This is a genomic window from Lentzea sp. CC55, from assembly GCF_021056325.1.
GTDB classification, from domain to species: domain Bacteria; phylum Actinomycetota; class Actinomycetes; order Mycobacteriales; family Pseudonocardiaceae; genus Lentzea; species Lentzea jiangxiensis.
This window is the reverse complement of record NZ_JAJCXE010000022.1, coordinates 838185-895855: the sequence shown is the minus strand read 5'-3', so window position 1 is coordinate 895855 and position 57671 is coordinate 838185. Positions and strand designations below refer to the sequence as shown.

The window sequence follows — 57671 nt, the reverse complement described above, 5'->3', positions numbered from 1 at the left end:
GGGCCTCGGCATCGCGGCCCTGAACCCGATCGTCCTGCCCGTCACCATCGCCCTGGGCCTCGGCGCGGGCTGGTGGATGGCCCGCACCCGAACCCACACCGCCGAGAAACAACACGTCAAGCAGTGGCTCTCCGACGCCATCGCCGACGCACGCTCCACAGTGGACCAACTGGCCGCCGAGCAGCTGATCGAGGCCGAGCAGGCCCTGTCGCTGGCCCTGGACGAGGCACTGGCCAAGCGCATCGAAGCCATCGAGGCGGAGCTGCGCGAGGTCGACCGGGCGCTGCGGATGGAGGCCGGCGAGCGCGGGCGCGAGCTGCAGGCGGCGACCCGGCAGCTCGCGGAGGTGGAGCAGGGGCGGTCGAAGGCGGAGGAGCTGCTGGGCCGGATCCGGTCGGTCCGCGACCGGGCGTGACCTGGCGGGAAGTCGTCCGTACCGGCGCACACGGTTGGCGGCGGAACCAAACCGGCATAACGTGGGTCATACCGGTACATGAGCAAGTAGGAGGTGTGTCCCGGTGTACATCGACGAGAACGGTGCGGCCGACGCCGAGCTGAAGGTGACCGTCGAGGACGAGGAGTACACCGCCGACGTCACCTTCGACCTCGACCAGGACGGCACGAACGACTCCGCCGTGGTCGAGACGGACGACGGTGGCCATCTCGCGTTCACCGACACGAACGGCGACGGTGACGCCGATCTGATGAGCACGTTCGACAAGGACGGCAATCTCCTGAGCCAGGCGCGGTTCGAGGAGAATTCAGGTGAGTGGATCGCGGTGGACCCGAGCGACACTCCGCAGGAAAAAACGAATTCGTCGCCCAAGCAGGCGATTGTCGTGGACACCGAAGACGGCCAGCGAAACGTCGGTCAGGCGACCGAGGACACCGACGGTGACGGCAAGGCCGACACCGCGGTCGTGCGCGATGACGACGGCGACACGTGGTTGTTCACCGACAAGAACGGCGACGGCAAGGCCGACGTGGCGACCGAGATCACACGATCCGGCGAGGTCACGATGTCGGAACATCGTGGTGACGACTGGGTCGAGGTCGAGCACGGGCACATCGAGGCCGACGGCCGCTACGTCACCGACTCGAAGAGCGGCATTCTGGACGACTCGGACGACTGGCTCGAGGAAGAACGGTTCGACGGGGTCGTCCGAATCGATTCCACAACGGGGCAGTGGATCAGCCCGAACTGACGTCCGAACTGAAGCGCAGGTCACAGGCCCCGGTGTGGTGAGAACCGCACCGGGGCCTCTTGTGTTTTTCCGATCTCGCGCCCGACTTAACCTCCGTCCGAGTGCTGAATCGATTCCAGAATCGGTTTTGTGAGAGAAGCGACAGGCTGGGGGTGCGTTACCTGCCATTCACCGGGCTAACCTCGGTCCATCCCCTTCCACGCACGCCCGGGACCACCGGGCGTTGTGGAGCTATTCCCGAGGACGACGCAGTCCTGCACCGGACCACCACGTCCTCGGGCGGCCGAGGCGTTCAGTCAGGAGACGAGACGAGATGACGGCAGTGACCATTCCCGGTCTCGAACAGGCACCTACCAACCACGCGCGCTTGCTCGCATGGGTTCAGGAAGTCGCTGAGCTGACCTGCCCCGACGAGGTTGTTTGGGCTGACGGGTCCCAGGGCGAATGGGACCGTCTCACGAAGAAGCTCGTCGACGCCGGCACTTTCGTGCCCCTGGAGAAGAAGCCCAACTCGTTCTGGGCGGCTTCGGACCCGAGCGACGTGGCTCGTGTGGAGGAGCGGACCTACATCTGTTCGGTGCGCGAAGAGGACGCGGGCGCCACGAACAACTGGATGGACCCTTCCGAGATGAAGGCCATCATGACCGAGCTCTACCGGGGCTGCATGCGTGGTCGCACGATGTACGTCATCCCGTTCTGCATGGGCCCGCTCGACGCCGAGAAGCCGATGCTGGGCGTGGAGATCACGGACTCGGAATACGTCGTCGTTTCCATGCACATCATGACCCGCATGGGCACCAAGGCCCTCGCGGTCTTCGGTGAGGACGCCGACTTCGTGCCGGCGCTGCACTCCCTCGGCGCTCCGCTCGAGCCCGGCCAGGAAGACGTGCAGTGGCCGTGCAACACCACCAAGTACATCTCGCACTTCCCGGAGACGCGCGAGATCTGGAGCTTCGGCTCCGGCTACGGCGGCAACGCCCTGCTCGGCAAGAAGTGCTACTCGCTGCGCATCGCGTCCGTGATGGCGCGGGACGAGGGCTGGCTCGCCGAGCACATGCTGATCCTCAAGCTCACCTCGCCGGAGAACAAGGCGTACTACATCGCCGCCGCGTTCCCGTCGGCCTGCGGCAAGACGAACCTCGCCATGCTGGAGCCGACCATCCCCGGCTGGAAGGTCGAGACGCTCGGCGACGACATCGCCTGGATGCGCTTCGGTGAGGACGGCCGCCTCTACGCGGTGAACCCGGAGAACGGCTTCTTCGGTGTCGCGCCCGGCACCGACTACCACACCAACCCGAACGCGATGCGCACCATCGCCAAGGGCAACTCGCTGTTCACGAACGTCGCGCTGACCGACGACGGCGACGTCTGGTGGGAGGGCATGGGCGAGCCCCCGGCCCACCTCACCTCGTGGAAGCACCAGGACTGGACGCCGGACAGCGAGGAGCTCTCCTCGCACCCGAACTCCCGCTACTGCACGCCGATCGAGCAGTGCGACATCAAGGCGCCCGAGTGGGACGACCCGAAGGGCGTGCCGATCTCGGCGATCTTCTTCGGTGGCCGTCGCGCCACGACGATCCCGCTGGTCACCGAGTCGCGCGACTGGCAGCACGGCACCTACATGGGTGCCACCCTGTCGTCGGAGACCACGGCCGCCGCGGTCGGCAAGACCGGCGTCGTCCGTCGCGACCCGATGGCGATGCTGCCGTTCATCGGCTACAACGCCGGTGACTACTTCCAGCACTGGGTCGACCTCGGCAAGCGCGCCGACGCCGACAAGCTGCCGAAGATCTTCTACGTCAACTGGTTCCGCCGCGGCGACGACAAGCGCTTCCTGTGGCCCGGGTTCGGCGAGAACTCGCGCGTGCTGAAGTGGGCCATCGAGCGCATCGAGGGCAAGGCCGCCGCGCAGGAGACGCCGATCGGCTACGTGCCGACCGCGGACGACCTGGACCTCGATGGCCTGGATGCGCCGCGCGAGGACATCGAGGCCTCGCTCGCGTTCGACGCCGACGAGTGGCGTGCCGAGATCCCGCTGGTCGAGGAGTGGTTCGCGAAGATCGGTGAGAAGGTCCCGACCACGCTCCGCGACGAGCTGGAAGCTCTGAAGCAGCGCCTGGGCTAGCTCGCCCGAGGTGTTCGACGACCCGGCGGTCAACGGCGACCGCCGGGTCATCTTTTTGGGGTACTACTGTCGTGTGACGCAAGACGACTTCCTCGGCGGGCTGAACTTCGACGGTTCGAAGCGCGACGTCGAGGTCGGCCCGAGTACGGGCATCGTGCGCTACTACCCCGTGCCGCCCGCTCCGCCGGCCCGCACGCCGTGGTGGCGCTTCGCGCTCGTGTTCATGATCGGACTGGCGATCGGCGTGGTCGCCGGAGTGGTCCTGTGCAGCGTTTTTCTCTGAGTCCGCGCAGCTCGTAGTCCACATGCGACGAAGTTGTCCACAGGTGTGGACGAACTTGTGCACATGTTGTGGATAGCTGTGGACAGCCTGGGGACTTCTCCACGACCCGTGGAAACGGTCTTGCTCCAGGAATGAACCCGGCCGGTTCCGGGAACGTCTCAGTGTGTGAGGGCGGTCACAAAGATCGTCAACCGGGACGGAAAGGGAGGTGTGCCGTGGGAATCGCAGGAATCGCGATGCTGGTGCTGTCCCTGGCCGCCGTGCTGATGGTCGTGGTCGCCGGATCAGTTCGGCAGCGGGTTGTCGCGGATGCCGAGGAGGGTGCCGCTGAAGGTCTTGCCGGCCTCCGCGTAGCAGACGGCGTTGGTCCACCCCTCTGACCAGGCCTGCGAGCCGGGGTTCCGCCACGCGGGGAACACGTCGGTGCGCTTGGACGAACCCAGGTAGTCGTGCACGGCCTTGGTGCACTTCTCGTTCGCGATGGAGTTCATCTGCTCCTTGGACGGAGCGGGGTCGGACGACTTGCCGAGCGACACGACGCCACCGGGCACGGCCTCGGCCATGTGCGGCGTGTTGCAGGCAACGACCTTGACCTCCTGGTCCTTCGACGGCGATCCCTGGGTGCAGGTCTGGAACGTGCTGAAGCCGTTGTTCTTCAGCACGTCTTTCACGGAACCCTTGCGCGGCAACGGCTTCTCGTCGGGACTGATCTCCACGACGGTGCACAGCCGCCAGCGCTGGCCGTCCTTCCAGCCCTGCTCGTTCGGCCAGAAGGCCCACACCCGCAGGCGCGTCGAGTCGGAGTCCGCGCCGCCCAGGTAGTCGCTGAGCGCCTGGCGGCACGGCGGGAGCGCGGCCTTGCGCAGCGCCTGCGTGTCCGGGTACGTCGAGGGGAGGCCGGACATCTCACCGATGCTCATGACCTCGGCCTCGTGCGAGTCGGTGCACTGCAGCACCTTGAGCTCGTAGGCGTTCATGCACTGCCCCGGTTTGGGCAGCGTGGGCGCGGCGGCGGAGGCGGTGGACGGCATCGGTCCGGGGACCGCCTGCCCTCCCACCTGGATCGCGCACGCGGACAGCGTCAACGTGCTCAGGACAATCGCCACCGCCAGCCGCACACGAGTCACACCACAGAGACTAGGGCCTTCACTTGGTCGGCGATGTCCCGACGCTGCTTTTCGAAGGCCGCATCGGTCAGCGCGGCCGGGTCCGCGGGCTGCCCGAGCACCGGCGTGTGGAGGTGTCCACCGAGGACGTTCGTTGCGCCGTAACCGATTCGCAGCCGGTTGGCGCGGTACATGCTCTCGTTGGAGAGGTAGTCACCACCGCCGCCGGAGGCCGCGACCCTGCCCGGCGTCGGCTCGTCCGTGCGGCACGACTGCTGCGAGCCGACGACGACCCACTCGCAGAAACCGCGGTTCAGCGCCACGGTGAACGGACCGGTGCCCGCGTCGATCATCTTCTGGAACGGCAGCGTGGTCTCGATGAACTCGTCGGCCGGCTGCGGCCAGCCGGGCGCGTTCGGGACGCTGCCGTAGGAACCGATGTCGTTGTTGTCCGCGAAGCCACCGCGCCAGCGCGCCGCCCACCGCTCAACGTCGAACCGGCCGGGCCGGCCCTGGCTGATCGTCACGAACGCGTCGGGCTTCTGCGCCAGCGCGGTTCCGTAGAACCGCTCGACGACTCCCTCGTCGAAGCCGCCCCACAGCACCGGCAGCACCGCGGCCTGCAGCACGACCTTGCCGGTCGGCGTGGTGATCTCGCGGCCGTCGAGCTGCAACGCCGCCGCGCCCGCCGGGTTGGCGCGCCGCACGTTCGTGCCGGTGAGCTGGAACGGGTCGAAGCCGGTGACGGCGATCCTGCGCACGCCGGGCTGTGGGCCGAACGCGGCGTCGCTCAGGCCCCGTGACGCCCAGTCGAACTTCTGGATGAGCTTCGCGCGCTCGTCGGGCGCCAGGGCGAACCGCGGTTTCCACTGGCGCAGCGCGGAGCTGAGCTGCAGCCGTGCCCAGTAGAGCGGGCGGTCGTCGTAAGCGTCGTGCGTCTGCGGTTGTGTGCTTTGCGCGCGGGCCACAGCGGCCTTCCACAGCGCGTTGCCTTCGCGTTCGACGAACTGCTGCGCCTGCCTCGCGACGACCTGGCGGCAGAGCTTGGAGGTGAACTCGGTGACGCGGGTGTCGAACCCGGCGAGCCGCACGAGCGCGGGTCCGACGGCGGGGCCGCCGGTGACGAGCGTGTCGTCGAGGCGCTGCTCCTCGACGGTCAGCGGGACGGTGGTGTCGTAGCAGTTCGCGTCCTGCGCGTGTGCGGGGGCAGGACTCAGGGTGAGGGCGAGTGCGGTCAGGCCGACCAGTCCGGCGATGGTTTTCACGTGTTCGATCCTCAACGCAAAGGGCCACCCGCCGTAACCGGCAGGTGGCCCCAAGTGTTGACGACAGCGTCTCAGTGGGCTGCGACGGGCTTGACCCTCGGGTTGTCCTCGTCGACGTGGTAGTCCGACGGGTCCGTCTGGTCGGTTCCGTTGAACCACTTGGCCTTCTGGGCGATCAGCGTGACGACCACCGCGACGAGCAGGTTCACGAACAGCGCGACCATGCCGACGTAGATCTGCGTCGTCGAAGCGCCGAACGGGTGCCAGCCGAAGATCGAGATGTTGCCCAGCGGCAGCGCGGACCCGGCGAAGTGCGACTTGCCGATGGCCGGGTTGCCGATGTTGTAGAGCAGCCACATGCCGTAGCCCATGCCGCCGACCCAGCCCGCGACCAGGCCGTACACGTGGAACCAGCGCGTGTAGAGCGCGATCGCGACCGCGGGCAGCGTCTGCAGGATCATGACGCCGCCGATGAGCTGCAGGTCGATCGAGAACTGCGGGTCGACGAACACGATGAACGCCACCGCGCCGAACTTCACGACCAGCGACGCGAGCTTGGCCTGCTTGGCCTCCTCGGCCGGGCTGGCGCTCTTCTTGATGTACTCCTTGTAGACGTTGCGCGTCCACAGGTTCGCCGCCGCGATCGACATGATCGCCGCGGGCACCAGCGCGCCGATGCCGATGGCCGCGAACGCGATGCCCGCGAACCACGACGGGAAGTTCGCGCCGAAGAGCTCGGGGACGATCGTGTTGGTGTCCGGACGGCCGGTCGCCTGGTTGACGATCGGCTTGGTGCCCGCGCTGATCGCGACGAGGCCGAGCAGTGCGAGCAGGCCCAGCAGCAGCGAGTACGCGGGCAGCGCGACCATGTTGCGCTTGATGACGTTGCGCCCGCGGCTGGCGAGGATGCCGGTCAGCGAGTGCGGGTAGAGGAACAGCGCGAGCGCGGAACCGAGGGCCAGCGTCGCGTACTGCAGCTGGTTGGTGCCGGTCAGCAGCGTGCCGTCGGCCTTGCTGGGCGTCGCGTCGAACTTGGCCTGCGCGTCGCTGAAGATCTCGCCCCAGCCGCCGAACTTCGCGGGCAGGTAGATGATCGCGACGAGGATGACCAGGTAGATCAGGATGTCCTTGACGAACGCGATCAGCGCCGGCGCCCGCAGACCCGACTGGTAGGTGTAGAGCGCGAGGATCAGGAACGCGATGAACAGCGGCAGGTGGCCGAGGATGCCGGAGCCGTTGAGGCCCATGGACCGCAGCACGGCCTCGAGGCCGACGAGCTGCAGCGCGATGTACGGCATGGTCGCGACGATGCCGGTGATCGCGATGATCAGCGCCAGCCAGTGCGAGCCGTAGCGGCCCTTCACGAAGTCCGCGGGCGTGACGTACCCGTGCACGCGGCTGACCGACCACATCCGCACCAGCGGGAGGAAGACGAGCGGGTACAGGATCACCGTGTACGGCAGCGCGTAGAAGCCGAGCGCGCCCGCACCGAACATCAGCGCCGGCACCGCGACGAAGGTGTACGCGGTGTAGAGGTCACCGCCGACCAGGAACCACGTGATCCAACTGCCGAACTTCCGGCCGCCGAGACCCCACTCGTCGAGGTGCTCGAGCGTGTCGCCCTTCTGCCACCGCGCGGCCAGGAAGCCCATCACGGTGACGAGCAGGAAGAGAGCGCTGAAAACGATCAGCTCGGTCCACTGCATCAGTTCGCTCCCTCGTCCAGGTCGTCCACGCCGAGCTTGTCGGGCTTGCCGGTGACCACGGGCTCGTCCTTGGTCTTGACGTAGACGATCCCGACGCACAGGACGCCGAGCGGCACGAACAGGAACTGGTACCAGTAGAAGAACGGCAGCCCGAAGACGCTGGGCTCGCTCTTGTTGAACCACGGCGTGATGAGCATGAGCAGCGGAACTATCAGCAGCAGGTTCCAGTTGCTCCAGCGCAAGCCGGTCTTGTGGTCCGACGGCATGGTGGGCCCTCCGTGTACGCGGTGTTGCGCGGATGTTAGGCCTGATGAAGGATGCCGTCAGCCTCGTGATCGGAATCGTTGTCTACGACTTAACGTTCCCTTTGGACTGATGGGCCTCGAGGCGGGCGACCAGGTCCTGTTCGGCCGCGTCGAAGTACTCCGCGAGCTGGTCGACCGCCCGGGTCGTCCTGCCGCCGTCGAGCAGCTCGACGATCCTGCGGTTCCACGGCACGTAGGTCTGGTAGAAGTCGTTGATCTCCTGCGCCACCCGGAAGGCCAGCATGAGCTCGGCGAACAACCGGTCGGACTCGTCGCTCAGCCGGCTGCTGCCCGCGAGCCCGACGATGCCGCGGTGGAACTGGATGTTGGCCTGCCCGGCCCTGGTCCAGTCGTTCTGCTCGGCCCTGGCCACCGCCTGCCGGACCGGCGCGCGCACGGCCTCGCGCCGCGCCTCCGCGACGTCGTCCCACAGCCTCAGCGACCCGCACTCGATCACGCGCCGGGCGGCGTAGAGGTCCCTGACGTCGTTCCCGCTCGGCCTGCGGACGAAGACGCCGCGGCTGTGCTCGTGCACCAGCAACCGGTCGCGCGTGAGCAGCCGGAACGCCTCCCGCAGCGTGTTGCGGCTGACCCCCAGCGCCCCGCCGATGGCCTCTTCGCTGAGCCGGAGACCGGGCGCGAGGTCGCCGTCGAGCACCCGCTCCCGCAGCATGTCGGCGACCTTCTGCGCGGTGCTCGCCCGCTCCAGGTCGGCCTTGCCCTGAGCCAGCGTCGACACCCACGTCTCGGTCACCCGCCAAGTCTATTTGCAGGATCGTTTAATTGCCCTATCGTAGAATCGTTCAACAATCCAACGATCTGAGAAGTGAGCGGAGGTGGAGTGCGGCCATGGATCTGAACGCGGATCTGGGAGAGGGCTTCGGACGGTGGACGCTGGGATCGGACGAGGCCCTGATGTCAGTGGTGACCAGCGCGAACGTCGCCTGCGGCTACCACGCCGGCGACGCGGACACGATGCGCGAAGTGTGCGCGCTCGCCGCCTCCGCGGGCGTGGCCGTCGGGGCTCACGTCGGCTACCGCGACCTCGCGGGGTTCGGGCGGCGGTTCATCGACGTGGCGCCCGAGACGTTGACCAACGAGGTGCTGGCCCAGCTCGGGGCGCTGTCGGTGTTCGCCAGGGCCGCCGGGACGCGGGTGTCGTACGTGAAGCCTCATGGGGCGTTGTACAACGCCCTGGTCCGGCACGAGGCCCAGGCCGATGCCGTCGTGGACGCCGTCCGGTTGTTCGATCCCGGGCTGGCCGTTCTCGGGCCGCCGGGCGCTGTGTGGTTGAAGCGCGCGTCCGTCGCCGGGTTGCGGGTGTGGCACGAGGCCTTCGCTGACCGGGCCTACACGTCCGCCGGCACCCTGGTGCCTCGTTCCGAGCCCGGAGCCGTGTTGCGGGATCCCGCCGAGATCGCTGCCCGGTGCGTGGTGCTGGCCACCGAGGGGTGGGTTCGCAGCGTTTCCGGGCGGCCGGTCCGGATCGCCGCCGATTCGATCTGCCTGCACGGCGACACGGGTGGTGCTGTCGAGATCGCCCGGGCCGTCCGGGCCGCCTTGGAGGGGGCCGGGGTCGACGTGGGACGGGTCGAGGGTCCGCTCCGGCACGCCCGGCAGGCCGGGTGAGGGACCTCCGCGCGTCTACCGCACCAGCGCGGCCGCGCCCACCAGGCCCGCCTCGCCGCCGAGCTGCGCCGGGCGCACCTCCATGTCCGCCAGGTACGACAGGCCGGCGTGCGCCTTCAGGGTGCGGCGCACCGGCTCGAAGAGCAGCTCGCCCGCCTGCGCCACGCCGCCGCCGATGACGGCGACGTCCAGGTCGCACAACGCGGCGGCGCCCGCGATGGCCATTCCCACCGCGGCGCCCGCTCGGTCGAAGGCCGCCAGCGGGACCTCCTCTCCCGCGAGGGCCGCGGCCGCGAGGTGGGCCGCGTCGGCGTGTTCCGGTGCCCGCCACCCCGCGCGGCGGGCCCAGGCGACCATGCGGGGGCCGCCCGCGACCGTTTCGGCGCAGCCCCGGCCGCCGCAGGTGCAGGGGGCGCCGTCGGCCTCCACGACGACGTGACCGATGTGGCCCGCGTTGCCCGTCCGGCCTCCGAAGGGGTGGCCGTTCAGCACCAGGCCGCCGCCCACGCCCGTGGAGACGACCAGGCCGACCATGAAGTCGCTGCCCCGGCCTGCTCCCCGGCGGTGTTCGCCGAGGGCCATGCAGACGCCGTCGCCGGCCAGCTCCACGGGGACGTCCGGGAAGAGCGACGCCACCGAGGAGCGCAGCGGGAAGTCCTGCCAGGCCGGGACGTTGATCGGGGACACGGTGCCGCGGACGGTGTCGACGGGGCCCGCCGAGCCGATGCCGACGCCGGTGACCCTGGTGTCCCCGACGACCTCGGAGATCAGGGCGACCACCGCGTCCCACGGGTCCTCGGGCGTGGGAACCCGGGAGGAGCGCACCACGGCGCCGGTCGGGTCCACCAGGGCGGCGGCGATCTTGGTGCCGCCGAAGTCCAGTGCCAGCACCAGATCAGTCACGGTCGTGGATGGTAACCAGCCACTTCCACGCGGACGGGGGCAGTGGTGCGGACCAGGTCGCCCGCGTTCACGCGGACGACGGCCGGCCAGGTCCCCGGGGTGGCCCACGCAGGGGCGCGGACCGTGAAGTCGAGCGGCAGGCGGCCCCGGGCCGGGAGGAGGCCGCCGACGCAGAACGGGCCGACCAGGTCCCAGGTCGAGCGCGGTGAGAGCACCCGTGCCTGCACCGGCAGGGCGCCGTGGGCGCCGGAGGCCATGACCACGCGGAGCCGCGACGACTCGCCCGGCCGCACGGTGACCGACGACGGCGACGAGGCGACCCAGAGCACTTCGACCGGGTCCTCGGCGTCCCACTCCGGGACGGTCAGCAGGGCCACGTCGTACACCTCGAACGGCAGGCCCTCCAGCGTCGCGCGGACCGGGTGGCAGCCGGGTGTGCGGGGCGGCCCGAGGCTCACCTCGGCGGAGACGTGGCCGCCTGCCGGGAGCGTCACGGGCAGCGCCTCCCACGACGCCGACCAGCCGTCGGGCAGGGTCAGGCGGACGGTCGCGGTGAACGCCTCGGCGTCGGACACGACGACGACGCGCAGGCGGGTCGGTCCGAGGACCTCCAGGTGGACGTTGGCGGGCAGGCCGCCCAGCGGTGCCGGTTCGTGCAGCCAATAGCGCGCGAAGATCGGTGTGACGGCCGGTGCGACGGGGCCGAGCGGCGGTCCGGCCGCCGAGAGGCGGGACACCTCCGCGTCCAGCGTGCCGGTGGCCGGTGAGCGGGAACCCGGCACTCCCACCAGCGGTGACGGGTCCAGGTGGGGCACGTCGTGCCACAGGGTGAAGGTCGTGGAGCCGACCATCCTCTCCCCGACCTCGCTGTACCAGACCGTCACCGGGCCGATCAGGCGCGGCGCTTCGAGCGGTGGACCGTCCACGGCGATGAGGGACGCGATCGGGTCGTGCGACAGGACGAAGTGAGCGGACGCGATCTCCGTGCCGTAGCCGCGCTTCCAGCCGTGGTCGATGTCGTCCTCGACCAACGAGTAGGTGCGCCATCCGTGCGCCGGCACGTCGCGCGCCAGGAACGTCACCGTCACACCATCGACCAACGTCGGCAGAACGGCGCCCTCGAACTCCACGTGCACGTTACGAACCGATGGCAGGTGCACGGACACGATGTCGCTGCACGGCGAGGGCAACGGGTTCCACACCACGACCGACGAGTCCACAGCGGACGTCAGGGCGTCCAGGGAACGCGAGACGACGTCGGTCCGCAGGTCGAAGGCCTCCCGCGGGTGTGCCAGGGCGGCGCGGGTGAGAGCGGCGGAGGGGAAGGCCGCCCCGGTCAGGCGCGAGGCGTGCGTGGCGAAGACGGCGGCGGGCGAGTCGTCCGCCGGAGCGCGAGGCACCGGAACGGCTCCGCGCACGTAGTAGTCGCGCGGCAACGAGCAGATGACCCGTGGCCACGTGTAGCGCGCGCTCCAGTCGTGGTGGATCGCGGTCACCCACGGGTTCGGAGCGGCATGAGGTGTCCCGACCGGCAGCATCACGTGCGGCGCGGCGGCGGAAGGCCGCAGCTCCAGGAACGACGCGTACACCGAACGCTCGGCCTCGCCCAGCGAAGCGGCCGCGAGCGGCAACCCGGGAGGCAGTGACGGCAGCAACGGCCGCACACCGACCACATTGGACGCCGAGCCCACGACCTCGACGCGGCCCTCGGCGATCAGCCGCAGCAGCGACGAGCGGTGCTGCGGGAACGTGTCCCAGTACGGCTGCAGCAGCTCCACCGACGTCACGGCGAACCGGTAGGCGGGATCGGTCAGGGCCAGGTCCAGGTGGGCCCGCAGCGCGGCGAACGGCGCGTCACCGGCGACGTGCCCGACGAGGTGCACCGTCCACCCCGGAGTGCCCACCACCAGCGAGAACGAGCACGACTCCTCGCCGGCCGCGGATCTCACGACGACCCTGGCGGGCACCACGGTGCCGGGCGCGTGCGCGGAGACGTCGACACCGAGCTCGTAGCCGAACGGGCCCGGCGGCAGCGCGCCGCCGTGCCGCGGCGAGTGCAGGCCGGGGCCGGAGACGTGCGCGTGCACCGGCCCCGCCGGAGCGGGCGGGGTCAGCCGCACCACCTGCAGTGGCGCGGTCCGAGGCCCGACGAACAGCTCGGTCGACTCGGCGGCGATCACCGGTCGATCGCACCACTGTTCACCCACCTGCGGAATACCCCGATGGTGGAGTCCTACCGCTTCAACATCCGGGTGAGGCCGGCCGCCACGGTCGTCGCCAGGATCCAGCCCGTCACGATCAGGCCCGACGCGATCCACTGCGACGCGCCCGGGGTCTGCCAGCGGTTCTTGTTGCCGAAGTCGACGATCGGCACCACCAGGTCGATCGTGTAGAGCCACGCGTTCCACGGCAGGTGGTCGTCCTCGTTGATCTCCACCAGCGGCCCCTTGAACTGGAACCACAGGCTGCCCACGAGCCACGCCGCGATCAGCCACCCGAGCGCGCGCGCCGGGCGGTAGCCGTAGCCGACCATCGACCGCTGCAGGAAGCTCCACAGCAGCACCAGCGGCCCGAAGAACCGCATGCCCTCGGCGACCGCGCGGTACCGCAGGCGTTGCTTCTCGATGAGCACCGTCGAGGCGTGCTCCTCGTTGCCCGCGGCGGTCAGCATCTCGGCGAAGTGGTCGTACGGGCGCGGGTGGTAGCTGCGCCGCATCGCCTGCCGCAGCCAGCGCAGCCGCCGCTGCACCTGGGCGTCGTCGCGCAGGTCGATCGGGTAGGCGAGCGAGTCGTAGCGGAAGTCGTCGAGGTCGATGAACCCGGTGGCGCTCCAGAAGTTCTCGTTGTCGTCCAACGACGTGCAGCGCGCCTGCCGCAGCGTCACCAGGCCCTTGGGCGGCGACACGACGTTGAGCATCAGCTCCTGGACCTGCATGCCCATGGCGTTCAACGCGTGGCTGTCGAGCTTGTAGCCGAGCACCGCGCCGTTGAAGTTCGCCATGCGGCCGATCACCGCACGACGGCAGCGCACACCGCCGTGCGCCACGAACTCCTTGTCGCCGCGCGCGCAGATGAGGTCGCGGCCGATCGTGGCGCCGCCGATGTCGAGCGACGGCTTCTCGCGCGGCTGGTGCCGGTACTTGCCCGGCCTCGTCAGCCTGCTGCCGCGCAGGTCGAGGTTCGCGCCGACGGTGATGCCGCGCAGCTCCAGGCCGCCGGACACGTCCGACTCGCGCACCACGAGGTTGCTGCCGATCTGGGAGCGGTTGGCCAGCACGGCATCGGCGGCCGGGTTGTCCACTGTGGCCCGTTCGACCGTGATGCTGCCGCGGACGTGCGTGTCGACCATGCGCAGCTGGCCCCTGATCTTCACGCCGCGCCCGACGACGTCACCGCCGATCTCCGCGCCGTCGACGTGCAGCGCGCGGCCGGACCCGGTCGGGTCGGTGCCGACCGAGTTCGGCGACACGGCGTCCAGAACGGCTTCCGCCAGCGAGAACGTGCCGCCGATCTTGGCGTTCACGGCGCGGATGGTGCCCTGGCTCGTGAAGCCGCGGTCGAGCTCCAGGTCGCCCGAGACGTCCACGCGGTCGAGGAAGAGCGTCGCGGACGGGTCTGCGTGGGGATCGTTGGTGGGCTTGAAGTTCGTGCCCCGCGAGAGGACCGCGCCGCTGAGCGAGAGCGTCGAGCTGATCCGCGCGTTGGCCAGGAACACCACGCCGTGCGAGGTGAACGCGCCCAGCAGGTTGCCGCCGACCTGCATGCCGTTGCCGTTCAACGTGAAACCGTCGGCGTTCTCCAGCACCGCGCTGCCGAGGTTGACGTTGCCGCCGATGCGCGCGCCCGCGAGCCGCACCTCTCCCTCGGTGGTGATGCCGAAGCCGAGCAGCGCCCCGGCGACCGTCAGCCGGTCACCGTGCAGGCACAGCTCGCCCGGCACGCTGAACCTGCTGTCGCGCAACAACACCGAGCCCGCGATCTCGGCGTCGGTCAGGTCCGCCAGACCGGTGACGGTGCAGCCGAGCAACGACACGTCGTTGCCGCTGTGCAGGTTCCGCGCCTCCAGCCCCGGCAGGTCGCACTCGCTGAACGAGATGCCGGCGAGGTTCGCCTGGCGCAGGTCCGGCGCCGCCTCGAACTGGCAGCGCTCGAACTCGAGCACGTACGGCACCTCGACCGCGCGCAGGTCCAGCACGTCGGTGACCACGCGGTCCACGACGCGGATGACGGGCGGGGTGCTCGGCTTGCGCCGCGGCAGCCGCCACCCGCCACCACCTGAGTTGTCGTTCTCCCCCAGCAGTCCCCGCAGTACCTCGGCCGCGGCGACTCTCCCCCTCGCCACGCGCGGCCTAGACCGGGTCGCTCGGGCCGTGGTGCGTCGGGTCGAGCACGCGGGCCAGGAACTCCTGGGTGCGCGGTTCCTGCGGGTTGCCGATCACGTCGGCCGCCGGGCCCTCCTCGACGATGTAGCCGCCGTCCATGAAGATCACCTTGTCGGCGACCTCGCGGGCGAACTGCATCTCGTGCGTCACGACCAGCATCGTCATGCCCTCGTCGGCGAGCTGGCGCATCACGCCGAGCACGTCACCGACGAGCTCGGGGTCGAGCGCCGAGGTCGGCTCGTCGAACAGCATCACCTCGGGGTCCATCGACAGCGCGCGGGCGATCGCCACGCGCTGCTGCTGACCGCCGGAGAGCTGCGCGGGCATCGAGTGCGCCTTCTCGCTCAGGCCGACGCGCTCGAGGTTGTGCAGCGCGACCTTGCGCGACTCCTCCTCCGAGCGCTTGAGGACCTTGCGCTGCGCCACGGTGAGGTTCGCCAGCACGTTGAGGTGCGAGAACAGGTTGAAGCCCTGGAAGACCATGCCGATCTTGGTCCGGGCGGAGTCGATGTCGACGTCCGGGTCGGTCAGCTCGGTGCCGTTGACGACGATCCTGCCGCCGTTCGGCTCCTCCAGGACGTTCACGCAGCGCAGCAACGTCGACTTGCCGGAACCGGACGGGCCGATGATGCAGACCACGTCGCCGCGGTTGACCTTCAGGTCGATGTTCTTGAGGACTTCCAGCGGCCCGAACGACTTCTTCAGCCCGGTGATCTCGACGGCGACGTCGCTCATGCCGACACCTTCTTCTTCCCGCCGGTGGTGCCGCGGCGCTCCAGGTACCGCGACAGGTAGCCGAGCGGCAGCGTGATGATCAGGTAGCACAGACCCGCGATGAGGATCGGCGTGAGGGACGGGCTGCGGCTCAGCGTCTCCCGGCCGAACTTCGTGAGCTCGTACTGCTCGCGGAACAGGCCGAGGATGTAGATGAGCGAGGAGTCCTTGGTCAGCAGGATCAGCTCGTTCGTCAGCGGCGGCAGGATGATCCGGAACGCCTGCGGGATCACGATCGTGATCATGGCGCGCCCGCTCGACATGCCGAGCGAACGGGCCGCCTCGACCTGCCCCTTCGGCACGGCCTGGATGCCGGCGCGGATCGTCTCGGCCATGTAGGCGGCGCCGACGCCACCGAGCGCCAGCATGACCGTGGTCAGCGGCGGGAACTGCATCTGGAACGCGATCGGCACGCCGTAGTAGATGCCGATGAACACCAGAAGTGCCGGCACACCGCGGAAGAACTCGATGTAGACCGTCGCGATCCAGCGGTACGGCGCGACCGACGACAGCTTCATCAGCGCGAGCACGAGGCCCAGCGCGAGACCGAAGGCGAAGCCGAGCGCGGTGTAGATGATGGTGTTCTTCAACGCCACGGTGATGACGCTGGGGAACATCGAGGCGGCGATCTCGGTGTTGAAGAACGCGCCCTTGATCTGCCCCCAGTCCGCCAGGAAGGCGACCAGCAGGGCGATGACGACCAGCAGTCCGTATTGCGCGTAGCGGATGTATTCCGCGCGCTTGCGCCTGGACATGGCCATTGCGGCTCCTAGCGAAAAGGGTTCGGACAAGCGGCGGGGCCGGCGCGACGTGCTTGCACCGGCCCCGGAGAAGCGACTACTTGGACGTCGGCTTCTTGCCGAACCACTTCTCGTAGATCTTGTCGTACTCGCCGTTCTCCTTGGCCTTCTTCAGGACCTCGTTCACCTTGGCCTGCAGGGCGGTGTTGCCCTTCTTGAGGCCGATGCCGTACTTCTCACCGGTCTCGAACTCGGTGGTGACCTCGGTGTCCGGGAACTCCTTGGCGTAGTCGTAGAGAACGCCGTTGTCGTTGATCACCGCGTCGACGGCGCCGGTGCGGACGGCCGTCTCGGACAGCGGCAGGTCCTCGAACTGCACGACGGTGTAGCCGTTGGCGGCCGCGTTGTCGTTGCCGTACTTCTCACCGGTGGTGTCCTGCTGGACGCCGAGCTTCTTGCCCTTGAGGTCGGCCAGCGACTTGATGTTCGACCCCTTCTTGACCAGCAGCGCCTGCGAGGCGTCGAAGTACGGGTCGGAGAAGTCGATCGCCTGCTTGCGCTCGTCGGTGATCGTCATGCCGGCGGCGGCCAGGTCGCACTGGTTCGCGCTGAACGACGTGCCCGAGGTGATCGTCTCGAACGGGGTGTCGAAGATCTGCTGCGTGACCCCGAGGTCCTTGGCGATCAGGTTGACGAGGTCGACGTCGAACCCGACGGTCTCGTCGCCCTGGCTGAACTGGAAGGGCTTGTAGGAGAGGTGGGTGCAGGTGACGAGCTTGCCGCTCTGCACCAGCGTGACACCCGAGTTGCCCGCGGGCTGGTTCACGGGAGTCGCGCAGCCCGAAGCTGCCATCACGGCCAGTCCCAAGGCCGGGATCATGGCCATCAACTGCCTGGTACGACTAGCCACTGCGTCACTCCTCGTAACTGTCGCGGACGAGTGAACGGGATCCTGCCACTCGGGTGACGTGGTGGACAGCACGTGCGTGTTACAGGCCACTGCCTTGCAATGATTTTGCGTCAAATCGGGCAGAGAGGCGCAAAATATTGTGCGATTTGGTCTAGATCACACAACGTTTGCACGTATTGCACACGAACGATAACCATCCGTGAGCGTGTCCTTGATCAGGATTTGATCACGAACAGCGCTGCTCAGCGCGTGCGTTCGGTCATCGGATCCATCAGCGGTTGGCTCCGAAGCGCTGATTGGAGGTGGAGGCCTGACCAACCATGATGTCAGTTGAGCACTTTCGCACAGGGGTGTCGATACGTTCTGCGACAGCTCCGTGACGTTGCGTCAAGGAGTATCCGCTTCGATCGAGTACTCGAGCACCTGGGGGCAAGACCTTGTTCGAACTTCGAAAGCTCGTCTCGCGCGGGCTGGCCGTTCTCGCTGTGGCAGGCGCTGTCCTGTCGATGAACGCGTCCACGGCCGGCGCTGTTCCTGCGGCGGCGCCTGCCGGCGACGTCTCGACCCTCGCCAACGCCGTTCCGTGCGACGGGCGCGACGACTTCTTTAAGATCCGCTACGACCCGATCGGCCTGGGCGACTTCTACACGCAGTGCTTCGCCAACCCTGGTTGGGTGGAGAACGGCAAGGCCTTCTGGACGATCTACATGTGTGCCGGGGTCAACACCGTCGACTACGACATCGGCAACATCCGCACCACCCTGTGGCCGGGCAGCTGCCGGACGATCAATGCCGGTGCCAGCGTGAGCCGGATCTACATGCGTTGAGAACGTGCGCTGAGCCGTCCGGAACACCTGTTCCGGACGGCTCAGCGCGTGCGTTCGGTCAGCAGACCGGCCACGAGAGCCGTCCAGCCGGTCTGGTGCGTCGCACCGAGCCCTTCCCCGGTGTCCCCGTCGAAGTACTCGCTGAACGTGACGTGCTTGCGCCAAAGAGGTGACTCGGAGGCCTCGACGCGCTTGCCGTCGGACGGCCTGCGCCCGTCCTGGTCGGGCAGGAAGAGCGCGACGAGCCGGTCGCTCAGCTCGTCCGCCGCCTGGCCCGCGGTGACCCAGCGGCCGGAGTGCGTCGGCATCTCGACCTGGAACGTGCCGTCGTGGAACGCGCAGACCGTGCGCAGCGCCTCGACGAGCAGCGCGTTCGTGGGCAGCCAGACCGGGCCGCGCCAGTTCGAGTTGCCGCCGAACATCGGCGTGTGCGACTCGCCCGGCTCGTAGCCCATGCGGTGGTCCTGACCCGCGACCTTGACCTCCAAGCCCTCGCGGTGGGCCGCGCTGAGGCTGCGGATGCCGTGCGGCGAGAGGAACTCCTGCTCGTCCAGCATGCGGTGCAGCACGCGCTTGAGCTTGCTCTCGTCGAGCAACGACACGAAGGCGCCGCGCTCGTAGTGGAACGTGATGAACTGCCGCAGCTCGGGCCGGCGCTTGAGCAGGTGGTCCAGCCGGCTGGTGAACCCGTGCAGCTCCTCGAGCACCCACGGCTGCAGGACGGCCGAGGCCAGCAGCGGGATCAGCCCGACCATCGACCGCACGCGCACCGGCTCGGACTCGACGCCGCCGCCGGGCCGGCGCCGCGAGACCCGGTCGTAGCAGAAGCCGTCCTCGTCGTGCCAGATGCCGCTGCCCGACGAGCCGAAGTGCGTGAAGGCCTCCGCGATCGACAGGAAGTGCTCGACGAACTTCGTGGCGACGTCCTCGTAGGACTCGTCGTCGCGCGCCAGCTCCAGCGCGATCTGCATCAGGTGCAGGCTGTACGCGGCCATCCACGACGTGGCGTCGGACTGCTCCAGCCGCCACTCGCCCAGCATCGGCTCCGACCGGTTGACCGGCCCGATGTTGTCCATGCCGAGGAACCCGCCCTCGAACAGGTAGCTGCCGTCGGCGTCCTTGCGGTTGACCCACCACGAGAAGTTGAGCAGCAGCTTGTGGAAGATCTTGGCGAGGAACCGCCGGTCCCTGCTGCCGTCCGCGCGGTAGACCTGCAACGCCGCCCACGCGTGCACCGGCGGGTTGACGTCGCCGAACTCCCACTCGTAGGCCGGGATCTGGCCGTTGGGGTGCATCATCCACTCGCGGCAGAACAGCAGCAGCTGCTCCTTCGCGAACGCCGGGTCGACCAGCGTGAACGGGATCGTGTGGAACGCCAGGTCCCACGCCGCGAACCAGGGGTACTCCCACTCGTCCGGCATCGAGATGACGTCGGCGACGTCGAGGTGCCGCCAGTGCACGTTGCGCGCCTCGTGCGTCCTCCTGCTGGACGGCGCCTCGGGCTTGGTCGGGTCGCCGTCGAGCCAGTCACGGGTGCGGAAGCGGTAGTGCTGCTTGGTCCACATGAGCCCCGCGAGCGCGCGCCGCAGCACGTGCTTCTCGTCGGTGCCGGTCTGCGGCGCGATGGCGTCGTGGAACTCGTCGGCCTCGAGCTTCCGCGCGCTCATCGTGTCCCCGAAGCTCGGCCCGAACGGGTCGAGGTGCCCGTCGCCGCCGGTCAGCCGCAGGCGGATCGTGACGGTCTCGCCCGGCTCCACCGGGTCGAACGAGTACCAGGCGGCGAACTTCGTGCCCGCCACCCCCGCGTCGTCCGGCCCGGCGACCTGGCACGACGAGGTGCTGCCGCGCACCACGTAGTCGCAGATGCCGTCCTTGGTCCACGGCGACGGGTTGCGCTCGGCCCCGAACAGGGCGACCTCGTTGCTCTCGTTGTCCGTCATGAGCATCGACGGCGAGTCGTCGAGGTGCAGCGTGTACCGGCCGAGGTTGCCGTGGTCGGCCGTGACCTTCCGCCCGGCCGTGGTGCTCGCGACGAGCTGGCACGGCCGCTGGTCGCGCCCCCAGGCCCACGTGTTGCGGAACCACAGCTGGGGCAGCAGGTGCAGCGGCGCGTCCTCGGGCCCGTGGTTGGTCGCGCTGATCTCGATGCAGATGTCGTCCGTGCCGGCCTTGGCGTAGGTGACCTGGACGTCGAAGAACCGGTTCTCGTCGAGCACCCCGGTGTCGCTCAGCTCGGGCTCGCGGTTCTCCCGCCCGGCGCTGCGCGCCATCTCCCGCAACCGCGTGTACGGGAACTCGCGCTGCGGGTAGCGGTAGACCACCTGCATCCAGGAGTGGGTGGGCGTCCCGTCGGTCACCCACCAGTGCTCCTTGACGTCCTCGCCGTGGTTGCCCTCTTCGTTGGCGAGGCCGAAGTACCGCTCCTTGAGGAACGGGTCCCTGCCGTTCCACAGGGCGACGGCGAAGTTCAGGAACCCGTGCACGTCGCAGAGGCCGGCGATGCCGTCCTCGCCCCACCGGTAGGCGCGCGACCGGGCGTGGTCGAACGGGAACGAGGCCCACGCGTCACCCTCGGGCGAGTAGTCCTCGCGGACCGTGCCCCACTGGCGACCCGACAGGTACGGCCCCCACAGCCGCCACGGCGAAGTCGGTGAGTCCGACTCCGCGAGACGCGCCCGTTCCGCATGTTCACCCATCACCCCAGTGTGCGACACGGGTACAAACAGGTGGTCGGGGCCGCGTCTCGGCTGAGTCCTACCTCACTCGAAAACGGGTCAGCCCTGCTTCGCGTGCGAGTCGAGGACCAGGGCGATCGCCTCGGTGACCCTCGCCGCGTGCGCCAGGTGCAGCCACTCGTCCGGGACGTGGCAGTTCGAGTCCGGCCCGATCACGCCGGTCACCACGAACTGGGCGTCCGGGTAGGCCTCGTGCAGCAGGCCCATGAACGGGATCGAGCCGCCCAGCGACACGGTGCGCCACGGCGCGCCGAAGATCCCCTTGCCCGCCTCGTCCAGCACGGCCGACAGCCAGGGTGCCAGCTCGGGCGCGTTCCAGCCGTCGGCCGCCTCGACCCGGGAGAGCTCGACCGTCGCGTTGTAGGGCACGTCGGTGGTGAGCTTCTCGCGCACCGCCTCCAGGGCGGCCGAGGACGACGCCGTCGGCGGCAGGCGGAAGGACAGCACGAGGGTCGTGTACGGGCGCAGGACGTTGCCCGCGTCGTCCGGCAGCGGCAGGCCCTCGGCGCCGGTGACCGAGAGGGTCGGGCGCCAGCCGGAGTTCAGCGCGAGCTCGACCTCGTCGGAGGACACCGGCTGCAGGTCGCCGACGCGCGGGACCGGGTCCCACAGCGCGCCCGGCGCGGCCTCGACGGCCTCGCGGACCTCGGCCAGGCGGTGGGCCGGGATCTCGACGTGCATCTCCGGGACCAGGACCTCGCCGGTCTCCGAGTCCTCGATCCGGTCGAGCAGGACCCGGGCGATCCGGAACGACGACGGCACGATGCCCGACGCCATGCCGGAGTGCAGGCCACCGTCCAGGACCCGCACGGTGACCGTGACCTGCACGAGGCCGCGCAGCGACGTCGTCAGCCACATGCGGTCGTAGTCGGAGCCACCCGAGTCGAGGCAGACGACCAGCGACACCCGGCCGAGGCGGTCCGACAGGTGCTCCAGGTACGCGGGCAGGTCGGGTGACCCGGACTCCTCGCCGGTCTCCAGCAGCACGACGCACCGGGCGTGCGAACCACCCGCCGCGCGCACGGCCTCGATAGCGGCAATTGCGGCATATCCGGAGTAACCGTCATCCGCGGCGCCGCGGCCGTAGAGACGTCCGTCACGCAGCACCGGCGTCCACGGACCCAGTCCCTCGCCCCAGCCGCCCACCGGCGGCTGCTTGTCGAGGTGTCCGTAGAGCAACACGGTGTCGTCGCCCGAGTTGCCGGACGCCGGGACGTCGACGACGAGCAGCGGCGTGCGTCCCGCCAGTTGGACGACCTCGAGCGTCACGCCGGGCAGCGAGCGCGAGGTGATCCAGGCCTTCACGTGGTCGATCGCCGCCGCCAACTCCCCGTGTTCCTCCCAGGCGGGGTCGAACGCGGGGGAGATCGCCGGTACGGCGACGAGCTGAGACAGGCTCGGGACGATGTCGTCGTCCCAAAGCGTCCTGACGGTGCTGGTCACAACTGAGCGGTCCACCTCTCGATCCTGTCACGACTCCGCCTCCGCTCGCGTCCGTAGCCTCTTGTGCGGGACCTCCCGAAGAGTTAACGATCGGTAACCGGGACAGTGGTGTCCGGTGATCGGACGAGGACCGTCGGAGGGCAAAAGGTCGAACCTCCGACAGTTGTCGCTGATCAGAACGTTGACTCGTGTGTTACGAAGTGGGACGGGTCTCACCAACTCGGGTGAGGCCGTGTCAGGATGTGGTCGTAAGCCACCGTCACCGTCGACGGCTGCCTCCGGCCCCACAGGGTTGGCGGCGACCGCCGGCGTCGCCGCACGAGGTCGTCACGAGCGATCGGGCGGTCGGAGAAGACAGAGGAGAAGGCGCATGTCGTCCCCTGAGCAATGGACGCACCCTGAGCCGGACGCAGCGCCGGCCGCCACTGCCGCGAAACCGACAGCGGAACAGGTGATCGCAGGCTTGCGAGCGACAGACGAGGGCGGCGCCGACCTGGTGCAGCTCCTCACCCCCGAGGGTGAGCGCGTCACGCACCCCGACTTCGACATCGACATCACGCCGGAGGAGCTGCGCGGTCTGTACCGCGACATGGTCCTGATCCGCCGGGTCGACCGCGAGGCCAACGCCCTGCAGCGCAAGGGCCAGCTCGGCATCTGGGTGCCGCTGCTCGGTCAGGAGGCCGCGCAGATCGGCGCCGGCCGCGCGATGCGCGAGACCGACATGGCCTTCCCGAGCTACCGCGAGCACGGCATCGCGTGGACGCGCGGGATCAGCCCGACCGAGCTCCTCGGCATCTTCCGCGGCACCGACCAGGGCACGTGGGACCCGGTCGAGAAGCGCTTCCACCCGTACACGATCGTCATCGGCAACCAGGTCCTCAACGCGGCCGGGTACGCGATGGGCCAGAAGTTCGACGGCAAGGTCGGCGACGACGAGGGAGAAGCCACCATGTGCTTCTTCGGTGACGGCGCGACCAGCCAGGGTGACGTGCACGAGGGCTTCGTGTGGGCCGCGGTCTACGACGCGCCGCTCGTCTTCTTCTGCCAGAACAACCAGTGGGCCATCTCCGAGCCCACCGAGCGCCAGTCGCGCCTGCCGCTGTACCAGCGCGCCCGCGGCTACGGCTTCCCCGGCATCCGCGTCGACGGCAACGACGTCCTCGCGACGCTCGCCGTGACGAAGTGGGCGCTCGACGAGTGCCGCCACGGCAACGGCCCGATCCTGATCGAGGCGTTCACCTACCGGATGGACGCGCACACCACCTCCGACGACCCGACCCGCTACCGGCTGTCGGACGAGCTGGAGATGTGGAAGCTCAAGGACCCGATCGAGCGCGTGAAGGTCTACCTCGTGCGCCAGCAGTGGGCCGACAGCGAGTTCTTCGAGAGCGTCGAGGCCGACGCCGACCAGCTGGGCGAGGAGCTGCGGGAGTTCTGCACGAACATGCCCGACCCGCCCGCTGAACGGATCTTCAGCAACGTCTACGCCGAGGGCAACCCCAACCTCGAAGCGCAGCGCGACGAATTCCTCGACTACGTCTCGGGTTTTGCTGGAGGTGAGCACTGATGGCTGCTCCGACGATGGATCGTTCGACCGCCGCTGCCCCGGCGACCCCGGTGCAGACGCTCACGATCTCCAAGGCGCTCAACATGGGCCTGCGGGCGGCCATGGAGGCCAACCCCAAGGTCATCATGATGGGCGAGGACATCGGCAAGCTCGGTGGCGTCTTCCGCATCACCGACGGCCTGCAGAAGGACTTCGGTGAGCAGCGCGTGCTCGACACGCCGCTCGCGGAGTCCGGCATCATCGGCACCGCCGTCGGCCTCGCGATCCGCGGCTACCGCCCGGTGTGCGAGATCCAGTTCGACGGCTTCATCTTCCCGGGCTTCGACCAGATCGTGTCGCAGGTCGCGAAGCTGCACTACCGCACGCAGGGCAAGATCAAGATGCCCATCGTGATCCGCGTGCCGTTCGGTGGCGGCATCGGTGCCGTCGAGCACCACTCGGAGTCGCCGGAGTCGTACTTCGCGCACACCGCCGGCCTCAAGGTCGTCTCGTGCTCGAACCCGTCCGACGCGTACTGGATGATCCAGCAGGCGATCGACTGCGACGACCCGGTGCTGTTCTTCGAGCCCAAGCGCCGCTACTACGAGAAGGGCGAGGTCGACACGACGGCCGCGCCGGGCAAGCTGTTCGAGTCGCGCGTGCTGCGTCAGGGCACGGACGCGACGCTGGTGGCGTACGGCCCGATGGTCCGCACTGCTCTCGACGCCGCCAACGCGGCCTCCGAGGACGGCACGTCGCTGGAGGTCATCGACCTGCGCACGCTGTCGCCGCTCGACCTGGCACCCGTGTTCGAGTCGGTGCGCCGCACCGGCCGCCTGGTCGTCGTGTCCGAGGCGCCGTCCGAGTCCTCGATCGCCAGCGAGATTGCGGCCAAGGTCCAGCAGGAGTGCTTCTACTCGCTGCAGGCACCGGTGCTGCGGGTGACCGGTTTCGACACCCCGTACCCGCCGTCGAAGCTCGAGGAGGAGTTCCTCCCCGACCTCGACCGGGTGCTGCACGCCGTCGACCGCTCTCTCGCCTGGTAAGGGGACAACCGGAAATGCCGCAGTACAAGCAATTCCCCCTGCCCGACACGGCGGAGGGGCTGACCGAGGCCGAGATCCTCACCTGGCACGTGAAGCCCGGTGACACCGTCACGGTCAACCAGATCATCGTCGAGATCGAGACGGCCAAGGCCGCCGTCGAGCTGCCCTGCCCGTGGGCGGGCGTCGTGACGGAGCTGCTGGCCGAGCCGGGTCAGACCGTCGAGGTCGGCGTCCCGATCATCACGATCGACACCGACCCCGGTGGCGCCGCGGCACCCGCCGCCCCGGCTCCGGCCGCCGCCGAGGCCAACGGCGCCTCGTCCGGCAAGATCGGCGAGGAGATGCCGGGCGGGCGCATCGCGACGCTCGTCGGCTACGGCCCGAAGTCCGGTGCCGCGAAGCGCCGTGCCCGCAAGGACACCGGTGCCGCTCCGGCCGCCGCCGCGGTGGCTCCGCCGGCGCCCGCTCCCGCGCCTGCTCCTGCTCCCGCTCCCGTGGTGGTCGCCGCTCCGGCGCAAGCGCCGGGTGGCTACGTGCCGCTGGCCAAGCCTCCGGTCCGCAAGCTGGCCAAGGATCTCGGCGTCGACCTGCACGCGTTGACGGGCTCCGGCCCCGGTGGCGTCATCACGCGCGAGGACGTCGAAACCGCCGTCTCCGCCCCCGCCGCCGCTCCGGCTGCCGCCGCGTCCCACGTGGACAACGGCACGCGCGAACGCCGGGTGCCCATCAAGGGCGTCCGCAAGGCGACCGCGCAGGCGATGGTGGACAGCGCGTTCACCGCACCGCACGTCACCGAGTTCCTGACGGTCGACGTGACCCCGATGATGGAGCTGCGCGCGCGCCTCAAGAACGCGCCGGAGTTCCGCGGCGTGAAGCTGACCCCGCTGGCGTTCTGCGCCAAGGCGGTGGTCCTCGCGGCCCGCCGCACGCCGGACGTCAACGCCACCTGGGACGCGGCGGCGAACGAGATCGTCTACAAGGACTACGTGCACCTGGGCATCGCGGCCGCCACGCCGCGCGGCCTGGTGGTCCCGAAGGTCCGCGACGCCGACCGGATGTCGTTGAAGGAACTGGCGATCGCGCTCGACGAGCTCGCCACCGTCGCCCGCGAGGGCAAGACGTCCCCGGCCGACATGATGAACGGCACCATCACGATCACCAACGTCGGCGTCTTCGGCGTCGACACCGGCACGCCGATCCTCAACCCGGGCGAGTCCGCGATCCTCGCCCTGGGCGCGATCCGCGACATGCCGTGGGTGGTCGACGGCGAGATCAAGGTCCGCAAGATCTGCCAGCTCGCGTTGTCGTTCGACCACCGCGTGGTCGACGGGCAGCAGGGCTCGCAGTTCCTGGCCGACGTCGGCGCGCTGCTGGCCGAGCCGGGCATCGCGATGACCTACTGAGGTAGCCCGTGACGAGGCCCCCGCACTCCGGTGCGGGGGCCTTTTCGCTGTTCAGCCGCTCATTCGGCAATTCAGGTTGACCCTCCAGCAACTGGAGGGTCCACAGTGGGTCCGTGACGCGCTACCAGATCGGCGAGCTCGCCAGGATGACCGGACTCACCGTCCGCACCATCAGGTTCTACTCCGACTCGGGCCTCATCCCGCCCGTGGACAGAACAGCCGGCGGCTACCGCACCTACGACGCCGACGCCGTGGCGAGGCTGAAGCTGGTCCGCACGCTCAGGGACCTGGGCGTGGACCTGCCGACCGCCGGCCGCGTACTGGCGCGCGAGGTGTCGGTGACCGACGTGGCGCGGGCACACGCGGATGCGATCGACGCGCAGATGAAGACGTTGCGGCTGCGCCGTGCCGTTCTGCGCGCCGTCGCCAAAGGAGGGGAGATGGAACTGATGAACGAGTTGGCACGCATGTCGGACGAGGAGCGCCAGCGGATCCTCGACGACTTCTTCGAGGAGGTGTTCGGGCCCTACGAGCTGGACCCGCGGTTCGAGCAGCACATGCGGTCCGTGCGGATCGAGCTGCCGGACGACCCGACGACCGAGCAGCTGGAGGCGTGGGTCGAGCTCGCGAAACTCGTGCAGGACCCGGACTTCCGCGCCTCGGTGAAGCGGATGTCGCAGCAGCACGAGGAAAAGCGCCGTGCGGGCGAGGACATGGGCCCGCCGCGGGGTGACGACCAGATGGCGGCGTTCACCTTCGCGATCGACCAGGCCCGCGAGGCCCTCGACGCGGGCATCGCGCCGGACTCCGAGCAGGCGCGCGAGGTCGTGGACCGGGTGAACGCGAACTGGGCGCGGGCCCTGGGCCTGCCGGACGACGAGCACCTCGTGACGAAGCTGCGCGAGTTCGCGGACTTCGCGGACCCGCGGGCCGAGCGGTACTGGGTGCTGATCGCGAAGGTCAACGGCTGGCCGGCCACGCCGGACCACTCGCGGGAGCGGACCTGGCTGAGCGAGGCCGGGCAGCCGTTCGGATAAGCCCTTCCTGGGCGACGGGAACCAGCTGGGCGCCCAGCTCGTTCCTGTGGCAACGAAGGGGGATCGTGATGTCTGCGTTGTTCGAGATTCTCGGGGGAGTCCTCGGCGAGGTCTTCGGGCCGGGCGGGGACGACCACTCGCGCGGGGACGGCGACGTCTTCCTCGACGGCGAGTGGCAGGAGGGTGAGCTGTTCTTCGGGCCCACCAAGATCATCTGGGATGAGCGGATCGTCTTCAGCGACGACGAGGGCAGGGTCGAGCAGATCGTCGACCAGGACCCGCCGCACCCCGGCTTCGTGGTCCTGCACTTCCGCAGGCCCGCCGACGTCGTGCTGCTCGCCGTGCACCGCCGCGAGCTCGACCGCGTGCGTGCCGTCCTGCGGCTACCGCTCTAGGTTCCCTCAGGCGTTGACCGGGACCGGCGGGACTTCCTTGTGCGGCGGGTTGACCGGCGCCTGCGCCTTCTGCGAGCGGCGCGCGATGATGCGGCGGCCGAGCTCGATCGCCGGGTGCTCGACCCAGCGGAACACGATGTCCGCCAGCAGCAACGACACCAGCGTCACCACGACGGCCGTGAGCGTGCCGTAGACCTGGAAGCGCGGCAGCATCGAGGCGACCATGAAGCCCGCGATGCCCTGGAACAGGTACAGCGAGTACGAGCGGTCGCCGACGAAGCGCATCGGCGCGGTCGACAGCACCCACGTGGCGGGGTTGCGGTTCATCAGCGACACGATCAGCGCCGCCGTCAGCACCGCGTAGCCCAGCAGCAGCACCACGGCGTTGCCGGTGGAGTGCCAGAGCGTCTCCATGTTCACGTGCAGCACGACGAACGCGATGATCGAGACCGGCGCGACCAGCGGATGCGTCAACGGCTGGACGAACGCGTACAGGCGCTTGCTGTTCATGACGATCGCCAGCAGAGCGCCGACCAGCAGCACCACGTAGTGCACCGACGACGTGTAGAGCGCGCTCATCGAGTACGCGGTGTACCAACCACCCGTGAGCGGGATGAGGGCGATCAGCACGGCCATCGCACCCAGCGCGATGTACACGCGCCGACGAGCCGCGGCGACTCCGGCGACGACCATCAGCGCGGGCCACACGAGGTAGAACTTCTGCTCGATGCCGAGCGTCCACGAACCGGAGAAGTAGTCGTTCGGCGCGCCCGCCATGCCCGCCGGCAGGAACTCGTTCATGAACGGCAGGTAGTACTTCAGCGTCTCCGGGTAGCGGATCGTGAAGAAGTCACCGCGCAGGTAGAAGAACGCCATGATGAAGAAGAAGATCACGAAGTACGGCGGCATGATCCGGAAAACGCGCCGGATGTAGAAGTTCTTGAGCGAGATCCGGCCCTTGGTGTCCTGCTCGCGCAGCAGCAACGTGGTGATCAGGAAGCCGGAGAGCACGAAGAACAGGTAGACGCCGACCCAGCCGGAGAGCCACTTCCACTCGGCACCGCCGAAGTGGAACACCACCACGATCACGGCCGCGAACGCCCGCAACCCGTCGAGCGCGGGGAAGCGCCGCATCTCCATGAACTCGGCATGGGTCAACGTGCGCACGGCGTTCCTCCAGGGTGGGGTCGCCCAGACCACGGGGCGCCCGGCACATTACCAAACGCCGCAGATCGCGGGCCGGGGCGCACGTCCGGGCTGTCCTGGGCGAGAAGTCCGACCGGCTCGACCCTTGACGGCCTGCACCCGGCCTGGCCTGGCAGCCCACCATGTCGGTGGCCAGTTCGGATTCCCCGCTGGCGGCCACTTGGCGGAAGTCATCTGGCCGCGGGTGTCAGTGCGGTGCGTGACGGCAACCGGAGCATGTGGGGTTCCGGCGTTCTTCAGTCCCAGAAGTTGAAGAGCGCTTCGCCGAGGGTGCCGGGCCGCCAGCACCTGATGTCGCTTGACGAGATGTGGGGCCAAGTCGTGGCGTCGAACGGGCCGTTCAGCTCGGACGGGGTGAGCACTTGGGATCCCGGCAGCAGCGTGGCCAGCGCAGCCACCAGCTCAGGGGCGTCGACGAACGTCAGCGGGCCCGACTCCACGGCGCCGTCGACGAAATCGATGGTCCGGGGCTCTGCGATGCCCAGCACCGCCGAGTCGCGCGTGCAGGCGACAGCGACCGTGCGCTCGCGGTAAGCGACAAGCCCCTGGTGGAAGTTGGGTGTCACACGGCCGGCGAGGCGGAACTCGATCACGTTGCCGCCGGTGCGACGGGCAGCCGCATAACAGGCATGCCGGAAGTCGCGGACGTCCGTCATCCGGTGAAGATACCGCCGATGGTCCTCGGTGCCCGGATGCGGTGACTCAGCCGGAACCGCCGCTGTTCGTGCGCTGGCCGCCCAAGGGGATTCCTGCTGGCCGCTGTCATCCGCACCTGGGCCACCACCCCGGCACGAAGCCGATCGTGGTGTGCCGGGGTAACGCCCTTCATGCCGTCCGCGGTTCGTTGGCGCGGCTCGCGGTGGACGGGGTCTTCAAGCCTCGCAAGACCCCGCCCCCTCGGACGGCCCGAAGTGATCAACTCACTTGATCTGCATGCCGGAGATCGCGCGCGACACCACGAGCCGCTGGATCTCCGAGGTCCCCTCGAAGATGGTGAAGATCTTGGCGTCGCGGTGCATCCGCTCCACCGGGTGCTCCCGGGTGTACCCGGCGCCACCGAGGATGTGGATCGCCCGCTCGGTCGCCCACACCGACACCTCGGACGCCTTGAGCTTCGACATCGAGCCCTCGCCCGCGGTGAACGGCACGTTGTTGCGCCCCATCCACGCCGCGCGCCACACCAGCAGGCGGGACGCGTCGATCTCCATCTTCATGTTCGCGAGGTCGAAGGCGATCGACTGGTTCTCGATGATCTTGCGGCCGAACGCCTCGCGGTCCTTGGCGTAGTCGAGCGCGTAGTCGTAGGCGGCGCGGGCGACGCCGACGGCCATGGCGCCGACGGTCGGGCGGGTCGTCTCGAACGTCGCCATCGCGGCCTGGCCGCCGGCGCGCTGACCTTCGCGGGCGCGGGCGAGCCTGGCCTCCAGGCGTTCGCGGCCGCCGAGGACGCAGCGGCCGGGGACGCGCACGTCGTCGAAGAAGACGTCGGCCGTGTGCGAGGCGCGCATGCCGTGCTTCTTGATCTTGCCGGGGGACGACACACCGGGTGTGCCGGGCGGGACGATGAAGCCCGCCTGGCCGCGGGCGCCCAGTGCGGGGTCGACGACGGCGGTGACGACGTGCACGTTCGCGATGCCGCCGTTGGTGGCCCACGCCTTCTGGCCGTTGATGACCCACTCGTCGGTGGCCTCGTCGTACCGGGCGCGCGTGCGGTAGCCGGCGACGTCGGAGCCCGCCTGCGGTTCGGAGGCGCAGAACGCGGCGAGCTTCGGGTCCGACTCGTCGCCGAAGCACTCCGGCACCCACTCGGCGAGCTGCTCGGGTTCGCCGCCCGCGAAGATGCCCGCGACGGCGAGGCCGGTGCCCATCAGCGACAGCGCGATGCCGGCGTCACCCCAGAACAGCTCCTCGGTGGCGATCGGCAGGGACAGGCCGATCGGGTCGGCGAACCAGGTCGCGAGGGCCTCGAAGCCGTAGAGGCCGATCTTCGCGGCCTCCTGGATCACGGGCCACGGCGTCTCCTCGCGCTCGTCCCACTCGGAGGCCGCCGGCCTGATCACGTCACGAGCGAAGCCGTGCACCCAGTCGCGCAGGTCGGTCTGGTCTTCGTTCAGCTCGAGCGAGAAGCCACCCACTGAGTCACTCCCAAGAGAAAGTTCGGTCAGGCCTTCGGGATGTTGAACAGGCTCATGAACCCGGCCGCGAACCCCAGGTCGCCCTTCACCTTCAGCTTGCCCGTCATGAACAGCACGGGGGCGGAGGCGTTGCCGGTCGCGAGCTTGAGGAAGTCGGCGGGCGTCAGCGTGACGATGGCGCGTGCCTCGCGCGTCACGCCCTTGTTGATGGTGCACTCGGCGTTCTCGATGATCGCCTCGTAGACGTCTTCGAGCACGTGGAAGTGCACGACGGCCTTCGTCGCGCCCGCCCGGTCCGCGCGGAAGTGGACCTCCATGCGGCGGAAGACCTCGTCCAGCACGCGCACCCGCAGGGCGTCGTCGGCCACGACGGCCTCGATCTGGTCCTTCGAGGCGCGCGAGATGATGCGGGCGAAGTTGGACGGGTCCATCTTCGACAGGTCGAGGTCGGCGCCACCGTCGGCGAGGGCGCCGAGCGCCTTCAGCAACGCCGCGAAGTCGTCCTTGCCCAGCTTCTTCGGGTCGATGCCGCGCGCGATGACGTCGATGTCGACGTCCTTGAGGGCGGGGTCGTCCGGCGAGACCTGCTGCAACGTGCTGATCAGCTCGGCAGGGCTGAGCTTCGCGATCGCCTCGGTGGTGAGGTCGAGCGTCATGGGGACACCTCCTGGTACCTACTCGCGAGTAAGACTACTGGCGAGTAGATAGGGCGGCAAGCCGATCGGATAATCTTGTCCCTTCGGGACGAGGGGTAGTGATGCGCACAGAAGGTCGAGCCAAGCGCTTGCCACGCGCGGTGCGTGAGCGGCAGATCATGGACGCCGCCGTCGACGTGTTCTCGCGGCTCGGCTTCCACTCCGCCTCGATGGACGAGATCTCCGAGGTCGCGGGCATCTCAAAGCCGATGCTCTACGCCTACCTCGGGTCGAAGGAAGAGCTGTTCGCGACCTGCATCCGGCGTGAGGCGACGCGGATGATCGAGGCCATCGCGACGGGTGTCGAGCCCGACCAGGAACCCGACGTGCAGCTGTGGAGCGGCCTGCGCGCGTTCTTCGGGTTCGTCGGGGAGAACAGGGCGAGCTGGCAGGTGCTGCACCGGCAGGCGTCCACACAGGGCGGTCCGTTCGCGATCGAGCTCACGGACATGCGCGGCCGCGCGGTGTCACTGGTCGCGGCGCTGCTCACCCAGTCCACGAAGGCCCCGGCGACCGAGCTCGAGGCCGAGTCGCTGGCCGCCGCGCTGGTCGGGGCGGGCGAGTCGCTCGCGGACTGGTGGCTCGACCACCCGGAGGAGCCCGCGGGCGTCGTCGCCGCCCGCCTCATGAACCTCGTGTGGATGGGCTTCGGCGACCTCGTCGACGGCACCGTGTGGCATCCGCCGTCACGTCGCTGAACCGAGCAGATGGGGCCCCTTGCCCCAGACGGCGAACTTCCAGCCGTCGGCGTCCTCGTGCGCGGAGAACTCGACGCGACCAGGGATGAGCAGCGGCTTCTTGAACCGGACGTCGACCGTCACGGACTCGGGCAGCCGCCCTTCCAGCGCGGCGAGGCACCGGGCCTTGGTCCACATGCCGTGCGCGATGGCGCGCGGGAAGCCGAACAGCCTGGCGCCCAGCGGGTGCAGGTGGATCGGGTTGCGGTCGCCGGACGCCGCGCCGTAGCGCCGCCCGATGTCCGCGGGCACCCGCCACACCGCAGAGCCGGCCGGCCGTTGCGGGTCCTCACCGGAGCCCGCCGAGCGTCCGGTGCGCCGCAGGTAGGTCGACACCCCGGCCCAGACACCGGAAACCGACGTCACGACGTCGACCTGCGTGCCCTGCGGGTGCGGCCGCAGATCGCGCGCCGACACCGTGATCTCCAGCGGCTCGTCGGGCGCCAGCGGGCGTGACTGCGTGATCCGGTTCGCGACGTGCACGAGGCCCGGCAGCGGGAACGGGAACCCGGCGCCGGACATCAGCCTCATCTGCAGCGGGAAGCCGAGCACGTGCGGGTACGTCAGCGGCAGCGCGTCGCGCAGGCCGAAGCCGCACACCGCGTTGTAGGCCGACAGGTGCTCCAGCGACACGTCGATCGAGGCCGAAACGGGTTCGGCGGTCAGGGTTTCCCCGCGCCGGAACGACGTGAGGGCCGCACGCAGCAACATCAGGCCCCCAGCAGCATCTGGCCGCACACGCGCACGACGTTGCCGTTCACGCCACCGGATCCCGGCGAGGCGAACCACGCCACGGTCTCGGCGACGTCCACCGGCAGACCGCCCTGCGACAGGCTGTTCATCCGCCTGCCGACCTCGCGGGTCGCGAACGGCACGGCCGCGGTCATCTTCGTCTCGATGAAGCCGGGCGCGACGGCGTTGATCGTGGCGCCGCGGGAGGCGAGCACGGGCGCGAGCGTCTGGACCATGCCGATGACACCGGCCTTCGACGTGGCGTAGTTGGTCTGGCCGACGTTGCCCGCGATGCCGGCGATCGAGGACACCCCGACGATCCGCCCACCGGGTCGCAGCACGCCGCCGTGCAGCAGCGCGTCGTTGACCCGCTCCTGGCAGGCGAGGTTGACCTCCAGCACCGCGTCCCACTTGTCGGCGTCCATGCGCGCGAGCGTCTTGTCGCGCGTGATGCCCGCGTTGTGCACGACGACGTCCACGCCGCCGTGCCGTTCGAGCAGGTAGGAGGTCAGCTTCGCCGGGTCGCCGGTGATGTCGAGCTGCAACGCCGACCCGCCGATGGCGTTCGCCACCTTCGACAGGTCCTCCCCCGCCGCGGGCACGTCGAGGCAGACCACGTGGGCTCCGTCGCGGGCGAGGGTGGCGGCGATCGCCTCGCCGATGCCCCGCGAGGCGCCCGTGACCAGCGCGACCTTGCCCTGCAGGGTGCCGGTCGGCGAGTTGCCGGACACGTGGATGACCTGCCCGGACACGTACGCCGACCGTCCGGACAGCAGGAACCGCAGCGTCGACTCCACGCCTTCCTCGGCGCCGTCGTGGACGTGGACGAGGTTCGCCGTGCCGCCCTTGCGCAGCTCCTTGCCGACCGAGCGCACGAATCCTTCGAGTGCCCGCTGCGCCACGGAGTCCGGCGACCGCCCGATGACGACCACGCGTCCGCACGACCCGAGCTGCGTGATCACCGGGTGGAAGAAGTCGTGCAGCCGGCGCAGGTCGGCGACCGTGCTGATCTCGGACGCGTCGAACACGAGCGCGCCGTAGGGGGCGGACCCCGTTTCCAGCTGCCGGAGGAAGGGCAACCGGCTCGCGCCGCCGACGAGCACCGGCGTGGCCAGTGCGGCGTCCCGGCGGAGGGGGTGCGGGTTCGGCAGGCCGAGCCTGCGGACGAGCTGGCGGCCCAGCCCTGACGTCGCGAACTTCTGGTACCTGTCCACGCACAACAACCTACTCGCTAGTAAGTCTACCCGCTAGTAGGTAGTATGCCGGCATGCGAGTAGCGATCATCGGCGGCAACCGCATCCCGTTCGCCCGCTCGAACGGCCCGTACGCCACCGCGTCGAACCAGGACATGTTCACGACGGTGCTCGACGGCCTGGTCAGCCGCTTCGGGCTGCAGGGCGAGCGCCTCGGCGAGGTGGTCGCGGGAGCCGTCCTCAAGCACTCGCGCGACTTCAACCTCGTCCGCGAGTCGGTCCTCGGCAGCAGGCTCAGCCCCGAAACCCCCGCCTACGACCTGCAGCAGGCGTGCGGCACCGGTCTGCAGGCGATCATCGCCGTGGCCAACAAGATCGCGCTCGGGCAGATCGAGGCGGGCATCGCGGGTGGCGTCGACACGACCAGCGACGCCCCGATCGGCGTCAACGAGAACTTCCGCAAGCTGCTGCTGGAGTTCAACCGCACCCGCAAGATCAGCCTGCTGACCAGGCTCCGCCCGAGCCACGTCGTCCCGCACCTGCCGCGCAACGGCGAACCGCGCACCGGCATGTCCATGGGCGAGCACGCGGCCATCACCGCCGCCCGGTACGGCATCACGCGCGAGGACCAGGACGAACTGACCGCGCGCAGCCACCGCAACCTCGCGCGCGCCTACGACGAGGGTTTCTTCGACGACCTCGTCACCCCGTACCTCGGCCTGACCCGCGACCAGAACCTCCGTCCGGACAGCAGCGTCGAGAAGCTCGCGAAGCTCGAGCCGGTCTTCGGCGACACGATGACCGCCGGCAACTCGACCCCGCTCTCCGACGGCGCCTCCGCGGTCCTGCTCGCCACCGAGGAGTGGGCCGCCGCGCGCAAGCTGCCGGTCCTCGCGTACCTGACGTTCGCCGAGACCGCCGCGGTCGACTACGTGCACGGCGACGAGGGCCTGCTCATGGCACCCGTGCACGCCGCACCGCGCATGCTCGACAAGGCGGGCATCACGTTGCAGGACTTCGACTTCTACGAGGTGCACGAGGCGTTCGCGTCGCAGGTGCTCGCCACGCTCAAGGCGTGGGAGGAGGAGCTCGGTGTGATCGACAGGGAGAAGCTGAACGTCAACGGCTCGTCGCTCGCGGCCGGACACCCGTTCGCCGCGACCGGTGCCCGGATCGTGGCGACCCTGGCGAAGCTGCTGCACCGGAAGGGAAGTGGACGCGGGTTCGTGTCCATTTGTGCCGCGGGCGGCCAGGGCATCACTGCGATTCTGGAACGGTGACGCGGTAAGGCTTGCCGAAGACGAGGGTCGCTCATGCACACTTTCCGGACCGCAGTGCCGCGGATCCGGGGGTGGGGCGTGGGGGACCTGGAAGTCGATCCCGAGAGAGATCCGGTGCTGGCGCGTGCGCTGGTCGGCACGCTCCGCGACGAGTGGCGGCCGGCGGCGGACGCGATGAGGTCGGCGCGCGAGTGGGAACGCCGCGCCTACATCACGCTGACGCTGGCCACGGCGGCGAAGCGGCGCGTCGAGTGGCTCAGGAGGTGGCTGAAGGCCCGCCCGGGCGACGCCGACGCCACCGCCGTGCACCACGCGATGGAGTCGCTCAGCGGCCACTAGCGCGGCGGATCACCCGCGGCCACCTCAGTCGAGCAGCGACCACGCGGCCGTGCACGACGCCGTCACGGTGATCTGCTGCGCCTTCAGGTTCAGCTGGTCGACCATCCCCGCAGGCCCCGCCATCTCGAACGACGCGGCGCCGCTCATCATCCGCGGCGAGTAGTGCGCGCCGCCCTCCGTGTCACCGATGCGCAGCAACGGGCCGAGCCGCCGCCCCAGCGCCGTGGCGTAGCCCTCGGCGCGACGCAACGCATCGGCCACGGCTTCCCGTTGCGCCTCGCGGATGGCCTCGGTGTCGTCGACGAGCGCCCACGTCGGGCCGTTGATCCAGGACGGCTCGGCCTGCACGAGCTCGGCCAGCAGGGCGTCGAGGCGGTCGAGGTCCTTCACCCAGATCACGTACTGCTGCTGGGCGCGGCTGCCGACGCGCTGGTTGTTGTCCCAGTTGTCGTGCACGGACAGCTGCCGCGACCGCACCTCGAACTCCCCGAGCAGCGGCTCGACGGCGGAGATGCGCTGGTTGAGCGTGCTCACCGCCTCGGAGCGTTCGGCGCCGAGAGCCTCGAACGTCACGTCCACCTGGGCGCGGTCGGCGGTGCGCTCGACCTCGCCGGTCCCCTTCGTCACGACTTCAGCCACGGGAACCAGCCAACCCGCACCGCCCGCCATCCGCAACTATTCGTCTCTGTTGCTCCATCGCCAGAAAGCTCTATACGCAACGCCCGCGGCCGTCCGGAACGCAGCCTCGTGCTGACGGGCTTGCGAGGCGTCGGCAAGACGGTGCTGCTCGGCGAGCTGCGGTCGATGGCCGTGAAGCGCGGCTGGGGCGCGGGCAAGGTCGAGGCGGTCCTCGGGTCCCTCATCGCTGTCGCCCGCGCGGGACTCGCTCATCGAGAAAGGCCTGGTCTGCAGCGCGGAACGGGGTCAGATCGCCTTCACCGTGCCGCACTTCGGGCGGTTCCTGCTGGGGTGGAGAACTGACGGACACCTCCGCCCGTTGTCCGGTCGTTCACGTTGTCAGCCGATGATTCATCGGCATGTGCCCCAACTCACCGGACAATCACGTGCTTCTGCGCTCGGCAAGGTGCATACTTGAGTTACCAGCCGACAAGACCTCGAAGAGGGAAGTGCAGACCGAGATGAACTTCGCAGCGAAGCTCCGCGCCCGTCGTGCCGAGGCGCGCAACCGGAAGGCCGTGGCTCGCGCGATCGACATGGCGACCACCCCGTCCATGCGTCACGAGCTGATGGCAATCGCCCAGGCTCAGGTCACCACCTTGCGCTGACCCCACGAACCCGGCACTCGCACCGCGCCCCGATGCGGGTGCCTCCCCAACGGGAACCCCTGGAGCACCTCCCGCGCTCCAGGGGTTTCATTTTGTTAAACGTGATCCACGCCACAGTATGGTGGTGTTGTAACAGCGCGCGTCGGTACGCCGATGTCACTGTTGACCTCGCGGTGCTGTCGGACCCCCGACCTGGCAGCACCGCGAGGTTTCTTGTTTGCTGGAGACATGAAGATCGCCGTGCTCGGCACCGGCCTCATGGGTGCCCCCATCGCAGCCAACCTCGCCGCGGCCGGACACGAGGTCCGGGTCTGGAACCGCACGCGGGCGAAGGCCGAACCTCTCGCCGCCGAGGGCGCCACCGTCGCCGGCACCCCCGCTGACGCCGTCGATGGCGCCGAAGTCGTGCTGACCGTGCTCAACGACGGTGTCACCGTCACCGAAGCCATGCAGGCCGCGGCTCCCTCGCTGGCGCACGACGCCGTCTGGGTCCAGGCGTCCACCGTCGGCGTCGAGGCGACCGAGGACCACATCGCGCTCGCCCGGTCGCTCGGGCTGGAGTTCGTGGACGCGCCCGTGCTCGGCAGCACGAAGCCGGCGGCCGAGGGCCAGCTCGTCGTGCTCGCCTCCGGTGCCGAGGAACTGCGCGACCGGGTGCAACCCGTGTTCGACGTGATCGGCTCCCGCACGATGTGGGTCGGCGAGGCCGGGGCGTCGTCGAAGCTCAAGCTCGTCGCGAACAGCTGGGTGCTCGCGCTGACCGCGGCGGTGGGCGAGGCCGTGTCGCTAGCCGAGGCGTCCGGGCTCGACCCGAAGCTGTTCCTGGAGGCCGTGTCCGGTGGTCCCCTCGACTGCGCCTACCTGCAGATGAAGGGCAACGCGATCATCGAGCGGTCCTTCCCGCCCGCGTTCACCGTGCAGAACGCCCTGAAGGACGCGTTGCTCGTGAACCAGGCCGCGGTGCGCGCGGGCATCCAGCTCGACGTGGCCCAGGCGTCGAGCGCACGGCTGAACCGCGCTGTCACCAAGGGGCACGGTGACGAGGACATGGCCGCGTCCTACTACGCGAGCTTCGGATAAGCCCGACGATCGGCCGGTCCGGCGGGGCGTGCGGGCTCAATAGCTTGAGGTGGTGAACAGACTCGCACGCTCCCTGCTGGCGTTCGGCCTGGCATCGGCACAGGTCGCCGCCACCGCCGCCGTGGTGTCCGCCGCCCCCGACATCGAAGACCGCCTCGCCGCCCTTCCCGGCGTGCGGATCATCAGCGAGGGGACGTCCGGCACCGCGCGGACGTTCGTCCTCGGCATCGAGCAGCCCGCGGACCACCGCAAGCCGCGCGGCCAGAAGTTCGAGCAGCGGTTCTCGTTGCTGCACAAGGCGGAAGCCAAGCCGATGGTGCTGCACACCTCCGGCTACCACCTGTCCGGCACGGTCAGCGCCTCCGAGCCCGCGCGGCTCGTCGACGGCAACCAGATCAGCGTGGAGCAGCGGTTCTTCGCGCCGTCGCGCCCGTCGCCCGCCGACTGGGACGACCTGACCATCTGGCAGGCGGCCAACGACCACCACCGGATCGTCACCGCGTTCAAGAAGATCTACGGCGCGAAGTGGCTGTCGACCGGTGCCAGCAAGGGCGGCATGACGTCGATCTACCACCGCCGGTTCTTCCCGCGCGACGTCGACGCGACCATCGCGTACGTCGCGCCGAACGACGTGGTGAACGACCGCGACGTGTACGGCGAGTTCATCCGCGAGGTCGGCGACGACCCGTCGTGCAACCGGCGCCTGGAAGGCGTGCAGCGGCAGGTCCTGCAGCACCGCGACGAGTTCGTCGCCCGCCTGGAGGCCAAGGGGTACACCTACAGGCAGTTCGGCGGCGCGCACCGGGCGCTGGAGGTGCTGGTCCTCGACACGCCGTTCACGTTCTGGCAGTACGGGACCCAGGACCAGTGCGCCCTGGTGCCGGGCGCGGGTGCCTCGGTGGACGACCTGTGGACGTTCATCGACAAGACCGTCGGCTTCGACTTCTACACCGACGCGGGCGTCGCGCCGTACGAGACCTACTACTACCAGGCCGGAACGCAGCTGGGCTGGCCGGAAGCGGACGAGTCCGCGGTGCGCGACCTGTTGCGCCACCCCGGTTCGAGCGTTCCGCGCACGATGGTGCCCGACACGATCCGCTTCCCGCGCTTCGACAAGCGCGCGATGGCCGACATCGACCGCTGGGTGCGCCACCAGGGCTCGCGGCTGCTGTTCGTGAACGGCGAGAACGACCCGTGGAGCGCCGAGCCGTTCACCCTGGGCCGCGGCACGCGCGACTCGCTGTCGTTCACGGTGCCGGGCGGCAACCACGGCGCGAACATCGCCCGCCTGCCCGAAGCCGACCGCGCCGCCGCGACGGCCGCCGTCCTGCGCTGGGCCGGCGTCTCCTCGGCCCCCGCCGCGGCACTCGCCGTGGACGAGGGCCCGGACTCGCTCGACGCGCTGCGGGCCCGCCGGGGCTGAGGCACGCTGGAGGCGTGAAGCCGTTGCTCGTCGTCGACGCCGCCAACGTCGTCGGGTCGGTGCCCGACGGGTGGTGGCGCGACCGGGCGGCCGCGGCCGAACGCCTCCGCGACGCCCTGCGCGGCCGTGACGAGGAAGTCGTCCTGGTCGTGGAGGGCAAGGCGCGCAACGTTTCCTCCGTCGAAGACGTCCGTGTCGTCGCCGCACCCGGAGACGGCGACGACACGATCGTCGAGGTGGTGCGCGAGGAGGGCGCCGGCCGCGCCGTGACCGTCGTGACGGCCGACCGCGAGCTGAGGCAGCGGGTGACCGCCCTGGGCGCCGAGGTGGCGGGACCCACCTCGGTCCCGCGCCGCTAGAGCCGGAAGAGTCGTTCGAGGACCTGCGCGACACCGTCCTCGGTGTTCGGCGGCGCGTGGTTGCCGCAGGCCTGCTTCACGAGCGGGTGCGCGTTGCCCATCGCGTACGCCGTGCCGGCCCACCCGAGCACCGACAGGTCGTTCGGCATGTCGCCGAACGCGATGACCTCATCCTTGCCGATTCCCCTTGCGCCGCACAGCCTTTCGAGCGTCGCCGCCTTCGACACACCGGGCGGGCTGATCTCCAGCAACCCGAGACCGCCCGAGTGCGTGACCGCGACGTGCTGCCCGACGGCCTCCCTGGCGATCTCCATCATGTGGTCGCTCTCGGCGTCCGGCGCCCACGCGAGCATCTGCACGACCTGGTGCGCCTCGTCGAAGACGTGGTCGAGCAACTCCAGCGTCCGATGTGGATTGCCCGGCCCGAACCCCCGGAACCCCGGCTCGCACAGCACTTCCAGCCCGGTCTCGACCGCGATGCCGACACCGGGGATCACCTCGGCCAACGCCTCCGACACCTTCCGCACGACGTCGAGCGGAACCGTCTGCGCATGCGTCACCTCGCGGTGGGTGAGGTCGTAGAGCATCGCGCCGTTGGAGCAGATCGCCGTGCCGGTCAGCCGCAGGTCCTGCACGAACCGCGGCGGCCGCGCGGTGACGACCACGACGTCCGCCTCGACGGCGTCGAGCGCGGCGCGGGTGCGGTCGCTGAGCACGCCGCCCGGTCGCAGCAGCGTGCCGTCGAGGTCGGTCGCGATCAGCTTGAACACCGGCCGATTATCGTGCCTGGCGACGGCGTGGACGAAGACCTTTTCGCCGAGGGCGGAGGTGGCGGCTCGCAGGTGCGGTGCCGCATTCCCGCCCTCTCGGGCAGGATCGTCGCATGACGCATCGAGTGAACGACATGCCGTTGCCGCTCTGGCTCCCCGAGTCCGGCTCCGGCCCCGGCATCGTGCTGATCCAGGAGATCTTCGGCCTGGACGGCTACCTGCGGGGCATCGCGGAGAAGCTCGCCGCGCTCGGGTACGTCGTGGCGGTGCCCGAGCTGTTCCACCGCTTCCAGCCCGGCTGGGTGGGCGAGCACGACGAGGCCGGCATCCAGCGGTCGATGGAGGTCGTCGGCAACCTCGACTTCCCGCTCGCCGTGCAGGACGTCGTGGCGTCGGTGCAGTACCTGCGCGGACTGCCCGAGGTGAGCGGTGGTGTCGGTGTGCTCGGCTTCTGCCTCGGCGGCACGCTGGCGTACAACGCGGCCGTCGCGTCGGACCCGGACACGGCCGTGTCGTTCTACGGTTCCGGTGTGCCGGACCAGATCGGCACGCTCGGCGAGGTGTCGTGCCCGATCCTGTTCCACTTCGGCACCGAGGACGCGTACATCACCGAGTACCGGAAGGTCGTGGACGCGGTGGAGGGGCACGACAACGCCGAGATCCACCTGGAGCCCGCGGGCCACGCGTTCCTCAACCACCTCGGTCCCTGGTACGACCAGGCCGCCGCCGACCGCGCCTGGGACCTCACCGCGCAGTTCCTCGCGCGCACGCTGCCCGTCTAGGCGATGCACGGCACCGCGAGCTGCTGCGAGAAGAACTTCTCCAGCGGCTTGCGGTGCAGGCGGCGTTCGACGGCGATCAGCTCGTTGCGGCGGTAGTGCCGGACCTGCGTGCTCGTGACGACGAAGCCGTTGCGCTCGGCCGTGGGCATCTCGTCGTAGAGCAGGGCGTGTTGTCCCTGCGTCACCACGACGTCGGCGAGGCCGTCCGGGATCTCGCCCGCCCGTGTCGCGATGGTCGCGGCCAGCGCGTCCGGGCGGTTGCGCAGCCTGCGGTGCGGCCACGGGACGCCGTGGTGCTCGGCTTCCAGGGTGCGGTGCAGTGCTCGGGCGGCGTGCCGGATCGCTTTGATCGAGTCGCCGGTGAGCACGTGCGCCTGCGGGTGGTCGAGGGTGGTGTCGCGGCGGAAGCCGGCGCAGACGACGACCCTGTCGTACCGCAGTTCGCCGGTGCCGTCGATCGTGGCGACGAACTCCTCGCCGTCCTTGCGGATCCGCTGCACGGTCCGTCCCACGGTGTGGGTGAGGCGGGCGGTGGCCGAGATGTTGTCCGCCGTCTCGAACGCGCTGTGCCCGCGACCGATGATCAGCACCCTCTTGCCCGCGTACTCGGTCGGGTCGGTGCTCGCGCTCGCGTACGTCTCCGCGTTCTCGACGCCCGGAATGCTGGGCAGGTGGGGCTTTTTGCCCGTCGCGATGATGACGTGCCGCGCGTTGAAACGGCTCAGGTCGCTGACCGGTGTGTTGTACCGGACGTTCAACGGCCGCGCGAAGTCCTCCAGATAGCGCACCAGGTCGTCGGCGTTCGGGAAAGCCCTTTTGCTGTAGCGCGAGAACGGCGCTCCGTCGAACAACCAGTTGTCGTCGGTCGAGAGAACGCGGTGCCGCGGGAACGTCCGGAAGAAACCCGCCGGTTCCGGATCCGCCTCCACGACCAGGTAGTCACGGCCTGCGCGGTGCAGGAAACTCCCCATCTGCAAGCCCGCCGGACCCGCACCGATCACCAGGTACTCCACCATCACGCACCTCCCGGCGTCCTCTACGCCAAAGATGGCGCAAAAGTTCAGCCGGGCGGTTGACGTCCACCATGTGGATTCCGGCCTGGTTCGGTCGACCAGAAGGCATCTCGTCCTCGTTGTGCTGATCGGCCCAACGGCTTTCGCCCTCGCGGCGGCACTGCTGTGGACGGCGCTGGGACTTCCCACCGCGCCGACGAGTCGTCTCGACGTCATCAAGGTCGCGCTGACCGTCGTCGCGGGCATCGGCGATGTCGTCGCCCTCACGTTCGACGGCGCGGAGTTCAACGGCGGCGAGGTGTCGTTCCGCGGCGCCCGGTTCACCGGCGGCGAGAAGCCGGGACTGCGGCTGCCGTGAATTGTCGGTGGCGGCTGCGAAGATCACCGGCATGGGAACCTGGGACATCGGCCACTTCGACAACGACAGCGCCGCGGACTTCTCGGCCGCACTGCGCGAGGCGTCGGAGACCGAACGCGAGAACATCATCCGCACCGCTCTGACCAGCACGATCGAGTCCGACGAGTTCCTCGACAGCGACGAGGCGTGCCAGGCGGTGGCCTCGGCCGCGCTGATCGCCGCACAGCTGCCGGGCGGCACGCCGGTCACCACCGCGTACGGTCCGGGCGTGCCGATGCCCGCCTTCTCGCCGGAGGTGCGCGCTCTGGCCGTGCAGGCGCTGGACCGCGTGCTGGCGCCGGAATCGGAGCTGCTCGAGCTGTGGGACGAGGCCGGGTACGGTCCGAAGTGGCGGGAAGGCATCGACGAGCTCAAGGCCGTCCTTCTCACCTGATGGACGCCGGAACAGCACGACCGTCCACAGTGTTGGATACGGCCGTGACGACTGTGAAGCGCCGTGCCCGTGTCCGTGCCCCCGAACTCGCAGGCCGCGGCTGGCTGAACACCGGTGACGCCACGGTCAGCCTGAAGGACCTGCGCGGCAAGGTCGTGCTGCTCGACTTCTGGACGTTCTGCTGCATCAACTGCCTGCACGTCCTCGACGAGCTGCGGCCGCTGGAGGAGGAGTTCGAGGACGTCCTCGTCACGATCGGCGTGCACTCGCCGAAGTTCGTGCACGAGGCCGACCCGGACGCCCTGGCAGCCGCGGTCGAGCGCTACGAGGTGCACCACCCGGTCCTCGACGACCCGGAGCTCACCACCTGGCAGAACTACGCCGTGAAGGCGTGGCCGACGCTGGTCCTCGTCGACCCCGAGGGCTACGTCGTGCACGTCGCCGCGGGTGAGGGTCACGTCGAGGCGCTGAGGACCGTCATCGGCGAGCTGGTCGCGGAGCACGACGGGAAGGGCACGCTGCACCGCGGTTCCGGTCCGTACCGGGCCCCGGAACCGGCGAGCACCACGCTGCGCTTCCCGGCCAAGGCCGTCGTCACCCCCAGCGGCACGATCCTGGTGAGCGACTCTGCCCACCACAGCATCGTCGAGCTCGAGGCGGACGGCGAGACCGTCGTCCGCCGCATCGGCACCGGCGAGCGCGGCAGGCAGGACGGCACGTCACCGACCTTCTCCGAGCCCGCGGGCCTCGCGCTGGTGCCGAACACCCACGGCTACGACGTCGTCATCGCGGACACGGTCAACCACCTCCTCCGCGGCTTGGACCTGGCCACCGGCGAGGTCAGGACGCTCGCGGGCACCGGCGAGCAGTGGCGCGACGGCGAGACGGACGGCCCGGCGGACAAGATCGAGCTGACGAGCCCGTGGGACGTGGCGTGGTGGAACGGCGGCGTGGCCATCGCCATGGCCGGCAACCACACGCTGGGCTTCTTCGACCCGGAGGCGGGCACCGTCCGCCGCCTGGCCGGCACCACCGTCGAGGGCATCAACGACGGGCCGGCCGAGGGCGCCTTCTTCGCGCAGACGTCCGGGCTCGCGGCGGACGGCGACCGGCTGTGGATGGTCGACTCCGAGACGAGCGCGCTGCGCTACCTGGAGCACGGCGAGGTCCACACCGTCATCGGCAAGGGCCTGTTCGCGTTCGGGCACAAGGACGGCGACGCGGACGAGGCGCTGCTGCAGCACCCGTTGGGCGTCACGGTCCTGGACGACCACTCGGTGGTCATCAGCGACACCTACAACAACGCGGTCCGCCGCTACGACCCCGCGACGCGGACGCTGACGACCATCGCCACGGACGTCGCCGAGCCGTCCGACGCGCTGCTGGTCGACGGTGAGCTGGTCGTCGTCGCGAGCGCCGCCCACCGCCTGGAGCGGTTCGCGGCGTCCGCGACCAGGATCGACGGTGCCGCCCACGAGGTGAAGCGGCCGTCGACGGACATCGCGTCCGGGGCGTTCGAGCTCGCGGTCGTCTTCACCCCGCCGACCGGGACGAAGCTGGACGAGAGGTACGGCCCCTCGACGCGTTTGGAGATCACGAGCTCTCCCCCGGAGCTCATCCTCGAGGGTGCGGGCGTCAGCACCGAACTGGTACGGGCGTTGCGGATCAACGATCAGGTCACGAACGGCGTTCTGCACGTCGTAGCGCAGGCCGCCAGTTGCAGTGACGATCCTGCCGACGAACACCCGGTCTGCCGTCTGACCAGGCAGGACTGGGGGGTTCCCGTCCGAGTGGTTGCCGATGCACCTACCCGTCTGCCGTTGCTGATGGGCGGCATGGACGAGGGAGCTGGGCAAGCCACGTAGACTCTGCTGGTGCCTGATGTCAAGCTCGAGATCCAGATGCTCTACGACCGTGTGATGGTCCGCATCTCGCCGGAGGACGGCGAGCGGCGTTCCAGCGGAGGCATCGTGATCCCCGCTACGGCCCAGATGGCGAAGCGGTTGGCGTGGGGTGAGGTGTTCGGAGTCGGTACCGGAGTGCGCCACGTGAAGGTCGGCGACCGGGTGATGTTCAACCCGGAGGACCAGTTCGAGGTCGAGGTGCAGGGCACCACGTACCTCGTGATCAGGGAACGCGATCTCCACGCGGTGGCGACCGAGCTGACCGAGCACGGTACTGGTCTGTACCTATGAGCCGCCGATTCGTGATCTGCGCCTGATAGCTGCACACATATGCCACCTCAGGAGAGACAGGCAACGGGGAGAGCTGTGCCGTACGACGCTGACAAGACGAGAGCGATGCCTCCGGTGGGTCCCGGCGGCACGTCCTCCGAGCAGACGACCAGGTTGACCCCGGTCCAGGTGGACGCCTCCACCGAGGCCTGGCCGTCTGAGGAGCCCGACTCGAACGAGCCGACCGTCACCGCGGCCGTGCCCGGCGTCGGGTTCCCGGCAGGCGAGGACGCCACGGAGTACATGAAGCCGGTGGCGCCGCCCGAGCCGCAGCCCCTGACCCGGCCGGAGGACTCCGGCGTCCACGGGCCCGTGATGATCGAGCCCGGCGCGGACGAGGCACAGCAGAAGAACACGAAGAAGAAGGCGCTGATCGTGGCCGCGGCCGCCATCGGCGCCCTGGGGCTGCTCTACGGCCTCGACATCCTCGTCTCGAGCGGCAACGTCCCGCGCGGCGTGACCGTGGCGGGCGTCGACGTCGGCGGCATGGCCCACGACGAGGCCGAGAAGAAGCTCCGCGACGAGATCGGTCCCCGGCTGAGCAAGCCCGTCGCGCTCAAGGCGGGCGACGTCACCGCGGAGCTCGACCCGAAGGCGGCGGGCCTCGAGCTCGACTGGAACAGCACGATCGACCGCGCCGGCAGCCAGCCGCTCAGCCCGATCACCCGCGTCACCTCGTTCTTCACGAGCCGTGAGGTCGGTGTCGCGACGAAGGCCGACGACGCGAAGGTCTCCGGCGCGTTGGAGGCCATGCGCCCCAAGCTCGACCACGAGCCCGTCGAGGGCACCATCAGGTTCGAGGGCGCCACCCCCGTCGCCGTCGAGCCGCACGCGGGTCAGAAGCTCAAGACCGAGGGCGCCGTCAGCGCCGTCGTCGCGAACTGGGCGTCCGGCGACCCGGTCGAGGTCCCGATGGACTTCACCGCGGTCAAGACGACCAAGGAGGGCGTCGAGAAGGCGCTCAACGAGATCGTGAAGACCGCGGTCTCCGGTCCGGTCGTCATCAAGGGCGAGGGCAAGGACGCGACGCTCACCCCGGAGCAGATCGGCACCACGCTGTCGTTCACCCCGGGTGAGGGCGGCGCGCTGGACGTGACGCCGAACAAGGACAAGCTCGCCGAGGTCACGGCGCCGCAGCTCAAGGACACGGTCAAGGAGGGCAAGGACGCCCAGATCGTCTTCGAGGGCGGCAGGCCGACGGTCAAGCCCTCGGTGGACGGCCTCGACCTCGACTGGGACAAGAACCTCCAGCCGTACTTCGACACGCTGAAGAAGACCGACGGCCGCGAGATCAAGTTCGAGTACAAGCACACGCCCGCGAAGGTCACCACCGAGCAGGCGAACAAGATGGGCATCAAGGAGGTCATCGGCGAGTTCCAGACCGGTGGCTTCACCCCCGCCTCGGGCGTGAACATCCGCGTCGTCGCCGAGAAGGTCAACGGCGCGATCGTGAAGCCCAAGGAGACGTTCAGCCTCAACAAGTACACGGGTCCGCGCGGCACCGCGCAGGGCTACGTCGAGTCGGGCATCATCGAGAACGGCATCCCCGGCCAGGCGGTCGGCGGCGGCATCTCGCAGTTCGCGACCACGCTCTACAACGCGTACTACTACGCGGGCATGAAGGACGCGGGCCACCGGGAGCACAGCTACTGGATCACGCGGTACCCGAAGGGCCGCGAGGCCACCGTGTTCATGGACGGCGCGGGCAACAGCGTGATCGACATCGCCTTCACGAACCCGGACGACACGGGCGTCGCGATCCAGACGATCTGGACGCCCTCGTCGATCAAGATCGTGCTGTGGGGCACCAAGAACTACGACGTCACCGGCTCCACCAGCGGTGAGTTCGCCCCCACGCAGCCGCAGGAGAAGAAGGTCAACAAGGCCGGTTGCACGCCGAGCAACGGCTCGCCCGGCTTCTCCGTGACGGACACGCGCACGATAACGGACCGCCGCAACGGCCAGTCCCGCACCGAGTCGCGCACGGTGAAGTACGACCCGCAGTTCAAGATCATCTGCGAGCCGCCGCCGCCCGGCAGCTGACAGAACGCTGGTTCACGGTGGCCACGCGCGGGTATTCACCCGTTCGTGGCCACTGTTGCGCAAGAGGCGCGAAGACACCCCGTCGTCCAGACGCTGGGGCGCGCGGGGATGGTGTTGTACGGGGTCGTGCACGTCCTGGTGGCGTGGCTCGCGATCCAGGTCGCGTTCGGCGCTTCCGAACAGGCCGACTCGAAAGGCGCGTTGAGCGACATCGCCCAGGCCGGTCCGTGGCTGCTGTGGACGCTGGCGATCGGGCTGGTGTGCTTCGCGCTGTGGCAGCTGCTCCTGGCGTTCGTCGGGTACACCTACATCGACAAGAAGCGCAAGCGGATCTCCAAGCGCATCGGCTCCGCGGCCCGCGCCGTCACGGCGACCGGTATCGCCTACGGTGCGTTCAAGTACGCGACGGGGTCCGGTGGCTCCGGCAACCAGAACCAGCAGCAGCAGGAGCTCACCGCGCAGGTGCTCTCCTGGCCCGGCGGCCAGTTCATCGTCGGCGCCGTCGCGATCGGCATCCTCTCCATCGCCGGTGTGATCATCTACAAGGGCATCAAGAAGTCCTTCGAGAAGGACCTCGACATGAGCCGCGCGCCGTCGTGGATCGAGCCGGTGGGCAGGATCGGCTGGATCGGCAAGGGCACGGCGTACGCGGTGATCGGTGTCCTCGTCGGACTCGCCGCCGTCAACGCGGACCCGCAGCAGTCCGGTGGCATGGACAAGGCCCTGAAGACGCTGGCGGCACAGCCCTACGGCATGTTCCTGCTGACAGCGGTCGCGATCGGCATCGCCGCGTTCGGCGTCTACTGCTTCGCCGCTGCCCGCGCTGTCAAGGAGTGACGTCGGTGGCCGCGCGCCTGTGCTGATGCCGGGCCGCGGCCTCCTGCGCCTCCACGGTCATCAGCGACAGCACCTGACCCGGCGCCACGTAGAAGACGTTGGGACTGCCGGCGTCCGGCCCCCAGCCCGGGCTTCCGCGCAGCAGCAGGAGGTCGCCGGGGTCCAGGTCGGTCCCCTCGAACCACGTCTCCTGCTCGACCCGGGTCCGCTCCCACGTGATCACGGCCTTGGTGCCGTGCTCCGCTCTCTGGTGCACCTGCGCGACCCTGGCCAGCTCGGCTCCCGGTGACGCCTCGCGCAGCTCGTCCATGTGCCGCCGGTACCCGGACCACAGCGCGTCCTGGCGCCGCTGCCGGTTCTTCACGCGGCGCACGACGAGCGTCGCGAGCACCGCGACACCGGCGATCGCGCACACCATCAGCAGGTACAGGGCCACCAGGCAATTTTTGATTCCGAACGAGGGCCTGTCAACTGACAACGAAGTCAAGCTGCACCCGGTGAGGGGTTCGCGCTAACGTATCGGTCATGTCGAGCCCTGAGGCAGCGAAGGTCGGGTCTGCGGTCTAGCCGTCAGCCCCGAAAACCCTTCAGTCCTCCGGAGCTCTTCCGTGCCTTTTTCGCTCTACCTGCTCGCCCTGGCCGTGTTCGCCATGGGCACCTCCGAGTTCATGCTCGCCGGGCTGCTGCCGTCCATCGCGGCCGAGTTCGGCGTGCCTGTCGGCACCGCCGGCCTGCTCACCTCCGCGTTCGCCGCGGGCATGGCCGTCGGCGCACCGCTGATGGCGGTGGTGGCTCGCACGTGGTCGCCGCGCACCAGCCTGTTCGGGTTCGTCGTCGTGTTCCTCGTGGCGCACGTGGCAGGTGCCATCACCACGAACTTCCTGCTGTTGCTGGTTTCCAGGGTCTTGGCCGCACTCGCGAACGCCGGGTTTCTCGCCGTGGCCCTGACGACGGCCGCTGTTCTCGTGCCGCCGCACCGGCGTGGGCGGGCGCTCGCCGTGCTGTTGTCCGGCACCACGGTGGCCACGATCGCCGGTGTGCCGGGAGGGTCGTTGCTCGGCACCGCGTTCGGTTGGCGTGCGACGTTCCTGGCGGTCGCCGTGCTCTGCGTGCCCGCGGCGATCGGTGTCCTGCGCGGAGTCCCGGCCAGGCGGGAGCGCGTCGCGCCGCCCGCCCTGCGCCCTGAGCTCTCCGAGCTCGGCAAACCGGTGCTGGTGCTCGTCATCGCGCTCGCGGTCGTCGTGAACGCGGTGACGTTCGGTCACTTCACGTTCCTCGCGCCGGTGGTCGCGGGTGCCGGGCTGAGCGAGTGGTGGGTGCCGGTCGCGCTCGTGCTGTTCGGCGTCGGCTCGTTCGTCGGGGTCACCGCCGCGGGCAGGCTGGCCGACTCGTCACCGCGTCCGGTCGTGGCGCTCGGCGGGACGTTGGCCGTCGTGGGCTGGACGAGCCTCGACGTGCTGGGCAGGGAGCCGGTCACGTTGCTGTGCCTGGTGTTCGTGCTCGGGGCGCTCTCGTTCGCGGTCGGCAGTACGTTGATCGCGCGCGTCCTGCACCACGCGTCGGGTGCGCCCACGATGGCGGGCTCCTACGCGACGGCGGCGTTCAACGTCGGTGCCGCGGTCGGTCCGCTGTTCTTCTGACGCAATGGAAACGGGCCCGTGCACCTCGGGCAGGAGGTGCACGGGCCCGTCGTCGGTGAGACGCTCAGAAAGCGCTCTCGTCGATGTCCATCAGCGCGTTGTCCGTGGACTCCGCGATCTTGCGGCGCGAGGTGAGCTCCGGCAGCACGTTCTTCGCGAAGAACGACGCCACCGCGATCTTGCCCTCGTAGAACGCCTTGTCCTTGGCGGACGGCGTGCCGCCGAGCTTCTCCAGCGCGACCTCGGCCTGGCGCAGCAGCAGCCAGCCGACGAGGACGTCACCCGCGGTCATCAGCAGGCGGACCGAGTTCTGGCCGACCTTGTAGAGGTTGCGGACGTCCTCCTGCGACGTGGTCAGGAAGCCGACCAGGGCGCCGAGCATGCCCTGGAGGTCTTCCAGGCCCTGCTTCAGGAGAGCGCGCTCCTCCTTCAGGCGGCCGTTGCCGCCCTCGTTGTCGAGGAACTTCTGGATCTCGCCGTTGATGAAGGCGAGCGCCTGGCCCTTGTCGCGGATGATCTTCCGGAAGAAGAAGTCCAGCGACTGGATGGCCGTGGTGCCCTCGTACAGGGAGTCGATCTTCGCGTCGCGGATGTACTGCTCGATCGGGTACTCCTGCAGGAAGCCCGAGCCGCCCAGCGTCTGCAGCGACTGCGCGAGCTGCTCGTACGCGCGCTCCGAGCCGACGCCCTTGACGATCGGCAGCAGCAGGTCGTTGACCTTGGCGGCCAGCTCTGCGTCGTCGCCGCCGAGCATCACCTTGTCCTGCAGGGTCGCGGTGTACAGGTACACGGCGCGCAGGCCCTCGGCGTACGCCTTCTGCAGCATCAGGCTGCGGCGGACGTCCGGGTGGTTGGTGATGGTGACGCGCGGGGCGGTCTTGTCCGTCATGCGCGTGAGGTCGGCGCTCTGCACGCGCTCCTTGGCGTACGACAGCGCGTTCAGGTAGCCGGTCGACAGCGTCGCGATGGCCTTGGTGCCGACCATCATGCGGGCGTACTCGATGACGTCGAACATCTGCGCGATGCCGTCGTGCACCTCGCCGAGCAGCCAGCCCTTGGCGGGCACGCCGTGCTGGCCGAAGGTCAGCTCGCACGTGGTGGACGCCTTGAGGCCCATCTTGTGCTCGACGTTGGTGACGAAGGCGCCGTTGCGCTCGCCCAGCTCACCGGTCTGCGGGTCGAAGTGGAACTTCGGCACCAGGAACAGCGACAGGCCCTTGGTGCCGGGCTTCGCCTCGATCCCTTCGCCCTCGGGACGAGCGAGCACCATGTGCATGATGTTCTCGGTCAGGTCCTGGTCCGCGGACGTGATGAAGCGCTTCACGCCCTCGATGTGCCAGCTGCCGTCGTCCTGCTTGAAGGCCTTGGTGCGGCCGGCGCCGACGTCGGAGCCGGCGTCCGGCTCGGTCAGCACCATCGTGGCGCCCCAGCCGCGGTCGATCATCAGCTGGGCCCACTGCTTGTCGCGCTCAGTGCCGTTGTTGTAGACGACCGTCGCGAAGCTCGGACCCGCCAGGTACATGTAGACGGCCGGGTTCGCCCCGAGCAGCAGCTCGGACGCGGCCCACGTGACCGACGGCGGGGTGCCGAAGCCGCCCAGCTCGTTCGGCAGGAACAGGCGGTACCACTCGCCGTCCCACACCGCCTGGTACGACTTCTTCAGCGACTCCGGCAGGGTGGCCGAGTGCGTCGCCGGGTCGAACACCGGCGGGTTGCGGTCGGCGTCGACGAAGGAGTCCCCGAGGACACCCTCCGCGAGGTTCTTCACCTCGGCCAGCACGCTGCGCGCCGTGTCCTCGTCGGACTGCTCGAACGGCCCCGTGCCGAGGTGGTCCTGCACGTTGAAGACCTCGAACAGGTTGAACTCGAGATCCCGGACGTTGCTCTTGTAGTGGCCCATCTCGTCAGCTCACTCCTCAGGGTCGCGGCGGGGTCGCCTACTGACCGGTAACAACAGGGTATTACTCGACAGTAACCTCGGCAAGGCCGACCACTCGGTGGTGGCGAAAGAGACACTCCTCCACATCCCCTGAACCGGACATGAGCGAGCGGGGAGACCGCTCGCGCGAACGCGGCAGTCGATCAGAAGCGCAACCGGTAGGCGTTCAACCAGCAGCCGGATCGGGTCGCACCCGACCTCGTTCTGTTCATGTGGATGAACAAGGGTCACGAATGTGATTCAAGACAGCCCAAGGTCTTCCGTCCCACCGCAACAGTCTCGTAAGACCTACGTCACATATCCCGTGCGGGATGTGCCAGGTTCCGCCGCCCGAGGCCTGGTGCGCTCTCGCGGGCACACGTGTGTGCACGCTTGGAGGTCACATGAAAAGCCTCGATTGGGTCGTGGTCGCCGGCTACTTCGTGGTGATGGTCGGAATCGGCCTCTGGTCACGCGGGCGGGTCAAGAACATCGCCGACTTCTTCACCGCGGGCGGCAAGATGCCCTGGTGGTTGTCCGGCATCTCCCACCACATGTCCGGGTACAGCGCCGTCATGTTCGTCGCGTTCGCGGCGGAGGCGTACCGGCTGGGCCTCACGGTCTACATCTGGTGGTCGCTGACGATCGGCATCGGTGTCGGCATCGGCGCGTTCCTCTGGGCGCCCGCCTGGAACCGGCTGCGGTCGAAGCACGACGTCAAGTCGCCCCTCGAGTACCTCGCCATCCGCTACAACGTCCCGACGCAGCAGGTCATGGCGTGGGCGGGTGCCGGTCTGAAGGTCGTCGACATCGCGGCCAAGTGGGTCGCCGTCGCGTTGCTGCTGCAGGGCTTCGCCGGTGTCCCGATCGGCTGGGGCATCGCGCTCGTCGGCATCGTCACGATGGTCTACTCGGTGCTCGGCGGCCTGTGGGCCGACGCGCTGACCGACTTCGGCCAGTTCATCATCCAGGGCCTCGCGGGCTTCGCGATGTTCTTCGCCGTCGCCTCGCACTTCGGCGGCATCGACTTCATGTGGACGATCTGGGACAAGCTCCCCGAGAGCCACAGCGACCCGCTGACCGGCCCCTACACCCTGACGTTCTTCATGGCGCTCTTCCTGATCAAGACGCTCGAGTACAACGGCGGCATGTGGAACCTGGCCCAGCGCTACATGGCGGCCCCGTCGGGCTTCGCCGCGAAGCGCTCTGCCCTGCTCTCGGCCGCGCTGTGGCTCGTGTGGCCGCTGATCCTGTTCTTCCCGATGTGGGCCGCCCCGCTGATCGTGCCGGGCATGGAGGCCAACGCCGAACAGGCCTACGTCGAGATGGGCAAGGCCATGCTCCCCGCGGGCATGGTGGGCCTCGTCCTCGCCGGCTTCTTCTCGCACACGATGGCGATGGTCTCCTCCGACGCCAACGTCATCACCGCCGTCATCACCCGTGACATCCTTCCGCGACTGTGGAAGGGCGCACTCTCGATGAGCGCGGACGCACAGCTGAAACTGGCGCGCATCACCACGTTCGCGTTCATCGGCCTGTCGATGACCATCGCCCTGACCGCGGACACCAAGGGCTTCGTGCTGAAGGTCGTGATCGCCCTCGTGGCGGCCACGATGGGCCCGATCGCGATCCCGCTGATGCTCGGCCTGCTCCCGTGGTTCCGCAAGATCGGCCCCACGGCAGCGCTGTCGTCGACCGTCGGCGGCCTCGCCACCTGGGTGTTCCTCTACGTCGAGCAGCAGTTCCTGAAGGACTTCGCCGTCTCGCAGGCCCTGATCGTCTCGACGCCGCTGCTGGTCTCGCTGGTCCTGTACCTGGTGATCGGCTTCGCGAAGCCGGAACCGTCCCGGGAGCGCGACGCCCTGATCGACTCGCTGAAGTCAGACGAGCCCGACACGGCACCCGAACGAGCCGTTCGTTCCTGATGATCCTCGCGGCGGCGCACCCGACCAGGGTCGCCGCCGCGAGTCACACGTGGGGGTGCCGTGGCGTGCGTCATCGTCACGAGACTCCCGCTCCACCCGCATGCACAGTGGAGACATGGGTAAGTGGAGTCCCGCGGACGACGCGGAACTGGCAACGGGCTGGCGGCTCTGGCTGGAGCTGAGCGACCGCGTGTGGCCGGACCCGTCGTGGGACGGCACCCCCGCCGACGCCATCCGCCAGGTCCGCGCCCTCCTCACCACCTGCGAGGAGATCCGTCTCGCCTACCTGGCCGAGACCTCACAACCGTCCGTAGCCCTCCTGCAGCTGTTGCAGTCGATGTCGTTCGTCGCCTCGTTCGCCGTCGACCTGTGGCACGACGACACGCACCCCCTGGACGTCGAACGCGCCGAGCTGCTGCACGGCGACCTGGCTTCGTTCGCCGAGCACGTGGCCGGGGTTCGTGCTGCTCTGGCCCGTGGCGGTGGCTGGGTGGAGCTGGACCGCCGGCCGTGGGGCCTGCCGGTCGACTGAACGCCAGTCGCCCGTCTCTGGGGCGAACGACGGGTTCCGCGCCAGACTGGGGCGGTGAGCACACAGCTGCACGAGGCATTGGCCCGCATCGGCGTGAGGAAGGCGTTCCCGCGCGGTGGCGTGATCGTCCGGCAGCACGAAGTCGCCGTATCGGTTCTGTACGTGGAGCAGGGCATCTGTCGCGTCGCGCACCTGTCTGCCAACGGCAAGGAGAGCCTGCTCGCATTGCGAGGTGTCGGCGAGTTGATCGGTGACTTCGGTGTGCTGGCTCAGCGCCCGCGCTCCGCAATGGTCACGGCTGTGACCGAGATGGTCTGTCTGGTCGTGCCTGCGGAGAAGTTCGAGCGACTCGTCGAGAACGAACCCTCGGTGAGCCGCGAGGTGATGCGACGACTGGTGCTGAGGGTGGAACAGGCCAACACCAAACGCGTCGACCTCGGCACTCTGCCGACGAGGCAACGACTGGCCCGGCTACTTCTGGAACTGATCACGACCTATGGCAACGACGTCGGCTCCCTGCTGACCCAGGAAGAGCTCGGACACGCGATCGGGGCAACCCGCGAGTCCGTGGTTCGTGCTCTTCGCGGCCTGCGGCAAGACGGTGTCATCAACACCTCCCGACGTGCGTTGGTGATCCGGCGCCCGGACCTGCTCGCGGCCGAATGCGCCGGTTCATGAGGCGATGACGAACCATGTGAGGAGCAGCGAGGCGGACGTGAACCACAACATCAACGCCCAACGCAGAGATCTGTACTTCGCGCGGGCGATGCGTGCGAGGACCTGGGCATAAGCCCAGCCGGCCTCCTCGCCTGACGGGGTGGTGGTCATCAGGTCGTCCAAGGGCAACTGGGCCAAAGAGGGCCAGGAGTACCGGCTGTGGGTTCCAGGAACCACTCGCGGCAGGAGCACCTTCACCAAGAAGAACGCTGACGCGACGAGCGTCAGGGCCGACAGGCCGAGCGCGGTCAGCGCCAGAGAGCTCACCACTCCAGTCGATCTCGCCACTGTGCTCAGGAGGGGGCGTTGGCTGGCCACCGCTGTGGCCACTCCGGCGACCGCGGTGGCGCACAGCCCCGCCTTCACATCGGCATTCTTGATCCACGTCGTGCTCTGCTCGATCGCCAATTCGGCATCGCTCATGTCTCCTCCATCCTTCGTCCTCCACCTTTCACGATCGCCGGATCATCGGAAAACGGCTGTTCGAGTGTGAGCTCGTGGCGCTTTGTGAGTCATTTGCCGCAGACTCGGCAGCGTGCGGGTGGTACTACTCCATGTAGAGCAATCTTGGGCGCAAACTCTTGCGAACGCTTGGAGGTGATCTGGTGGACACGTCGAGTGGCATAGATCAACTTTAATGTCGTTTCGCTATCTCGTGATTGACCCGCTATTGTTCCGGTGTTTCATCGCCCGCATCCGGCCGGATCGCTTCTCGTTACGAACGTTCTCTTTGGCGCACCTGGAGGTCGAATGACTGACAATGGTGGAGCCTGGCCTGCGCAAACTCTGCTCGGGAGGTTGCCTTCACCGTTGCGCGACCGTGCGTTGCGACTCGGCACCGAGCGTCTTCGGGTGCCAGGAGAATGCCTGGTCCGCCAAGGCGAAGTCGGCGGCGAGGTCATCCTCCTGACGTCCGGGCATGCCAAGGTGGAGGTCGACCTGGCGCGTGGCAAGACGGTGCTGATCGCCATTCGGACTGGTGGCGACCTCGTCGGCGAGATGGGGCCGCTGGAGGTGAAGCCGCGGAGTGCCAGCGTGCGCGCCTGCGCGCCGACCAGGTTCAGGACAATAGCCTGGGAGGAATGGGAGCGCTTTCAGCGTGATCATCCGCCTGTCGCGATCGAGTTCGGTCGAATGCTCTCCGCCAGGTTGAGGTGGGCGAACGAACGCCGCCTCGACGCGGCGAACTCTCGTCGGGTGTCCGTGCGGGTGGCTCGGATCCTCGGTGAGCTGTACGCAATTCACGGCAGGCCGCTTGAAGTCGGCGTCCAACTCGCCGTTGCGCTCACCCAGCGGGAGCTGGCTTCGTTGGCGGGCGTGTCGCTCTCGGCGGCAGAATCGGAACTGCGTGATCTCGAAAATGGTCGGATCATCAGATGGGGTTACCGTGGTTGCGTCCTGCTCGACGAGCCGGCGCTGAGACAACGCGCTGAAAATCTGGACGAAAATCCCTGCTAGTGGGGAATGTCGTTCGTCTGTTCCGGTAGAAAGTTCGGCAAGGCGCTGCCTCGGTCAGTCGTCCTGTCCAGGAAGGTAGTCGGAATGGTTGAACCGTTTAGTCGTGCCCTCTGCATGACCGCAGACGTGGAGGCCTACGGAAGCCGAAGCGATCCTGAGAAGTCCGCGGTTCAGGACAAGCTCGCGCAGGTGCTGAGGGACGCGGCACAGGCCGCGGGGCTGCACAGGGACAGGTGGCTGCGTCAGCCCAAGGGCGACGAAGAACTCGCGGTGATCCCGAACGACGAGTTCGAGCCGTACGTCGTCGACCAGTTCATCGCAGCGCTCGACCGCCACCTCGCAGCCGTGAACGTCGGTGTGCCGCCGAGCAGGAGACTCCGGCTGAGGGCCGCGCTGCATCACGGGAACGCTTTCCCTTCGGCGATGGGGTTCGGCGGCCAGGCCGTCGTGCACGTGAGCAGGCTCGTCAACGGTGCAGCGGTCAAGCAGGCGCTGATCGCCGCACCGGACGCGAATCTCGCCGTGGTCCTCTCCCCGGAGGTGTTCGACCACGTGGTCGCACACGGACACACCTCGTTGTCCCCCCGGGACTTCCGCAAGGTCGAGGTGGTGTGCAAGGAGATCACGACATCGGGTTGGTTGAGGGTGCCCGGCGCTGACGTGCACGCCTTGGAACTCGGGGGTTCCGGATCTCCGCGCGCGCGGAGATCCGCAGCAGGCAACCGCGCGGTGCACAACGAGTTCCACGACGTCGTGCACGCGAACCAGGCGAACTTCGGCT

The 57671-nt window shown here is 69.0% G+C and carries 55 protein-coding genes and 2 pseudogenes (2 of these 57 cut by a window edge); 32 read left to right on the top strand and 25 right to left on the bottom strand.

Annotated features, from left to right (window positions below):
• From L6E10_RS20220 to L6E10_RS20205, 4 genes are all read left to right on the top strand, one after another.
• Positions 1–415, top strand: partial view of a dynamin family protein gene (locus L6E10_RS20220; protein ID WP_236221028.1) — the 3' portion only. The gene continues 1406 nt to the left of window position 1, outside the view; 415 of the gene's 1821 nt are visible here — the last part of the coding sequence; its start codon lies beyond the left edge, outside the window; it ends in the stop codon at positions 413–415.
• A 103-nt stretch (positions 416–518) separates the two neighbouring features.
• A complete protein-coding gene (locus L6E10_RS20215; protein WP_236221027.1) occupies positions 519–1205 on the top strand; it encodes a hypothetical protein in 687 nt (228 codons plus the stop codon).
• A 313-nt stretch (positions 1206–1518) separates the two neighbouring features.
• Positions 1519–3330, top strand: a complete 1812-nt coding sequence (locus L6E10_RS20210) for a phosphoenolpyruvate carboxykinase (GTP) (RefSeq protein WP_236221026.1) — start codon at positions 1519–1521, stop codon at positions 3328–3330.
• 10 nt (positions 3331–3340) lie between these two features.
• Positions 3341–3613 (top strand): hypothetical protein, encoded by a 273-nt coding sequence (locus L6E10_RS20205; protein ID WP_236221025.1) that lies wholly within the window; start codon positions 3341–3343, stop codon positions 3611–3613.
• 284 nt (positions 3614–3897) lie between these two features.
• Here L6E10_RS20205 and L6E10_RS20200 read toward each other — a convergent pair whose 3' ends face one another.
• The 5 genes from L6E10_RS20200 to L6E10_RS20180 all read right to left on the bottom strand — a co-directional run bounded on the left by L6E10_RS20200 (position 3898) and on the right by L6E10_RS20180 (position 8749).
• Positions 3898–4740: a septum formation family protein gene (locus L6E10_RS20200; protein WP_236221024.1), complete on the bottom strand. Its 843-nt coding sequence runs from the start codon at positions 4738–4740 to the stop codon at positions 3898–3900.
• Entirely contained in the window at positions 4737–5984 is a 1248-nt protein-coding gene (locus L6E10_RS20195) for a hypothetical protein (RefSeq protein ID WP_236221023.1), read from the bottom strand. Before L6E10_RS20195 ends, L6E10_RS20200 begins: the two co-directional genes overlap by 4 nt.
• A 71-nt stretch (positions 5985–6055) precedes the next feature.
• On the bottom strand, positions 6056–7690 hold the full coding sequence (gene mctP, locus L6E10_RS20190) for a monocarboxylate uptake permease MctP (protein ID WP_236221022.1): 1635 nt from the start codon (positions 7688–7690) through the stop codon (positions 6056–6058).
• The gene (locus L6E10_RS20185; RefSeq protein ID WP_236221021.1) at positions 7690–7956 is read right to left on the bottom strand and encodes a DUF3311 domain-containing protein; all 267 of its coding nucleotides are present in this window, start codon (positions 7954–7956) and stop codon (positions 7690–7692) included. The genes mctP and L6E10_RS20185 overlap by 1 nt, the downstream gene beginning before the upstream one ends.
• 82 nt (positions 7957–8038) lie before the next feature.
• On the bottom strand, positions 8039–8749 hold the full coding sequence (locus L6E10_RS20180) for a GntR family transcriptional regulator (RefSeq protein WP_236221020.1): 711 nt from the start codon (positions 8747–8749) through the stop codon (positions 8039–8041).
• Positions 8750–8844: 95 nt separating this feature from the next.
• On the opposite strand from L6E10_RS20180, the gene L6E10_RS20175 reads away from it, so the two are divergent.
• Positions 8845–9624 (top strand): LamB/YcsF family protein, encoded by a 780-nt coding sequence (locus L6E10_RS20175; protein ID WP_236221019.1) that lies wholly within the window; start codon positions 8845–8847, stop codon positions 9622–9624.
• Positions 9625–9639: 15 nt separating this feature from the next.
• Here L6E10_RS20175 and L6E10_RS20170 read toward each other — a convergent pair whose 3' ends face one another.
• The 6 genes from L6E10_RS20170 to L6E10_RS20145 all read right to left on the bottom strand — a co-directional run bounded on the left by L6E10_RS20170 (position 9640) and on the right by L6E10_RS20145 (position 17333).
• On the bottom strand, positions 9640–10527 hold the full coding sequence (locus L6E10_RS20170; RefSeq protein WP_236221018.1) for an ROK family protein: 888 nt from the start codon (positions 10525–10527) through the stop codon (positions 9640–9642).
• A complete protein-coding gene (locus tag L6E10_RS20165) occupies positions 10524–12707 on the bottom strand; it encodes an NEW3 domain-containing protein (RefSeq protein WP_236221017.1) in 2184 nt (727 codons plus the stop codon). The genes L6E10_RS20170 and L6E10_RS20165 overlap by 4 nt, the downstream gene beginning before the upstream one ends.
• Positions 12708–12760: 53 nt before the next feature.
• Positions 12761–14869, bottom strand: a complete 2109-nt coding sequence (locus tag L6E10_RS20160; RefSeq protein WP_236221016.1) for a hypothetical protein — start codon at positions 14867–14869, stop codon at positions 12761–12763.
• Between the two features lie 7 nt (positions 14870–14876).
• Positions 14877–15644, bottom strand: coding sequence for an amino acid ABC transporter ATP-binding protein (locus tag L6E10_RS20155; RefSeq protein ID WP_236221015.1), 768 nt, complete (start codon positions 15642–15644; stop codon positions 14877–14879).
• Entirely contained in the window at positions 15641–16444 is an 804-nt protein-coding gene (locus L6E10_RS20150; RefSeq protein WP_236221014.1) for an amino acid ABC transporter permease, read from the bottom strand. Before L6E10_RS20150 ends, L6E10_RS20155 begins: the two co-directional genes overlap by 4 nt.
• Positions 16445–16520: 76 nt before the next feature.
• Positions 16521–17333: a basic amino acid ABC transporter substrate-binding protein gene (locus tag L6E10_RS20145; protein WP_236221013.1), complete on the bottom strand. Its 813-nt coding sequence runs from the start codon at positions 17331–17333 to the stop codon at positions 16521–16523.
• A gap of 506 nt (positions 17334–17839) precedes the next feature.
• Here L6E10_RS20145 and L6E10_RS20140 point away from each other — a divergent pair.
• Positions 17840–18160, top strand: a complete 321-nt coding sequence (locus L6E10_RS20140) for a hypothetical protein (protein ID WP_236221012.1) — start codon at positions 17840–17842, stop codon at positions 18158–18160.
• Positions 18161–18201: 41 nt separating this feature from the next.
• Here L6E10_RS20140 and L6E10_RS20135 read toward each other — a convergent pair whose 3' ends face one another.
• Both L6E10_RS20135 and L6E10_RS20130 read right to left on the bottom strand, forming a co-directional pair.
• Positions 18202–20856, bottom strand: a complete 2655-nt coding sequence (locus L6E10_RS20135) for a glucosidase (RefSeq protein ID WP_236221011.1) — start codon at positions 20854–20856, stop codon at positions 18202–18204.
• A gap of 78 nt (positions 20857–20934) precedes the next feature.
• The gene (locus L6E10_RS20130) at positions 20935–22353 is read right to left on the bottom strand and encodes a M20/M25/M40 family metallo-hydrolase (protein ID WP_236221010.1); all 1419 of its coding nucleotides are present in this window, start codon (positions 22351–22353) and stop codon (positions 20935–20937) included.
• Between the two features lie 355 nt (positions 22354–22708).
• Between L6E10_RS20130 and pdhA the strand changes: the two genes are divergently transcribed.
• The 5 genes from pdhA (at position 22709) to L6E10_RS20105 (ending at position 27765) form a co-directional block, all read left to right on the top strand.
• Positions 22709–23905: a pyruvate dehydrogenase (acetyl-transferring) E1 component subunit alpha gene (pdhA, locus tag L6E10_RS20125; RefSeq protein WP_236221009.1), complete on the top strand. Its 1197-nt coding sequence runs from the start codon at positions 22709–22711 to the stop codon at positions 23903–23905.
• Complete coding sequence (locus L6E10_RS20120) at positions 23905–24930, top strand: alpha-ketoacid dehydrogenase subunit beta (protein ID WP_236221008.1); 1026 nt, start codon at positions 23905–23907, stop codon at positions 24928–24930. The genes pdhA and L6E10_RS20120 overlap by 1 nt, the downstream gene beginning before the upstream one ends.
• Positions 24931–24944: 14 nt before the next feature.
• Positions 24945–26333, top strand: coding sequence for a dihydrolipoamide acetyltransferase family protein (locus L6E10_RS20115; RefSeq protein WP_236221007.1), 1389 nt, complete (start codon positions 24945–24947; stop codon positions 26331–26333).
• Between the two features lie 113 nt (positions 26334–26446).
• Entirely contained in the window at positions 26447–27370 is a 924-nt protein-coding gene (locus L6E10_RS20110) for a MerR family transcriptional regulator (RefSeq protein WP_236221006.1), read from the top strand.
• 68 nt (positions 27371–27438) lie between these two features.
• Positions 27439–27765 carry a hypothetical protein gene (locus tag L6E10_RS20105; protein ID WP_236221005.1) on the top strand — a complete coding sequence of 109 codons (327 nt, stop codon included), beginning with the start codon at positions 27439–27441 and terminating at the stop codon, positions 27763–27765.
• Between the two features lie 6 nt (positions 27766–27771).
• Here L6E10_RS20105 and L6E10_RS20100 read toward each other — a convergent pair whose 3' ends face one another.
• The 4 genes from L6E10_RS20100 to L6E10_RS20085 form a co-directional block, all read right to left on the bottom strand.
• Positions 27772–28932, bottom strand: coding sequence for an acyltransferase (locus L6E10_RS20100; RefSeq protein WP_236221004.1), 1161 nt, complete (start codon positions 28930–28932; stop codon positions 27772–27774).
• Positions 28933–29207: 275 nt separating this feature from the next.
• Positions 29208–29627: a hypothetical protein gene (locus tag L6E10_RS20095; protein ID WP_236221003.1), complete on the bottom strand. Its 420-nt coding sequence runs from the start codon at positions 29625–29627 to the stop codon at positions 29208–29210.
• 264 nt (positions 29628–29891) lie between these two features.
• Complete coding sequence (locus tag L6E10_RS20090; RefSeq protein ID WP_236221002.1) at positions 29892–31106, bottom strand: acyl-CoA dehydrogenase family protein; 1215 nt, start codon at positions 31104–31106, stop codon at positions 29892–29894.
• 26 nt (positions 31107–31132) lie between these two features.
• Positions 31133–31762: an SCP2 sterol-binding domain-containing protein gene (locus L6E10_RS20085; RefSeq protein WP_236221001.1), complete on the bottom strand. Its 630-nt coding sequence runs from the start codon at positions 31760–31762 to the stop codon at positions 31133–31135.
• 101 nt (positions 31763–31863) lie between these two features.
• Here L6E10_RS20085 and L6E10_RS20080 point away from each other — a divergent pair, with 101 nt between their 5' ends.
• On the top strand, positions 31864–32499 hold the full coding sequence (locus tag L6E10_RS20080; protein WP_236221000.1) for a TetR/AcrR family transcriptional regulator: 636 nt from the start codon (positions 31864–31866) through the stop codon (positions 32497–32499).
• Here L6E10_RS20080 and L6E10_RS20075 read toward each other — a convergent pair.
• Positions 32488–33249, bottom strand: a complete 762-nt coding sequence (locus tag L6E10_RS20075) for a MaoC/PaaZ C-terminal domain-containing protein (RefSeq protein WP_236220999.1) — start codon at positions 33247–33249, stop codon at positions 32488–32490. The genes L6E10_RS20080 and L6E10_RS20075 overlap by 12 nt on opposite strands.
• Positions 33249–34484, bottom strand: a complete 1236-nt coding sequence (locus tag L6E10_RS20070) for a 3-oxoacyl-ACP reductase (protein ID WP_236220998.1) — start codon at positions 34482–34484, stop codon at positions 33249–33251. Before L6E10_RS20070 ends, L6E10_RS20075 begins: the two co-directional genes overlap by 1 nt.
• 53 nt (positions 34485–34537) lie before the next feature.
• Here L6E10_RS20070 and L6E10_RS20065 point away from each other — a divergent pair, with 53 nt between their 5' ends.
• Complete coding sequence (locus L6E10_RS20065) at positions 34538–35743, top strand: acetyl-CoA C-acetyltransferase (protein ID WP_236220997.1); 1206 nt, start codon at positions 34538–34540, stop codon at positions 35741–35743.
• Positions 35744–35821: 78 nt separating this feature from the next.
• Positions 35822–36082 (top strand): hypothetical protein, encoded by a 261-nt coding sequence (locus tag L6E10_RS20060; protein ID WP_236220996.1) that lies wholly within the window; start codon positions 35822–35824, stop codon positions 36080–36082.
• Positions 36083–36106: 24 nt separating this feature from the next.
• Here L6E10_RS20060 and L6E10_RS20055 read toward each other — a convergent pair whose 3' ends face one another.
• Positions 36107–36721, bottom strand: a complete 615-nt coding sequence (locus L6E10_RS20055) for an SIMPL domain-containing protein (RefSeq protein WP_236220995.1) — start codon at positions 36719–36721, stop codon at positions 36107–36109.
• 72 nt (positions 36722–36793) lie between these two features.
• Here L6E10_RS20055 and L6E10_RS20050 point away from each other — a divergent pair.
• From L6E10_RS20050 to L6E10_RS20030, 5 genes and pseudogenes are all read left to right on the top strand, one after another.
• Positions 36794–36928, top strand: a pseudogene (locus tag L6E10_RS20050) (ATP-binding protein); the annotation flags it as partial.
• A 281-nt stretch (positions 36929–37209) separates the two neighbouring features.
• A complete protein-coding gene (locus tag L6E10_RS20045; protein WP_218130504.1) occupies positions 37210–37368 on the top strand; it encodes a hypothetical protein in 159 nt (52 codons plus the stop codon).
• A gap of 228 nt (positions 37369–37596) precedes the next feature.
• Positions 37597–38448, top strand: coding sequence for an NAD(P)-dependent oxidoreductase (locus tag L6E10_RS20040; protein WP_236220994.1), 852 nt, complete (start codon positions 37597–37599; stop codon positions 38446–38448).
• Positions 38449–38500: 52 nt separating this feature from the next.
• The gene (locus tag L6E10_RS20035; RefSeq protein WP_236220993.1) at positions 38501–39871 is read left to right on the top strand and encodes a S28 family serine protease; all 1371 of its coding nucleotides are present in this window, start codon (positions 38501–38503) and stop codon (positions 39869–39871) included.
• Between the two features lie 14 nt (positions 39872–39885).
• A complete protein-coding gene (locus L6E10_RS20030) occupies positions 39886–40230 on the top strand; it encodes an NTP pyrophosphohydrolase (protein WP_090103528.1) in 345 nt (114 codons plus the stop codon).
• Here L6E10_RS20030 and L6E10_RS20025 read toward each other — a convergent pair.
• Positions 40227–41000: an HAD family hydrolase gene (locus tag L6E10_RS20025; RefSeq protein WP_236220992.1), complete on the bottom strand. Its 774-nt coding sequence runs from the start codon at positions 40998–41000 to the stop codon at positions 40227–40229. The two genes, L6E10_RS20030 and L6E10_RS20025, sit on opposite strands and share 4 nt — an antisense overlap.
• Positions 41001–41113: 113 nt before the next feature.
• On the opposite strand from L6E10_RS20025, the gene L6E10_RS20020 reads away from it, so the two are divergent.
• The gene (locus L6E10_RS20020; protein WP_236220991.1) at positions 41114–41782 is read left to right on the top strand and encodes a dienelactone hydrolase family protein; all 669 of its coding nucleotides are present in this window, start codon (positions 41114–41116) and stop codon (positions 41780–41782) included.
• Here the strand turns inward: L6E10_RS20020 and L6E10_RS20015 are convergent.
• Complete coding sequence (locus L6E10_RS20015) at positions 41779–42798, bottom strand: NAD(P)-binding domain-containing protein (protein ID WP_236220990.1); 1020 nt, start codon at positions 42796–42798, stop codon at positions 41779–41781. The two genes, L6E10_RS20020 and L6E10_RS20015, sit on opposite strands and share 4 nt — an antisense overlap.
• A 118-nt stretch (positions 42799–42916) precedes the next feature.
• Here L6E10_RS20015 and L6E10_RS20010 point away from each other — a divergent pair, with 118 nt between their 5' ends.
• From L6E10_RS20010 to L6E10_RS19985, 6 genes are all read left to right on the top strand, one after another.
• Positions 42917–43153 (top strand): hypothetical protein, encoded by a 237-nt coding sequence (locus L6E10_RS20010; RefSeq protein WP_236220989.1) that lies wholly within the window; start codon positions 42917–42919, stop codon positions 43151–43153.
• Positions 43154–43184: 31 nt separating this feature from the next.
• On the top strand, positions 43185–43586 hold the full coding sequence (locus L6E10_RS20005; RefSeq protein WP_236220988.1) for a DUF4259 domain-containing protein: 402 nt from the start codon (positions 43185–43187) through the stop codon (positions 43584–43586).
• On the top strand, positions 43586–45451 hold the full coding sequence (locus L6E10_RS20000; RefSeq protein WP_236220987.1) for an NHL domain-containing thioredoxin family protein: 1866 nt from the start codon (positions 43586–43588) through the stop codon (positions 45449–45451). The genes L6E10_RS20005 and L6E10_RS20000 overlap by 1 nt, the downstream gene beginning before the upstream one ends.
• Before the next feature lie 9 nt (positions 45452–45460).
• The gene (locus L6E10_RS19995; RefSeq protein ID WP_176960089.1) at positions 45461–45781 is read left to right on the top strand and encodes a co-chaperone GroES; all 321 of its coding nucleotides are present in this window, start codon (positions 45461–45463) and stop codon (positions 45779–45781) included.
• A gap of 282 nt (positions 45782–46063) precedes the next feature.
• Positions 46064–47863: a VanW family protein gene (locus tag L6E10_RS19990; protein ID WP_374237104.1), complete on the top strand. Its 1800-nt coding sequence runs from the start codon at positions 46064–46066 to the stop codon at positions 47861–47863.
• A gap of 45 nt (positions 47864–47908) precedes the next feature.
• The gene (locus tag L6E10_RS19985; RefSeq protein ID WP_236220985.1) at positions 47909–48700 is read left to right on the top strand and encodes a DUF1206 domain-containing protein; all 792 of its coding nucleotides are present in this window, start codon (positions 47909–47911) and stop codon (positions 48698–48700) included.
• On the opposite strand, the gene L6E10_RS19980 is transcribed toward L6E10_RS19985, so the two are convergent.
• The gene (locus L6E10_RS19980) at positions 48690–49136 is read right to left on the bottom strand and encodes a hypothetical protein (RefSeq protein ID WP_236220984.1); all 447 of its coding nucleotides are present in this window, start codon (positions 49134–49136) and stop codon (positions 48690–48692) included. The genes L6E10_RS19985 and L6E10_RS19980 overlap by 11 nt on opposite strands.
• Positions 49137–49308: 172 nt before the next feature.
• Here L6E10_RS19980 and L6E10_RS19975 point away from each other — a divergent pair.
• Positions 49309–50331 (top strand): annotated as a pseudogene (locus tag L6E10_RS19975) (Cmx/CmrA family chloramphenicol efflux MFS transporter); the annotation flags it as partial.
• A 73-nt stretch (positions 50332–50404) separates the two neighbouring features.
• Here L6E10_RS19975 and L6E10_RS19970 read toward each other — a convergent pair.
• Entirely contained in the window at positions 50405–52240 is a 1836-nt protein-coding gene (locus tag L6E10_RS19970) for an acyl-CoA dehydrogenase (RefSeq protein WP_090103539.1), read from the bottom strand.
• A 422-nt stretch (positions 52241–52662) separates the two neighbouring features.
• Here L6E10_RS19970 and L6E10_RS19965 point away from each other — a divergent pair, with 422 nt between their 5' ends.
• The 3 genes from L6E10_RS19965 to L6E10_RS19955 all read left to right on the top strand — a co-directional run bounded on the left by L6E10_RS19965 (position 52663) and on the right by L6E10_RS19955 (position 55393).
• The gene (locus L6E10_RS19965; RefSeq protein WP_236220982.1) at positions 52663–54183 is read left to right on the top strand and encodes a sodium:solute symporter family protein; all 1521 of its coding nucleotides are present in this window, start codon (positions 52663–52665) and stop codon (positions 54181–54183) included.
• Between the two features lie 115 nt (positions 54184–54298).
• Complete coding sequence (locus L6E10_RS19960; protein ID WP_236220981.1) at positions 54299–54715, top strand: hypothetical protein; 417 nt, start codon at positions 54299–54301, stop codon at positions 54713–54715.
• Between the two features lie 54 nt (positions 54716–54769).
• A complete protein-coding gene (locus tag L6E10_RS19955; protein WP_236220980.1) occupies positions 54770–55393 on the top strand; it encodes a Crp/Fnr family transcriptional regulator in 624 nt (207 codons plus the stop codon).
• Here the strand turns inward: L6E10_RS19955 and L6E10_RS19950 are convergent.
• On the bottom strand, positions 55388–55855 hold the full coding sequence (locus tag L6E10_RS19950; protein ID WP_236220979.1) for a Pycsar system effector family protein: 468 nt from the start codon (positions 55853–55855) through the stop codon (positions 55388–55390). The two genes, L6E10_RS19955 and L6E10_RS19950, sit on opposite strands and share 6 nt — an antisense overlap.
• Positions 55856–56242: 387 nt before the next feature.
• Here L6E10_RS19950 and L6E10_RS19945 point away from each other — a divergent pair, with 387 nt between their 5' ends.
• Positions 56243–56890, top strand: a complete 648-nt coding sequence (locus tag L6E10_RS19945; RefSeq protein ID WP_236220978.1) for a Crp/Fnr family transcriptional regulator — start codon at positions 56243–56245, stop codon at positions 56888–56890.
• 6 nt (positions 56891–56896) lie between these two features.
• A protein-coding gene (locus L6E10_RS19940; RefSeq protein ID WP_236220977.1) for a hypothetical protein crosses the window boundary here: on the top strand, positions 56897–57671 show its 5' portion. It continues 11 nt past the right edge of the window; 775 of the gene's 786 nt are visible here — the first part of the coding sequence; the start codon lies at positions 56897–56899; its stop codon lies beyond the right edge, outside the window.

Coding starts and splice junctions, on each gene's coding strand:
- L6E10_RS20210 (WP_236221026.1), top strand. CDS start 1,519: ATGACGGCAGTGACCATTCCCGGTCTCGAACAGGCACCTACCAACCAC.
- mctP (WP_236221022.1), bottom strand. CDS start 7,690: ATGCAGTGGACCGAGCTGATCGTTTTCAGCGCTCTCTTCCTGCTCGTC.
- L6E10_RS20185 (WP_236221021.1), bottom strand. CDS start 7,956: ATGCCGTCGGACCACAAGACCGGCTTGCGCTGGAGCAACTGGAACCTG.
- L6E10_RS20175 (WP_236221019.1), top strand. CDS start 8,845: ATGGATCTGAACGCGGATCTGGGAGAGGGCTTCGGACGGTGGACGCTG.
- L6E10_RS20155 (WP_236221015.1), bottom strand. CDS start 15,644: ATGAGCGACGTCGCCGTCGAGATCACCGGGCTGAAGAAGTCGTTCGGG.
- L6E10_RS20150 (WP_236221014.1), bottom strand. CDS start 16,444: ATGGCCATGTCCAGGCGCAAGCGCGCGGAATACATCCGCTACGCGCAA.
- L6E10_RS20140 (WP_236221012.1), top strand. CDS start 17,840: ATGAACGCGTCCACGGCCGGCGCTGTTCCTGCGGCGGCGCCTGCCGGC.
- L6E10_RS20135 (WP_236221011.1), bottom strand. CDS start 20,856: ATGGGTGAACATGCGGAACGGGCGCGTCTCGCGGAGTCGGACTCACCG.
- pdhA (WP_236221009.1), top strand. CDS start 22,709: ATGTCGTCCCCTGAGCAATGGACGCACCCTGAGCCGGACGCAGCGCCG.
- L6E10_RS20120 (WP_236221008.1), top strand. CDS start 23,905: ATGGCTGCTCCGACGATGGATCGTTCGACCGCCGCTGCCCCGGCGACC.
- L6E10_RS20115 (WP_236221007.1), top strand. CDS start 24,945: ATGCCGCAGTACAAGCAATTCCCCCTGCCCGACACGGCGGAGGGGCTG.
- L6E10_RS20105 (WP_236221005.1), top strand. CDS start 27,439: ATGTCTGCGTTGTTCGAGATTCTCGGGGGAGTCCTCGGCGAGGTCTTC.
- L6E10_RS20095 (WP_236221003.1), bottom strand. CDS start 29,627: ATGACGGACGTCCGCGACTTCCGGCATGCCTGTTATGCGGCTGCCCGT.
- L6E10_RS20085 (WP_236221001.1), bottom strand. CDS start 31,762: ATGACGCTCGACCTCACCACCGAGGCGATCGCGAAGCTCAGCCCTGCC.
- L6E10_RS20080 (WP_236221000.1), top strand. CDS start 31,864: ATGCGCACAGAAGGTCGAGCCAAGCGCTTGCCACGCGCGGTGCGTGAG.
- L6E10_RS20075 (WP_236220999.1), bottom strand. CDS start 33,249: ATGTTGCTGCGTGCGGCCCTCACGTCGTTCCGGCGCGGGGAAACCCTG.
- L6E10_RS20065 (WP_236220997.1), top strand. CDS start 34,538: ATGCGAGTAGCGATCATCGGCGGCAACCGCATCCCGTTCGCCCGCTCG.
- L6E10_RS20040 (WP_236220994.1), top strand. CDS start 37,597: ATGAAGATCGCCGTGCTCGGCACCGGCCTCATGGGTGCCCCCATCGCA.
- L6E10_RS20020 (WP_236220991.1), top strand. CDS start 41,114: ATGACGCATCGAGTGAACGACATGCCGTTGCCGCTCTGGCTCCCCGAG.
- L6E10_RS20015 (WP_236220990.1), bottom strand. CDS start 42,798: ATGGTGGAGTACCTGGTGATCGGTGCGGGTCCGGCGGGCTTGCAGATG.
- L6E10_RS20005 (WP_236220988.1), top strand. CDS start 43,185: ATGGGAACCTGGGACATCGGCCACTTCGACAACGACAGCGCCGCGGAC.
- L6E10_RS20000 (WP_236220987.1), top strand. CDS start 43,586: ATGGACGCCGGAACAGCACGACCGTCCACAGTGTTGGATACGGCCGTG.
- L6E10_RS19990 (WP_374237104.1), top strand. CDS start 46,064: ATGAAGCCGGTGGCGCCGCCCGAGCCGCAGCCCCTGACCCGGCCGGAG.
- L6E10_RS19970 (WP_090103539.1), bottom strand. CDS start 52,240: ATGGGCCACTACAAGAGCAACGTCCGGGATCTCGAGTTCAACCTGTTC.
- L6E10_RS19965 (WP_236220982.1), top strand. CDS start 52,663: ATGAAAAGCCTCGATTGGGTCGTGGTCGCCGGCTACTTCGTGGTGATG.
- L6E10_RS19960 (WP_236220981.1), top strand. CDS start 54,299: ATGGGTAAGTGGAGTCCCGCGGACGACGCGGAACTGGCAACGGGCTGG.
- L6E10_RS19950 (WP_236220979.1), bottom strand. CDS start 55,855: ATGAGCGATGCCGAATTGGCGATCGAGCAGAGCACGACGTGGATCAAG.